Source organism: Saccharopolyspora sp. 6V, assembly GCF_020176785.1.
Classification (GTDB): Bacteria; Actinomycetota; Actinomycetes; order Mycobacteriales; family Pseudonocardiaceae; genus Saccharopolyspora_C; species Saccharopolyspora_C gregorii.
Map to the genome: position 1 here is coordinate 1 of NZ_JAIUKB010000116.1, position 44,624 is coordinate 44,624.

At 72.5% G+C, this 44,624-nt stretch carries 42 protein-coding genes and 1 tRNA gene; 11 read left to right on the plus strand and 32 right to left on the minus strand.

The annotated features are described in order from the left end of the window. From LCD35_RS21770 to LCD35_RS21790, 5 genes are all read right to left on the minus strand, one after another. Window positions 1-748 (minus strand): YceI family protein (locus LCD35_RS21770; RefSeq protein ID WP_225044749.1); only part of this gene is annotated, 748 nt, incomplete at its 3' end. Between the two features lie 38 nt (window positions 749-786). Then, window positions 787-3,300 (minus strand): MFS transporter, encoded by a 2,514-nt coding sequence (locus tag LCD35_RS21775; RefSeq protein WP_224960086.1) that lies wholly within the window; start codon window positions 3,298-3,300, stop codon window positions 787-789. A 119-nt stretch (window positions 3,301-3,419) separates the two neighbouring features. Next, complete coding sequence (locus LCD35_RS21780; protein WP_225044750.1) at window positions 3,420-3,971, minus strand: MarR family winged helix-turn-helix transcriptional regulator; 552 nt, start codon at window positions 3,969-3,971, stop codon at window positions 3,420-3,422. A 361-nt stretch (window positions 3,972-4,332) separates the two neighbouring features. Further along, window positions 4,333-4,824, minus strand: a complete 492-nt coding sequence (locus LCD35_RS21785; RefSeq protein WP_224960055.1) for a MarR family winged helix-turn-helix transcriptional regulator — start codon at window positions 4,822-4,824, stop codon at window positions 4,333-4,335. Between the two features lie 115 nt (window positions 4,825-4,939). Further along, window positions 4,940-5,668: a pyridoxamine 5'-phosphate oxidase family protein gene (locus tag LCD35_RS21790; RefSeq protein WP_224960056.1), complete on the minus strand. Its 729-nt coding sequence runs from the start codon at window positions 5,666-5,668 to the stop codon at window positions 4,940-4,942. A gap of 298 nt (window positions 5,669-5,966) precedes the next feature. On the opposite strand from LCD35_RS21790, the gene LCD35_RS21795 reads away from it, so the two are divergent. Beyond that, window positions 5,967-7,067 (plus strand): globin domain-containing protein, encoded by a 1,101-nt coding sequence (locus LCD35_RS21795; protein WP_224960057.1) that lies wholly within the window; start codon window positions 5,967-5,969, stop codon window positions 7,065-7,067. 82 nt (window positions 7,068-7,149) lie between these two features. Here the strand turns inward: LCD35_RS21795 and LCD35_RS21800 are convergent, their stop codons facing one another. The 8 genes from LCD35_RS21800 to LCD35_RS21835 all read right to left on the minus strand — a co-directional run bounded on the left by LCD35_RS21800 (window position 7,150) and on the right by LCD35_RS21835 (window position 14,194). Beyond that, complete coding sequence (locus LCD35_RS21800; protein ID WP_304612897.1) at window positions 7,150-7,611, minus strand: heat shock protein transcriptional repressor HspR; 462 nt, start codon at window positions 7,609-7,611, stop codon at window positions 7,150-7,152. Window positions 7,612-7,613: 2 nt separating this feature from the next. Continuing rightward, window positions 7,614-8,822, minus strand: a complete 1,209-nt coding sequence (gene dnaJ, locus LCD35_RS21805) for a molecular chaperone DnaJ (RefSeq protein ID WP_224960058.1) — start codon at window positions 8,820-8,822, stop codon at window positions 7,614-7,616. Between the two features lie 169 nt (window positions 8,823-8,991). Next, entirely contained in the window at window positions 8,992-9,705 is a 714-nt protein-coding gene (grpE, locus tag LCD35_RS21810) for a nucleotide exchange factor GrpE (RefSeq protein WP_225044751.1), read from the minus strand. After that, the gene (gene dnaK, locus LCD35_RS21815; RefSeq protein WP_224967329.1) at window positions 9,702-11,594 is read right to left on the minus strand and encodes a molecular chaperone DnaK; all 1,893 of its coding nucleotides are present in this window, start codon (window positions 11,592-11,594) and stop codon (window positions 9,702-9,704) included. The genes grpE and dnaK overlap by 4 nt, the downstream gene beginning before the upstream one ends. A 209-nt stretch (window positions 11,595-11,803) precedes the next feature. Next, the gene (locus LCD35_RS21820) at window positions 11,804-12,640 is read right to left on the minus strand and encodes a hypothetical protein (protein WP_224960061.1); all 837 of its coding nucleotides are present in this window, start codon (window positions 12,638-12,640) and stop codon (window positions 11,804-11,806) included. Between the two features lie 82 nt (window positions 12,641-12,722). Further along, window positions 12,723-13,307 (minus strand): TetR/AcrR family transcriptional regulator, encoded by a 585-nt coding sequence (locus tag LCD35_RS21825; RefSeq protein WP_224960063.1) that lies wholly within the window; start codon window positions 13,305-13,307, stop codon window positions 12,723-12,725. After that, window positions 13,304-13,627, minus strand: a complete 324-nt coding sequence (locus LCD35_RS21830; RefSeq protein WP_224960064.1) for a multidrug efflux SMR transporter — start codon at window positions 13,625-13,627, stop codon at window positions 13,304-13,306. Before LCD35_RS21830 ends, LCD35_RS21825 begins: the two co-directional genes overlap by 4 nt. 87 nt (window positions 13,628-13,714) lie before the next feature. Continuing rightward, a complete protein-coding gene (locus LCD35_RS21835) occupies window positions 13,715-14,194 on the minus strand; it encodes a DUF1707 domain-containing protein (protein ID WP_224960065.1) in 480 nt (159 codons plus the stop codon). A 439-nt stretch (window positions 14,195-14,633) separates the two neighbouring features. Between LCD35_RS21835 and LCD35_RS21840 the strand changes: the two genes are divergently transcribed. After that, entirely contained in the window at window positions 14,634-16,970 is a 2,337-nt protein-coding gene (locus LCD35_RS21840; protein ID WP_224960066.1) for a (Fe-S)-binding protein, read from the plus strand. A gap of 102 nt (window positions 16,971-17,072) precedes the next feature. On the opposite strand, the gene LCD35_RS21845 is transcribed toward LCD35_RS21840, so the two are convergent. The 3 genes from LCD35_RS21845 to dcd form a co-directional block, all read right to left on the minus strand. Further along, window positions 17,073-17,363: a hypothetical protein gene (locus tag LCD35_RS21845; RefSeq protein WP_224960067.1), complete on the minus strand. Its 291-nt coding sequence runs from the start codon at window positions 17,361-17,363 to the stop codon at window positions 17,073-17,075. Window positions 17,364-17,662: 299 nt separating this feature from the next. Next, window positions 17,663-19,069 carry a sugar porter family MFS transporter gene (locus LCD35_RS21850; RefSeq protein WP_224960068.1) on the minus strand — a complete coding sequence of 469 codons (1,407 nt, stop codon included), beginning with the start codon at window positions 19,067-19,069 and terminating at the stop codon, window positions 17,663-17,665. 270 nt (window positions 19,070-19,339) lie between these two features. Continuing rightward, window positions 19,340-19,924 (minus strand): dCTP deaminase, encoded by a 585-nt coding sequence (gene dcd, locus LCD35_RS21855; RefSeq protein ID WP_224960069.1) that lies wholly within the window; start codon window positions 19,922-19,924, stop codon window positions 19,340-19,342. A gap of 81 nt (window positions 19,925-20,005) precedes the next feature. Here dcd and LCD35_RS21860 point away from each other — a divergent pair. Further along, window positions 20,006-20,076: transfer RNA gene (locus LCD35_RS21860), tRNA-Gly, on the plus strand. Window positions 20,077-20,150: 74 nt separating this feature from the next. Here LCD35_RS21860 and LCD35_RS21865 read toward each other — a convergent pair. From LCD35_RS21865 to LCD35_RS30335, 5 genes are all read right to left on the minus strand, one after another. Next, a complete protein-coding gene (locus LCD35_RS21865) occupies window positions 20,151-20,714 on the minus strand; it encodes a flavoprotein (protein ID WP_224960070.1) in 564 nt (187 codons plus the stop codon). A 43-nt stretch (window positions 20,715-20,757) separates the two neighbouring features. After that, a complete protein-coding gene (locus LCD35_RS21870; protein WP_225044752.1) occupies window positions 20,758-21,348 on the minus strand; it encodes a DJ-1/PfpI family protein in 591 nt (196 codons plus the stop codon). Window positions 21,349-21,463: 115 nt separating this feature from the next. Then, window positions 21,464-22,795 carry an amidohydrolase family protein gene (locus LCD35_RS21875; RefSeq protein WP_224967331.1) on the minus strand — a complete coding sequence of 444 codons (1,332 nt, stop codon included), beginning with the start codon at window positions 22,793-22,795 and terminating at the stop codon, window positions 21,464-21,466. Window positions 22,796-22,899: 104 nt separating this feature from the next. Next, a complete protein-coding gene (locus tag LCD35_RS21880) occupies window positions 22,900-23,559 on the minus strand; it encodes a response regulator transcription factor (RefSeq protein WP_224960076.1) in 660 nt (219 codons plus the stop codon). 31 nt (window positions 23,560-23,590) lie between these two features. Next, the gene (locus LCD35_RS30335; protein ID WP_308016934.1) at window positions 23,591-25,315 is read right to left on the minus strand and encodes a histidine kinase; all 1,725 of its coding nucleotides are present in this window, start codon (window positions 25,313-25,315) and stop codon (window positions 23,591-23,593) included. A 179-nt stretch (window positions 25,316-25,494) separates the two neighbouring features. Here LCD35_RS30335 and LCD35_RS21890 point away from each other — a divergent pair, with 179 nt between their 5' ends. Both LCD35_RS21890 and LCD35_RS21895 read left to right on the plus strand, forming a co-directional pair. Continuing rightward, window positions 25,495-26,163 carry an ABC transporter ATP-binding protein gene (locus tag LCD35_RS21890; protein ID WP_225044753.1) on the plus strand — a complete coding sequence of 223 codons (669 nt, stop codon included), beginning with the start codon at window positions 25,495-25,497 and terminating at the stop codon, window positions 26,161-26,163. 94 nt (window positions 26,164-26,257) lie between these two features. Then, window positions 26,258-26,401, plus strand: coding sequence for a hypothetical protein (locus tag LCD35_RS21895; protein ID WP_224967334.1), 144 nt, complete (start codon window positions 26,258-26,260; stop codon window positions 26,399-26,401). Between the two features lie 60 nt (window positions 26,402-26,461). On the opposite strand, the gene trmB is transcribed toward LCD35_RS21895, so the two are convergent. Both trmB and LCD35_RS21905 read right to left on the minus strand, forming a co-directional pair. Further along, window positions 26,462-27,175, minus strand: a complete 714-nt coding sequence (trmB, locus tag LCD35_RS21900; protein ID WP_224967335.1) for a tRNA (guanosine(46)-N7)-methyltransferase TrmB — start codon at window positions 27,173-27,175, stop codon at window positions 26,462-26,464. Window positions 27,176-27,212: 37 nt separating this feature from the next. After that, on the minus strand, window positions 27,213-27,782 hold the full coding sequence (locus LCD35_RS21905) for a hypothetical protein (protein WP_224960084.1): 570 nt from the start codon (window positions 27,780-27,782) through the stop codon (window positions 27,213-27,215). 224 nt (window positions 27,783-28,006) lie between these two features. Here LCD35_RS21905 and LCD35_RS21910 point away from each other — a divergent pair, with 224 nt between their 5' ends. Next, window positions 28,007-28,471, plus strand: a complete 465-nt coding sequence (locus LCD35_RS21910) for a universal stress protein (protein WP_224960085.1) — start codon at window positions 28,007-28,009, stop codon at window positions 28,469-28,471. Between the two features lie 448 nt (window positions 28,472-28,919). On the opposite strand, the gene LCD35_RS21915 is transcribed toward LCD35_RS21910, so the two are convergent. From LCD35_RS21915 to LCD35_RS21945, 7 genes are all read right to left on the minus strand, one after another. Continuing rightward, the gene (locus LCD35_RS21915) at window positions 28,920-29,645 is read right to left on the minus strand and encodes a hypothetical protein (protein ID WP_224961306.1); all 726 of its coding nucleotides are present in this window, start codon (window positions 29,643-29,645) and stop codon (window positions 28,920-28,922) included. Continuing rightward, on the minus strand, window positions 29,642-30,592 hold the full coding sequence (locus LCD35_RS21920; protein ID WP_225044754.1) for an ABC transporter ATP-binding protein: 951 nt from the start codon (window positions 30,590-30,592) through the stop codon (window positions 29,642-29,644). Before LCD35_RS21920 ends, LCD35_RS21915 begins: the two co-directional genes overlap by 4 nt. Before the next feature lie 183 nt (window positions 30,593-30,775). Beyond that, complete coding sequence (locus tag LCD35_RS21925) at window positions 30,776-31,576, minus strand: HAD family hydrolase (protein ID WP_224961302.1); 801 nt, start codon at window positions 31,574-31,576, stop codon at window positions 30,776-30,778. A gap of 101 nt (window positions 31,577-31,677) precedes the next feature. Beyond that, entirely contained in the window at window positions 31,678-32,334 is a 657-nt protein-coding gene (locus LCD35_RS21930; protein WP_224961300.1) for a response regulator transcription factor, read from the minus strand. Window positions 32,335-32,409: 75 nt separating this feature from the next. After that, window positions 32,410-33,942, minus strand: a complete 1,533-nt coding sequence (locus tag LCD35_RS21935) for a glycosyltransferase family 39 protein (RefSeq protein ID WP_225044755.1) — start codon at window positions 33,940-33,942, stop codon at window positions 32,410-32,412. A gap of 239 nt (window positions 33,943-34,181) precedes the next feature. Continuing rightward, window positions 34,182-35,387, minus strand: coding sequence for a histidine kinase (locus LCD35_RS21940; RefSeq protein ID WP_225044756.1), 1,206 nt, complete (start codon window positions 35,385-35,387; stop codon window positions 34,182-34,184). 108 nt (window positions 35,388-35,495) lie between these two features. Continuing rightward, a complete protein-coding gene (locus LCD35_RS21945; RefSeq protein WP_224961295.1) occupies window positions 35,496-35,906 on the minus strand; it encodes a hypothetical protein in 411 nt (136 codons plus the stop codon). Window positions 35,907-36,103: 197 nt separating this feature from the next. Between LCD35_RS21945 and LCD35_RS21950 the strand changes: the two genes are divergently transcribed. Both LCD35_RS21950 and LCD35_RS21955 read left to right on the plus strand, forming a co-directional pair. Continuing rightward, window positions 36,104-37,600, plus strand: coding sequence for a dynamin family protein (locus LCD35_RS21950; protein ID WP_224961307.1), 1,497 nt, complete (start codon window positions 36,104-36,106; stop codon window positions 37,598-37,600). Window positions 37,601-37,751: 151 nt separating this feature from the next. Then, window positions 37,752-38,090, plus strand: coding sequence for a nucleotide exchange factor GrpE (locus LCD35_RS21955; protein WP_224961293.1), 339 nt, complete (start codon window positions 37,752-37,754; stop codon window positions 38,088-38,090). Here the strand turns inward: LCD35_RS21955 and LCD35_RS21960 are convergent. Beyond that, window positions 38,050-38,250, minus strand: a complete 201-nt coding sequence (locus tag LCD35_RS21960; protein ID WP_224961291.1) for a hypothetical protein — start codon at window positions 38,248-38,250, stop codon at window positions 38,050-38,052. The genes LCD35_RS21955 and LCD35_RS21960 overlap by 41 nt on opposite strands. A 371-nt stretch (window positions 38,251-38,621) precedes the next feature. Here LCD35_RS21960 and LCD35_RS21965 point away from each other — a divergent pair, with 371 nt between their 5' ends. Next, window positions 38,622-40,493: a dynamin family protein gene (locus tag LCD35_RS21965; RefSeq protein ID WP_224961289.1), complete on the plus strand. Its 1,872-nt coding sequence runs from the start codon at window positions 38,622-38,624 to the stop codon at window positions 40,491-40,493. 4 nt (window positions 40,494-40,497) lie between these two features. On the opposite strand, the gene LCD35_RS21970 is transcribed toward LCD35_RS21965, so the two are convergent. Next, the gene (locus tag LCD35_RS21970) at window positions 40,498-41,439 is read right to left on the minus strand and encodes an NADP-dependent oxidoreductase (protein WP_224967340.1); all 942 of its coding nucleotides are present in this window, start codon (window positions 41,437-41,439) and stop codon (window positions 40,498-40,500) included. A gap of 125 nt (window positions 41,440-41,564) precedes the next feature. Between LCD35_RS21970 and LCD35_RS21975 the strand changes: the two genes are divergently transcribed. Both LCD35_RS21975 and LCD35_RS21980 read left to right on the plus strand, forming a co-directional pair. Next, a complete protein-coding gene (locus LCD35_RS21975; protein WP_224961285.1) occupies window positions 41,565-42,272 on the plus strand; it encodes a DUF6802 family protein in 708 nt (235 codons plus the stop codon). A 405-nt stretch (window positions 42,273-42,677) separates the two neighbouring features. Continuing rightward, complete coding sequence (locus LCD35_RS21980; RefSeq protein ID WP_224961283.1) at window positions 42,678-44,498, plus strand: phosphoenolpyruvate carboxykinase (GTP); 1,821 nt, start codon at window positions 42,678-42,680, stop codon at window positions 44,496-44,498. Window positions 44,499-44,624 lie beyond the last annotated feature (126 nt).

The following is a 44,624-nucleotide window of genomic DNA, read 5'->3' on the forward strand; positions in this document are numbered from 1 at the left end:
CGGTGCGCAGCGCCTGGTTGAAGGTGATCGCGAAGTCCTCGCGCCGCAGCTCCGCGGTGGCCGACGCGGAGGCGCGCGAACCGCCCCACGGGTCCGGCCCGACGCCCGCGTAGTGCGTGTCCAGCACCACCGGCCGCGTGACGCCGCACAGCGTCAGCTCACCGGCGAGCTCCCAGCGCTCACCGCCCGCGGGCCGCAGCCCGGTCGCGGTGAACGTGATCTCCGGGTGCTGCTCCACGTCGAGGAAGTCGGCGGTGCGCAGGTGCGCGTCCCGCTGCTCGTTGGCGGTGTCCACGCTGGCCGCGGTGATCCGCACCGCCACGCCCGTGGACTCGATCGGGTCGCCGACCCGCACCTCCCCGCTGAACTCGGTGAAGCGCCCGTGGATGCTGGTGATGCCGAGGTGGCGGGCGCTGACCCGGATCGACGAGTGCGCCGGATCGATCACCCAGGTCCCCGGCGCGGGCAGCTCGTTGCCGCCCGCCCGGCTCAGCTCCAGCACGCCCAGCGCCGCCTCCTGCCCGTCCCGGACCAGCGTGGTCCGGGCCAGCGGCTCGTAGCCGAGGTTGGTGACGATCGCCGTGTACGTGCCGGGTGCGAGCCCGTCGGCGACGGCGGCGCCGTCCTCCGCGGTCTGCACCCGCGCGGCCTGCGCGCCCGCCCCGTCGATGAGGGTCAACGCAGCTCCCGGCACCGGCCACCCGTCCCCGGTGCGCACCTGCGCCGTCACCGATCCGGCTCCGCTCACCTGCGTACCGCTCCTTCCGCTCCGCACCGCGGTCATGCTCAGTGCCCCAATTCGACGTCGTGCGTGGTGCGCGCCCCGGCGAGCCGCAGCGGTGCCGCGACCGGCGGGTAGCCGGTGGCGATGACCGTGTAGTCCCCGTCGGGCAGGTCGGTGAACGCGTAGCCGCCCTCGGCGTCGGTGGTGACGGCGCTGACGACCTCACCGGCGGCGTCGAGCAGGGTGACCCGGGCGTCCGGGACCGGCAGCCCCAGGTTCGCCGAACGCACCACGCCGGTCAGTGCGGCCCCCGCTTCCAGCTCCACGTCCAGCGCGACCCGCTCGCCGTCCGCGACGGCCACCGGGGTGGCGACCGGGCGGAAGCCCTCGGCGGTGGCGGTCAGCGCGTAGGAGCCGCCGACGAGGTCGGTGAACGCGAAGCTCCCGTCCGGCCCGCTGGCCAGGGAGCCGACGACCTCGCCGCGCAGGTCGGTCAGCACCACGGTGGCCCCGGAGATCTCGCGGTCGCCGCAGTGCACGACGCCGCCGACCCCGCCGGACCCGAACATCCGCACGTCGTGGCGGACCGGCTTGTCGCTGACCACGACCATCGAGGCGGTCGGCTGGTAGGTCCCGGCGGCCGCGATCAGCACGTAGGTGCCGCCGCGGGGGACGTCGAGCCGGTAGCCGCCGTCGGCGTCGGTGCGGGCGCGCTCGACCTGCCTGCCGAGCGAGTCGGTGAGGGTCAGCACCACCCCGGCGACCGGGTTGCCGGTGGAGTCCTGCGCGGACCCCTGCACGTACAGCCCGCCGCCGCTCGTCCCGGCTCCGGCGAGATCGCCGGCCAGGTGCCGCCCGTTCCCGTTGCTCCCGGCGCTCGCTTGCGTCGTTGACCAGGAACGGGAGTGGTTGCCCACAGAGTTGTCCACAGGCTCGCCGAAGTGCGGTGCCGCCGCGTGCGACCCCCCTGCAAGCTGCGCGGAACCACTCTGGCGAGTGAGCGGCGTCGTCTCCGCGCCGACCGAGTTGTCCACAGGAAGCGGTTGGTTGTCCACAGTTTCCACCCGGACTTCGTCTTGGGATTCGATGGTCCGCCGCAGCGGGACCTCCTTGATGAACACCACCGCCAGCAGCGTGATCACCGAGATGCAGGCGGAGACCAGGAAGATGTCGCCGATCGCGTCGCCGTAGGCGGAGCGCACGATCTCCTGCATCGGGCCGGGCAGCGCGTCCACGTTCAGCGAACCGCCGCCCGCTCCGCCCGCGCCGACCGGGATGCCCATCCGCGCCAGGCCGTCGTTGACGTAGTCGGTGACCCGCGAGGCCAGCACCGCGCCCAGCACCGACACCCCGGCGGAACCGCCGAGCGTCCGGAAGAACGTGACGACCGAGGTCACCGAACCGACGTTCTTGCCGGTGGTGACGTTCTGCACCGTCAGCACCAGGTTCTGCATCAGCGAGCCGACGCCGATGCCCATCAGCGCCAGGTAGAACCCGATCAGCACGAGGTTCGTGGTGTGGTCCATGGTCGCCAGCAGGCCCATGCCGACCACGAGCACGATCGAGCCGAAGATCAGGAACGGCTTCACCTTGCCGCTGCCCCGGGAGATGATCTGCCCGGAGATGGTGGAGGACAGGAACAGCCCGAGCACCATCGGCAGCGTCATCAACCCGGCGTGCGTGGGGCTGAAGCTGCGGGCGATCTGGAAGTACTGCCCGAGGAACACCGACCCGCCGAACATGGCGGTGCCGACCGCGACGGTGCCGATGGTCGCCAGCGTCACCGTGGGGTTGCGGAACATGCTCAACGGCACGATCGGTTCCGGGAACCGCGATTCGATGATCATCGCGATGATCAGCGCGACCACGCCACCACCGACGTAGGCGGCGGTCTCCGGCGAGGCCCAGTCGAACTGCTTGCCCGCCATCGAGACCCACACCAGCAGCAGGCTCACGCCGCCGACGAGGAACAGCGCGCCGAACCAGTCGATGCGCACCGGCCGCTTGATGACCGGCAGCTTCAGCGTGCGGCCGAGGACGATGAACGCGATCACCGCGATCGGCACGGTCACCCAGAAGCACCAGCGCCAGCCGAGCCACGAGGTGTCCACGATGAGTCCGCCGACGAGCGGCCCGCTGACCGTGGCGACCGCGAAGGTGGCGCCGATGTAACCGCTGTAGCGACCGCGTTCCCGCGGCGAGACCATCGCGGCGATCACGACCTGGATCAGGGCCTGCAACCCGCCCATGCCGATGCCCTGCACGGCGCGGAACGCGATGAGCTGCGGCATCGTCTGGGCGAACCCGCCGAGCACCGAGCCGAGGGTGAACACGGTGATCGCGATCTGGTACAGCAGCTTCTTGCTGAACAGGTCGGAGAGCTTGCCCCAGATCGGGGTGGAGGCGGTGGAGGTCAGCAGCATCGCCGTGACCACCCAGGTGTACTGGCTCTGGCTGCCGCCGAGGTCGGACAGGATGCGCGGCAGGGCGTTGGACACGATCGTCGAGCTGAGGATCGCGACCAGCAGCGCGAGCATCAGCCCGGACATCGCTTCCAGGATCTGGCGGTGCGTCATGGGCGAGTCGGCGGCGACCTGGTGGCGGCCGCCGTCCCGGTGCGCGGCGGACTCGCCGTCAGCGGGCCGGCCGGTCGGCGGCGAGCTCGTCGACGGGGCTTCGCCGATGGTCGAGCGGGTCATCGAGTTCCTTCCTGGGACGACGCGGCGGGGCGTCGGTCGTCGGCGGGCACCTGCGGCTGGGCCGGGTGCGAGGTTCCTTCGTGGGCCGCGAGGTGCTCGGGGAGCACGGCGCGGCGGAGGTCGGCGGCGGCGGTGTCGAGCAGTTCGGCCAGGTCGCGCACGCGGGAGTCGTCCCAGTCGCTGAGCGCGTGGCTGAGCCATTCGGCGCGGTGCCGCTCGATGCGGACCAGCGCCTGCTCGCCTTCCTCGGTGGCGCGCAACAGGGACACCCGGCGGTCCTGCGGGTCGGCGCGGCGGGTGATCAGCCCGGCGCTTTCGAGCTGGGACACCTGCCTGCTGACCACGGACGCGTCGACGAAGCGGTGCGCGGCGAGCTCGGAGGCCCGCGATTCCCCGCAGTGCACGAGCTCGCCGAGGAGTCCGCTGGCCGCGTACGGCAGGTCGGTCCGGGCTTGCTGGTTGAGGATCTGCACCGCGGTCTGCTTGAGCCCCATCAACGCGCGGAGGGGCCGCAGCAGTTCGCTGCACGTTTCCGGTGTCGGTCCCACGAGCCACTCCTTTAGTTGCTGCACGCAACTATAAAGAGGTTAGTTGCAGAAGGCAACTTATCCAGGAGTGGGACGCCCCACGCCCGCCGCCGGGAATACCGCAGCCGGACGACGAGCCGCGCGAACCCCACCTGCCTTCGACCCCGCCCGGCGGCGTCGTGCCTCTTTCCCGTCAGCGGCGAAGCCGCTGAGCCGCCGACCACCTGACCAACAAGACCACCCGCGGGTTCTCAGCGGTTCCCTCGCGAGGACAGCTTCTTCCCTCGTGGCGGAGCCACTCGGGAAAAAGATCCCGCAGCGAGGGGACCGCTGAGGTTCCGCCACCCCACCCCCACGCAAGGCGAGCCCATAGAGGAGCAAATCAGAACATGCGGTTGAGTTTTGCCAGGAGGCGGGAGAGGTCCTGCAGGTCCTCGGTGCTCCAGTGCGCGAACTCGCCGTGCAGGTGCTTGCGCCGCTGCTTGCGGACCTGCGCCAGCCGGGACCGGCCCGACGCGGACAGCTGGATGCGGCGCGCCCGGCCGTCGTCCGGATCCGGCACCCGCTCCAGCAGGTCCAGCTCGACGAGCGTCGCGATCTGCCTGCTGACCGTCGACTTGTCCAGCCCGGTCCGGTCGGCGACGTCCATGCCGCGCAGCGAACCCGCGTCGTCCACCATCAGCAGCAGGCTGTAGGACGCCGGGTCGAGGTCCGGGTGGACCTGCGAGGCCACGGTCATCGAGAAGTTGCGGGCGCGCCGGAACATCATGACGAGTTCGCGCTCGACCGCTTCGGCCGCGCCCCTGCGCTCCCGGTCCGGCGCGCCCGCACCGGTGGCCGGGCCGTTCGCCGGCGTTTCGATCCGCTCGATCACGGCTGTGTTCTCCGCCCGCCGTCGTGCACTGGCGCGTCGCTCCGCGCGGCACCAGTGTCCCTTTCGCCCAGTGTCCTCCCACTGCAGGGGTGGTCGCGGCCCGCTCCGCCGGGGCTCAGTCGGTGAAGTAGCTGCCTCCCTTGCGCTTCGCGTCGTCGGTCCCCCAGCTGCGCTTGCGCAACATCGGGACCATGCGCGGGATGTGCTTGCGGCAGTGGATGTAGGCCTCCTCCACCTCGACGACCACCCAGCGCTCCGGAGTGCGACCGCGGTCGAACTCGACGGGCAGCTCGGGGTGCCGGGCGCGCAGGTCGGAGTCCTCGACGATCTCCGCGGTGCCGTTGACGTGCAGGCCGATCAGGTCCTCGGTGAAGTCGACCATCAGCATGCCGAGGTGCGGGTTCTCGCTGATGTTGCCGAGGCTGGCCATCACGCCGTTGCCGCGGTACTCGGGGTAGGCGAGGTGGTGGTCGTCGAGGACCTCGATGAATCCGGGCGGACCCGCGCGGAGGCTGGCGTCGCACTCGCCGCCGCCGTCGGCGGTCGCCACGAACGCCATCTCCATCCGCGCGATGAACTCGCGCATCCGGGTGTTGAGGTGGTCGAGGACCTGGTCGTCGTAGAACCGCCGGGCCCGCTTCTCGGTGCCGTGGGCCTCCTGCAGCAGGTGCTCGCCGGTGGAGCCGGGCAGTTCCGCCGCGGGGCGCTCGTCGACCTCGGTGCTCCGGCGCGATCGGCGAGGCGTGTCGGGGCCGGGCGCGGTGCTCGGCGCGGTCGGCCGCCGGTTCGCGTGGTCGGCGCGGCCGCCGCTGGTGGGCTCGGCGGTCTGAGTTTCGGGACGCACGCGCACAGAGTGACATGTGACCGACACGACCCACACCATCAGACGCAGGTTTCCCCGCTACATATCCGACTTTCTCGACGTTGAGTAGTCGAAACGCCCTCAAACGTGGCATCAATAGTGTGAGGACACGACGAAGCGTTATGGTCCTCGACGTCGGGGGACATCACGCAATGCAGCAGTGTGCACCTGACCGGATGCCCACCGACTTCGTGGAGACCGCGACCGAACCATGTCAGCGAACGCCGTACTGAGCCCGGGCCCCCGTCCGAACCGGCCGACACCGGAACGCGCGAGCCAGATGGTCCACCTGATCCGGGAGAGCTGGGCCGGCATCGACGCTCGTTCCGACGAAGTCGCCAGGTTCTTCTACGCCATGCTGTTCAGCATCGCGCCGAACACCCGCGAGCTGTTCTCCGCCAACATGGAGACCGTCCGCGACCGGCTGATGCGGGCGCTCGTGCACATCATCCAGATGATCGACCGGCCCGACGACCTGCTGCCGTTCCTGCACCAGCTCGGCCGGGACCACCGGAAGTTCGGCGTCGTCTCCCAGCACTACGAAGCCGTCGGCACCGCCCTGCTCGCCGCCATCAAGAAGCACTCCGGGCCCGCCTGGACCCAGGAGGTCGAACGCGCCTGGGCCGAGGCGTACACCGTGATGGCCACCGCCATGATCAGCGCGGCGAACGAGGACGACGGGCCCGCCTGGTACGACGGCGAAGTCATCGGCCACACCCGCCTCAACCGCGAACTCGCGGTGATCCGGGTCGAGACCGATCACCCGGTGCCCTACCACCCCGGCCAGTACGTCAGCGTCGAAGTCCCGCAGCGGCCGCGGCTGTGGCGGTACCTGAGCCCGGCCAACATGCCCGGCGAGGACGGCGTCCTCGAATTCCACGTCCGCGCCGTCGACGGCGGCTGGGTCAGCCGCGCGCTCGTCGGCCACGCCCAGCGCGGCGACCGGTGGCGGATCGGCTCACCGATGGGCCAGCTGCACGTGGACCGGGAGAACCCGCGGGACGTGCTGATGATCGCGGGTGGCACCGGGCTCGCCCCGATGCGCGCCATCGTGGAGGACCTCGCCCAGTACGGCGAGAACCCGCAGGTCCGGCTGTACTACGGGGGCCGCACCCGCGAAGACCTCTACGACCTGGCGAACCTGCAGCGGGTGGCGATGACCAACCCGTGGTTCACCGTCGTCCCGGTCCTGGAGCAGGACCCGAGCGCGACCGGCGCCGAGCAGGGATCGCTGGCCGACGCCGTCGCCCGCCACGACTGGTCGCAGCGGGAAGTGCTGATCAGCGGCTCCCCGGCGATGGTCCGCGCCACGGTGTCGAAGCTGCTGGTCACGGGAGTCCCGCTGGACCAGATCCACTACGACCCGTTCTCCTTGGACTGATCTCCGCGCGCCCGCGGCGGGTCGCGCAGAGGTCGCCGGGGTTCCGCCGTCCGAGCTCGTCGCGGCGGGGCCGGGCGGACGATCAGCGGCGGGAGTCCGGTTTCCAGACGACCAGGGCGGTCTCCTGGTGCACGGGCACGAGGTCCCGGCGGTAGGAGGCGTGCACCCGCGCCGCGGTCTGCTCGGCCGCGGCGTGCGCGGCGGTGAGCTCCTCCAGCAGGCCCTGCACCTTGTCGCGCAGGGCGTCCACCTCGTTCTCCAGCTCGATGATCCGCTTCACGCCGGCGAGGTTGACGCCTTCCTCCTGGGAGAGCCGCTGCACCTCGCGCAGCAGCGCGATGTCCCGCGCCGAGTAGCGCCGCCCGCCGGCCGGGGTGCGCCCCGGCGAGACCAGCCCGAGCCGGTCGTAGCTGCGCAGCGTCTGGGCGTGCAGCCCGGAGAGCTCCGCGGCCACCGAGATCACGAACATCGGCGTGTCCTCGTTGGCCCCCGGCGGGAATCCGATCGTGACGTTCAGCCGCGAGCTTCGTGGACCGTCACCCATGACTACCTCCCGAGCAGCTCGTCCCACTCCGCACGCGGATCGTGGTCCGCCGTGGCCTCCGCGTAGGACCGCAGCGCCTCCGCCGCCGCGTCGTCCAACTTGGACGGCACCGCGACCTGCAGCGTGACCAGCAGGTCACCGCTGCCACCCGCCTTCCGGCCGACGCCCTTGCCGCGCACCCGCAGCGTCCGGCCGCTCGCGGTGCCCGGCTGCACCTTCAGCGAGACCTTCCCGTCGAGCGTCGGCACGGTCAACGTAGTGCCCAGCGCCAGCTCGGGGAAGGTCACCGGACAGGTGACGGTGAGATCATCACCGGATCGTCCGAACACCCGGTGCGGGTTGACGTGGACGACCACGAACAGGTCACCCGCCGCCGCGCCGTTGCGCCCGGGTTCGCCCTGACCGGCCAGCCGGATCCGCTGTCCGTCGTTGACCCCGGACGGGATCCGCACGGTCAACGTGCGGGTGCGGGTCGCGACTCCTTCGCCCCGGCAGTCCGGGCACGGGTCGTCGATGATCTGCCCGCGGCCGCGGCAGTCCGGGCAGGGCTCGCTGAACGCGAACGCGCCCTGGTTCCGGGTCACCAGGCCCGCACCGGAGCAGGTGCTGCAGGTGCGCGCCCGGGTTCCCGGCTTCGAGCCGGACCCGTGGCAGGTCAGGCAGGTGGCCGGGCTGGACAGCCGCAGCGGCACGGTCGCGCCGCGGACCGCCTCGGCGAAGTCGATGCGGACCTCGGTCTCCACGTCGGAGCCGCGCTGCGGCCTGCTCGCGCCGGCGGTACCGCCGCGGCGACCGGCGCCACCGCCGCCGAACAACCCGCCGAACAGGGCGCCGAGCCCGCCGGCGCCACCGCCGCCGGGGCGCGGCCCGGCGCCACCGCCGAACAGGTCGCCCAGGTCGAACCCGCCCGCGCCACCGGTGCCCGCGCCGCCGCCGAAACCGCCGAAACCGCCCTGGCCACCGCCGAAACCGCTGCCGAACAGCCGGCGCGCCTCGTCGTACTGCTTGCGCTTCTCCGGGTCGGAGAGCACGCCGTAGGCCTCGGAGACCGCTTTGAACTTGGATTCGGCGGCGCTGTTGCCGGGGTTGGCGTCGGGGTGGTTCTCCCGCGCCAGCTTCCGGTACGCCTTCTTGATCTCGTCAGCGCTCGCGTCGGACGAGACGCCCAGCTCGCCGTAGAAGTCCTTGTCGAGCCATTCCCTGGCACTCACCGGGCGCCCCTCCTTCCGCTTCGCTGTCGCACTGCACCGGCCTCGGCCGGCATGGTCGTCGCCGTCGGCGCGAACCCGACCCCGCCCGGCCGCGATGGCCAGGCGAGGCCACGCGGGACGCGGCCTCCCGTATCGGTCGTGCCGCGTTCCGCCGAGCGGGGTCGTGATCTCACTGTGCCGTGTCCTCGCCGGTCTCGGCACCGCTCTCCGGTGGTGCCGCCGCTTCCGGCTCGTGATCGGTGACGGCGACCATGGCGGGCCGCAGCACCCGGTCGCCGAACCGGTAGCCACGCCGCATGACGGTCGTGACGGTCGGTCCGGACACCTCCGAGGAGGTCGTGTGCTGCACGGCCTCGTGCACCGACGGGTCGAACTCGTCGCCCTCGGCGCCGAAGGCCACCAGGCCCGCGTTGTTCAGCGAACCGACGAGCTTGTCGGCCACCGCCTTGAACGCGCCGGTGAGGTCACCGTGCGAATCGGCCCGCTCCAGGTCGTCGAGCACGGTGAGCAGGTCACCGACCACCGACGCCTTGGCCGCGTTGACGACCGATTCGCGGTCGCGCTCGGTGCGCCTGCGGTAGTTGGCGTACTCGGCGGTGACCCGCTTGAGGTCCTCGGTGAGCTCGTCGACCTGCTTGCGCAGCTCGGCGTCCGCACCGTCCTCGGCCTCGGGCGCCTCCTCGGCGGCGGCGCCTTCACCGACCTTGGCAAGTTCCTCGTCCAGCGTGCCGGACATGCTCTCCGCCACCTGCCCCTGCTCGGTGGCGGCCCGGGGTTCACCGGTCTGCGGATCGATCCGCCTGCGGTCCCGGACCACCACCGGCTCCTGTTCGTCCTGCGGCGACTGCTGCCGGTCGGAGTCGCCTGAGCTCTCGGTGGTCACTTCTTCTTCTTTTCGTCCTCGTCGTCCACGATCTCGGCGTCCACCACGTCCTCGGCGCCACCGCTGGTCGCACCGGCGCCGGCGGTCGCACCCGCCGCGTCACCGGCCGCACCGGCCGCACCGGCGGCACCGGCCGCGGCGTCGGCACCCGCGTCGGCGTAGAGGGCCTGGCCCAGCGCCTGGGACTCGGTGGCCAGCTTCTCGACCCCGGCCTTGATGGCGGCGACGTCCTCGCCCTTCAGGGCTTCCTTGACCTCGTCGACGGCCGACTTGACCTTGGTCTTGGTCTCCTCGGGCAGCTTCTCGTCGTTGTCGGTGAGGACCTTCTCCGTCTGGTAGACGAGGGTCTCCGCCTGGTTGCGGGCCTCCGCCTCCTCGCGGCGGTTCTTGTCCTCCTCGGCGTGCGCCTCGGCGTCGGAGACCATCCGGTCGATGTCCTCCTTCGGCAGCGCGGAGCCGCCGGTGATGGTCATCGACTGCTCCTTGCCGGTGCCGAGGTCCTTCGCGTTGACGTGCACGATGCCGTTGGCGTCGATGTCGAAGGAGACCTCGATCTGCGGCACGCCCCGCGGCGACGGCGGCAGCCCGGTGAGCTCGAACATGCCGAGCTTCTTGTTGTGCGCCGCGATCTCGCGCTCGCCCTGGAAGACCTGGATCTGCACCGACGGCTGGTTGTCGTCCGCGGTCGTGAAGGTCTCGGAGCGCTTGGTCGGAATCGTGGTGTTGCGCTCGATCAGCTTGGTCATGATGCCGCCCTTGGTCTCGATGCCCAGGGACAGCGGGGTGACGTCCAGCAGCAGGACGTCCTTGACCTCACCGCGCAGCACACCGGCCTGCAGGGCGGCGCCGACGGCGACGACCTCGTCCGGGTTCACGCCCTTGTTCGGCTCGCGACCACCGGTGAGCTCCTTGACGAGCTCGGTGACCGCGGGCATCCGGGTGGAGCCGCCGACGAGCACGACGTGGTCGACGTCGGCGACCTTCACGCCCGCGTCGCGCACCACGGCCTCGAACGGCTTGCGGGTGCGCTCCAGGAGGTCGGAGGTGATGCGCTGGAACTCCGCACGGCTCAGGGTCTCGTCGAGGAACATCGGGTTCTTCTCGGAGTCCACCGTGATGTACGGCAGGTTGATGTTGGCCGTGGAGGAGCTGGACAGCTCGATCTTGGCCTTCTCCGCGGCTTCCTTGATCCGCTGCAAGGCCATCTTGTCCTTGGTCAGATCGATGCCGTTGGAGGTCTTGAACTTCTCGACCAGCCAGTCGACGATGCGCTCGTCCCAGTCGTCGCCACCGAGGTGGTTGTCACCGCTGGTGGCGCGGACCTCGACGACGCCCTCGCCGATCTCCAGCAGGGACACGTCGAACGTGCCGCCACCGAGGTCGAAGACGAGGATCGTCTGCTCCTTCTCGCCCTTGTCGAGGCCGTAGGCCAGCGCGGCGGCCGTCGGCTCGTTGACGATGCGCAGCACGTTGAGGCCCGCGATCTGGCCGGCCTCCTTGGTGGCCTGGCGCTGGGCGTCCTCGAAGTAGGCCGGGACGGTGATCACCGCGTCGGTGACGTCGTCGCCCAGGTAGGCCTCGGCGTCGCGCTTGAGCTTCATCAGCACTCGCGCGCTGATCTCCTGCGGCGTGTACGCCTTGTCGTCGATGTCCGTCTTCCAGTCGGTGCCCATGTGGCGCTTGACCGACCGGATGGTGCGGTCCACGTTCGTGACCGCTTGGTTCTTCGCTGGCTGACCCGTGAGGATCTCGCCGTTCTTCGCGAAGGCGACGATGGACGGCGTCGTCCGCGAGCCCTCGGAGTTGGCGATGACCGTCGATTCACCGCCTTCGAGGACGGAAACGACGGAGTTGGTCGTCCCCAGGTCGATGCCGACCGCTCGCGCCATGGATGGTTCCTCCTGCTTCCCTGATCTTGCGCCCCGGACCGGGTAGTCCGTTGAGCCTTGCCGACTCAAGTTTTACCCCCGGCCCGCTCCGGTCGTCAAACCGGGTTGAGCGCACTTCGCTCAACGTTTCTGCCTGGACAACGCCTGAGCTGCGGCGGAAGTTCCCGGGAAGCCGTCGAGATCCGGGTCACGCACCCGGCGCGCGGCCGTCAGGCGGCGGAGACGCGGACCGAACCGGTCCCGGTCCGCAGGTCGAGCCGTCGCGGCGAGCCCGGATCGGTGGCCACCTCGACGTCCTGCGAACCGAGGCCCGCCGCCGCGTCCACCCGGTACGCGCCGTCGGGCACGACTACCGCGACGGTGCCCGTCCCGGTCTCGGCCCGCACGCTGCGCGGCGCGGTGAGCTCCAGGTCGATGGAGCCGGTGCGCGCCTCGGCCACGACGTTCGCGCCGGCGAGCCCTTCGCCGTCGATCCGGCCGGTCCCGGTGGACACCGCCACGTCGCCGCCGAGCTCGCGCAGCTCGACGCCGCCCGCGCCGCTGCGCACCCGCACCGGTCCGGCGACCTCGGAGATCCGCACCTCGCCCGCGCCCGCTTCGAGCCGGGCGGAGGCCATGCCGTCGACCTCCAGGGCTCCCGCGGCGCCGCCGCCCTCGACCGGGACCGCGGCGGGCAGGTCCACCTCGTAGTCCACCGAGCAGTCGTCCGGGCAGCCGGGCAGCACGAGCACGCCGCCTTCGACGCGGTGCAGCACCGCCGCGTCCGGCGGCCGGTCGCGGGCCCGTTCGCGCACCTCGCCGCGCCCGCCCGGCACGTGCCGGACCACCACGTCCCCGTCGGTGCGGTCGAGGCGCACCGAGCTGATGCCGGGCAGCTCCGCGATGACCTCGGACCGCTCGCCCCGGTCCGCGCGCCCGCCGCCCCAGCGCACCTCGCCGCCGTTCCAGCGCCAGCCGACCTCGTCGTGCTCGGCCCGGTCGCACCCGATGACCAGCCCGGCCACCAGCAGGCAGGCCGCACCCGCGGCCGCGAGTCCCGTTCGCACCACGCACCTCCAGCTCGGCCCGCACGGTAACGACCGCGAGCCGCCCCCGACCGGATGATCGCGGGTGCGTCGCCCGACCGGGTCAGCCGACCTCGGCGCCCAGCGGCCGGAGCAGGAAGCGCAGCACCGGCTCGAAGTCCGCGGCACCCGGCGGTTCGTCGGCGATCAGCGCCTGCATCAGCAGCCCGTCCACCGCGGCGAAGAAGGCGGTGACCACCTCGGGGGGTACGTCGAGCCCGCGGTCCACCTGCCCCGCGGCGACCTCGATCCACCGGCGGGCGGCCGGGCGCAGCGCGGGCCTGCGGGCGGCCAGCAGGTACAGCTCGTACTCGGCGATGGTCCGCGCCCGCCTGCCGTCGACGAGCAGCGCGAGGTTCTCCGCGATGGTCCGCGCCCACGCGCCCGCGTCCGCCGGGGTGCGGGCGCGCATCCGCCCGATGTCGGCGACGAGCAGGTCGACGCTCTCCAGCAGCGTCGCGACCAGCAGCTCGTCGATCCCGGTGAAGTAGTAGGAGATCGACGCGGCGGGCACGCCCGCCTCGCGGGCGATGGCGCGATGGCTGGTCCCGGCGATCCCGTCGCGCTCGACGACGCGGAGGGTGGCGTCGAGGATCGCGCGCCTGCGGCGTTCGCCCTTGGCGCGGCGGCCGTCGGTCCCGGCGGTCAATGCGCGCCGCCCAGCTCCAGCGCCACCACACCGCCGATGATCAGCGCGAGGCCGCCGAGCTGCACCGCGGTGATGCTCTCGCCGAGGAAGGCGACGCCGATGAGCGCGATCAGCGCGACGCCGGCCCCCGACCAGATCGCGTACACCACGCCGACCGGCAGCCCGGCCTTGAGCACCAGCCCGAGCGCGGCGAACGCGGCGCCGTAGCCGAGCACGACCAGCACCGAGGGCAGCGGCCGGCTGAACCCCTCGGAGAGCTTCAGCGAGACGGTGCCGACCACCTCGGAGCAGATCGCCATCGCCAGCAGCAGGTACGCCACCCGGTCCCCCTCGGAGAAAGTTGAACAGTCGCCCTAGTTCTTTCTCCCGAAGGTTACGCCTGCTCCCGGCGGGCGGGGCAGGACCGGTCAGCGCTCCAGCCGACGCGCATCCGGCTCGTCGTCCCCGTTCTCGTCGTCCCCGTCCTCGTCGCACCCGGAGCCGTCGGAGTCGCCGTGCCCGAACAGCGCTTGCGAGACGAGCACGACGGCCCAGATGCCCAGCGGGAAGATCGGGAAGAAGAAGATCGGGCCGCCGCCGGCCAACGAGATCACCGCCCAGATCCCGACCAGCAGGAACCCGGTCTGCGCCCAGTCCCGCCACTCCTTGCGGAGCCGGGGCGCGCGGGACCGCTTCGCGGGCGGTGCGGCGGCCTCCGCGGCGGCGGGCAGGTCCGCGGTGAGCGGCACCAGGTCGGCCCGGGTGACGGCCGCGTAGGCGTCGCGGACCCGCTCGTCGTACTCGGCCAGGCCCAGCCGACCTTCGTCGAAGGCCGTCCGCAGCCGCTCGGCGACCTGCTCGCGGTCGGCGTCGGAGGCGCGCACGGCGGGCTGCTCGGCGTCGTCCATCGTCTTTCCCCCATGATCCCGATGACGTCGCGACCAGGGCGGTCGCCGCTCATCCGAGAGGCCTCGAGGATACGCCGCGGCACCTCCGCGGGAGGCCGCGTCGATCAGGTGGCGGCCGGTGCGGGCGATAAGTGGCGAACGTCGCACCCGCCCCCGCCGGGCGGCGCACGGCGGGGTCGGCCGCCCGGCGGTGGCGCGGAGCGGGCCGGGATGTCGCGCCCAGCAGCGAGAACGCGGCACTCGGTGCCACTGCGCGGTGGCCGCCACCACGGCGAACATCCCCCCACGCGCAAAGCTGCACGATCGCCCAACTAGTTTTTCGGCAGGGCGTTGCGCAGAATCACCCCGTTCCCACCACGCCGGAGCCCCGCTGGTTACCGATCGGTAATAAGGCGTACGCTCCTCAAACGGACAACCCCCGAACATGGAGGCCGCGAGCATGGGTGCGCTGCAGCTGGTCCTGGGCCTGATCTGCCTGGCCGTGACGGCCGTCGCGGTGGTCATGGTCGTCAGGACCGTGCGGCGGATGATCTCGTCCATCCGCCTCGGACAACCCGACCCGACCAGGCGCGGCCCGTTCGGGGCGAGGTTCGGCAACATGGTCAAGGAGATCTTGGGCCACACCAAGATGCTCAAGTTCGGCCACGTCGGCGTCGCGCACTGGTTCGTGATGGTCGGTTTCGGCGGCCTGAGCCTGAGCGTGCTGGAGGCCTACTTCGAGGTCTTCGTGCCGACCTTCGAGACCCCGCTGCTGAGCTGGTTCGGCCCGTGGAACCTGATCGTCGAACTGCTGGGCATCACCACGGTGCTCGGCGGGTTCTGGCTGATCGGGGTGCGCCAGCTGAACCACCCGCGCCGCGCGGACCGGGTGTCCCGGTTCGAGGGCTCGAACTTCGGCCAGGCGTACTTCGTCGAGGCCGTCGTGGTCCTCGAAGGCTTCGGGATCATGGGCCTGCGGGCGTTCAAGCAGGCCTCCGGGCTGTTCGAGGCACCGTTCTGGTCCTCGCCGCTGACCTACGCGCTGGGCGGCATCCTCCCGTCGAGCACCGCCGCCATCTCGATCTTCGCCGGGTTCAAGATCCTGTCCGCGATGATCTGGGTGATCGTGATCGCCTCGAACATCACGATGGGCGTGGCCTGGCACCGCTTCACCGCGTTCTTCAACATCTACTTCAAGCGCGAGGCCGGCGACGGCCGGGCGCTGGGCGCGTTGCAGCCGATGATGTCCGGCGGCAAGGAGCTCGACTTCGAAGAGGCCGACCCGGACGAGGACGTCTTCGGCGTCGGCAAGGTCGAGGACTTCAAGTGGAAGGGCTGGCTGGACTTCACGACCTGCACCGAGTGCGGTCGCTGCCAGTCCCAGTGCCCCGCCTGGAACACCGCGAAGCCGCTGTCGCCGAAGCTGCTGATCACCTCGCTGCGCGACCACGCCTACGCCAAGGCCCCGTACCTGCTCGCCGGTGGCAGCAAGGACATGGCAGGCGACGAGGTCGGCATCACCGGTGAGGGCGCCGAGGAGAAGCTCGCGGGAATCAACGCGCTGGCGCTGGCCGAGGCGGAGCGCCCGCTGGTCGGCGGCCCCGACGAGATGGGCGTCATCGACCCCGAGGTGCTGTGGGCCTGCACCTCCTGCGGCGCCTGCGTCGAGCAGTGCCCGGTGGACATCGAGCACGTCGACCACATCGTCGACATGCGCCGCTACCAGGTGCTGATCGAGTCGAACTTCCCCACCGAGCTCGGCGGGATGTTCAAGAACCTGGAGAACAAGGGCAACCCGTGGGGCCAGAACGCCAAGGACCGGCTGAACTGGACCGAGGACCTGGACTTCGAGGTCCCCGTCTTCGACGGTGAGCTCGAAGACGACACCGAGTACGTGTTCTGGGTCGGCTGCGCGGGCGCCTTCGAGGACCGCGCGAAGAAGACCACCCGCGCGGTCGCCGAACTGCTGCACATGGCCGGGGTCAAGTACACCGTGCTCGGCGGCGAGGAGACCTGCACCGGCGACCCGGCGCGGCGCGCGGGCAACGAGTTCCTGTTCCAGATGCTCGCCCAGCAGAACGTCGAGGTGCTGAACTCGGTGTTCGAGGGCCGCGAGCCCGGCAAGCGCAAGATCGTCGCGACCTGCGCGCACTGCTTCAACAGCCTCGCCAACGAGTACTCGCAGCTCGGCGGGAACTTCGAGGTCGTGCACCACACCCAGCTGCTGAACAAGCTGGTGCGGGAGAAGCGCCTCGTCCCGGTCGCCCCGATCGCCGAGGACGTCACCTACCACGACCCCTGCTACCTGGGCCGCCACAACAAGGTCTACACGCCGCCGCGCGACCTGGTCGGCGCCTCCGGCGCGAACTTCCGCGAGATGCCGCGGCACGGCGACCGCTCGATGTGCTGCGGCGCCGGCGGCGCCCGGATGTGGATGGAGGAGAAGACCGGCAAGCGCATCAACGTGGAGCGCGTCGACGAGGCGCTGGGCACCGCGCCCCAGAAGATCGCGACGGGCTGCCCGTTCTGCCGCGTGATGCTCAACGACGGCCTCACCGCCCGCCAGAACGAAGGGGCGGCTTCGGAGAGCGTCGAGATCATCGACGTCGCGCAGCTGCTGCTCTCCTCGGTCAAGCGCGGCGGCGACGGCGCCTCCGCCCCGGTCGCCGACGGCTCCGCGGAGACCGGCGGTGCCGAGACCGGTGGCGAGGCCGAAGCCAACGGCAAGGCCGACGTCCCCACCGACGCCGAGCCGACCGGCACCCCCCTCCCGGACCAGGACAAGTCCGAGAACTGACCCCGGACGCGCAGGAGGGGCAAGCCCACCGTGGGGCCGCCCCTCCTGTCATCCAGCCCCGGTCCGCTTCGCTGCGCGGACCGGATCACTAGCCGACCGTGCTCAGCCTGCCAGCTTTCCGGCGACGTACTCGCTCACCGGCATCCCCTTGTGGTGACCACCAGGCTTGAGGATGTTGCTGCCGTTGCCGCTGCCGTTCCCGTTGCCGCTGCCGTTCCCGTTGTCGTTGTCAGCACCGTTGCCGTTCAAGCCGCCTTCGTGCACGCCCACGTTGGTGCCGTCCTGGTTGTTGGTGACGTACCCGTCGGCGAGCGCCGCGGGGGCGGCGAGGGCGCTCAGGCCGAGCACGATTCCGGCGGTGGCTGCGGTCTTCGCGAACTTCGAGAGCTGCATGACTACCTCTCCGTCGTCCTGTGGGTGTGGCGCCGAGCTGTGTCGATCGCCGCATCCAGTCCTACGGGGTGAAGGTCGACTCAGCGCGCTTTACCTCGATCTTCCACCCGTCCCAGTGGTCCTAATCGCGAGAACGGGGGGATTTCGACGCCGCTGGCCACGAGCGGTGATCAGCCCCCGGCCGGGTGGCCGCGACCGCGATCGACTCGAGCTCACCGCGGCGCTGAGCGGCGGACACCGCACGCGGGAAGGCGCCCCGGAGATACCCGGGGCGCCTTCGCGACGGTGGAGGGGAGCGGTCAGCTGCCCATCTCCTCCAGGGAGCGGCCGTTGGTCTCCTTGAGGTAGCGGAGCACGAACACCAACGAGATCAGCGCGAACGCCGCGTACATGAAGTACGTCGCGGGCAGGTTCCAGTCCCGCAGGCTCGGGAAGCTCACCGTGACCAGCCAGTTCGCCACCCAGTTCGTCATGGTGCCGACGGCCAGCGCCGCGGCGCGGATGCGCGGCGGGAACATCTCGCCGAGCAGCACCCACAGCACCACGCCCCACGAGGCGGCGAAGAACAGCACGAACGCGCTCGCCGAGATCAGCGCGACCACGCCCCAGCTCGGCGGCAGCACCGCGTCCTCGCCGACGACCTGCGCGAAGCTGAACGCCCAGCCGGTGACCGCCAGCGAGACGGCCATGCCGATCGAACCGATCACCAGCAGCGGCTTCCGCCCGATCTTGTCGACCAGCGCGATCGCGATGAACGTGCCGACGATGTTCACGATCGAGGTGAACAGGCTCAGCAGCAGCGAGCTGCTCTCCTCGATGCCGACGGACTGCCACAGCGAGGACGAGTAGTAGAAGATCACGTTGATGCCGACGAACTGCTGCAGCGCGGCGATGGCCATGCCGACCCAGACGATCGGCAGCACGCCGAACCCGCCGCGCAGGTCCGAGAACCGCGGCTTGCGCTCGCCGAGCACCCGCCGGATCTCGGCGATCTTGCCGTCCACGTCGCCCGGCTCGATCCCGCTGAGGACCTCGCGGGCCTTGTCGTCCCGGCCGGCGGCCACCAGGTAGCGCGGCGACTCCGGGATCATCGAGGCCAGCACCAGGTACACCAGCGCGGGCACCGCCGCGACGCCGAGCATCCACTGCCAGGCCTGCAGCGGCCCCAGCTCGTTGGAGGCGCTGCCGCCCGCGGCCTCGGCCAGCCCGTAGTTGACCAGCTGGGACAGCGCGATGCCGAGCACGATCGCCAGCTGCTGCAACGAGGTCAACCGGCCGCGGTACGCGGCGGGCGCGACCTCCGCGATGTAGGCGGGCGCGATCACCGACGCGATGCCGATGGCGATGCCGCCGACGATGCGCCAGATCGCCAGGTCCCAGATGGCGAACGGGACGGCGGAGGCGATCGCGCTGATCACGAACAGCACCGCGGCGATCTGCATGACCCGGATCCGGCCGATCCGGTCGGCCAGTCCACCGGCGATGCCGGCACCGACCGCCGACCCCAGCAGCGCCGAGGAGACGACCAGCCCCGTCATCGCGGAACCGACCTGGAAGTAGCTCTGGATGGCGTCGACCCCGCCGTTGATCACCGAGGTGTCGTAGCCGAAGAGGAAACCGCCGAGCGCCGCCGCGCTCGCGATCATCACGACGTGCCCCAGGTGCCCGGTCGAGGCACCGGGGTCGCGCGACTGCGTAACCGACATCGAGTTCTCCTGTGCCCGCTCGCCGGTCTGCCTCGCTGCACACCTGGGGAGAGCGCCGGGCTCTGGGGACTTTAGGGTCTGAACCACCTCTTTTCTTCCTCGATTCAGGGTGAGGATGCTCACCGTGGCGACTGAATCGGTCACGTGGTAGTCACGTGCGCACGCAACGTTGCCGCACGAGCCCTCCTGCCTGCGAGAACAGGACATTCCACGCGAAGGGCGGGCCGTTCGGCGAACGCCCCCCCCTCGGCGGCACGGCGTGCGGAGGCGTCAGTCGCGGCGGGTGTCGACCCGCTGGAAGTTCAGGTGCGCGCGCGACGGCGTGGGCCCGCGCTGGCCCTGGTACCGGGAACCCGCGCGGGTCGTGCCGTACGGGTGCTCCGCGGGGCTGGAGAGCCGGAACAGGCACAGCTGCCCGATCTTCATGCCCGGCCACAGCGTGATCGGCAGGTTCGCCACGTTCGACAGTTCGAGGGTGATGTGCCCGGTGAACCCGGGGTCGATGAACCCGGCGGTGGAGTGCGTGAGCAACCCGAGCCGGCCCAGCGAGGACTTGCCCTCCAGCCGCCCGGCCAGGTCGTCCGGCAGCCGCACCGCTTCGAAGGTGGAGCCGAGCACGAACTCGCCGGGGTGCAGCACGAACGGATCTTCGCCGGTGACCTCCACGGGCGAGGTCAGCTCGTCCTGCTGCTGCGAAGGATCGATGTGGGTGTACTTCGAATTGTCGAAGACCCGGAAGAAGCGGTCCAACCGGACGTCGATGCTGGACGGCTGGATCATGGCGACGTCGAACGGTTCGAGTTCGAGTCGTCCTTGGTCCAGCTCTGCACGCAGGTCCCGGTCGCTCAGCAGCACGTGGGCAAGCGTATCCGGAGGCCCCCTGGCGATCTTCGGCCGCCTGCCGTGCTAGAGTTGGCCGCGCCGGGAACGGCGAATGCGGATGTAGTTCAATGGTAGAACATCAGCTTCCCAAGCTGAATACGCGGGTTCGATTCCCGTCATCCGCTCAGAACACGAAGGCCCAGCTCACACGATGTCCACATCGGAGCTGGGCCTTCGTCGTACCTGCGGTCGTCCCGGTTCAGCGGGGCGGCACGAGGCGGTCGAGCTCGTCGAGGACGCGGCGCCACGGGATCTGCTGGCCGAGCCCGCTGCGCGGTTCGTGCGCGGCCCACCACCGCTCGCCGGTCAACAGGTGCACGCCCGCGTCCTGCAGCGCCGAGGTGTGCCACTTCCACGCCGGGTGGCGGTGGTGCGCGGCGTTGACCGTGGGGAACACGACCACCGGTGCCGTGCCCGCGCCGACCGCTTCGACCGCGGTGGTCAGCGCTTGGCTGTCGCCGAGGCCGAGCGCGAGCTTGCTGACCGTGTTCGCCGTCGCCGGGCACACCAGGTAGCAGTCGATCGGCGGGTGCGGGCTGGGTTCGGACGGCATCCGCGACGCCACCCGGCACGGCAGGCCGGTGAGCTCCGCGATCCGGTCGAGTTCCCCGGAAGCCGCGAGCCACGCGCCCGCGGTCGGGGTGAGCGTCACCGCGACCCGCCAGCCGCGGGACAGCGCGGGTTCGACCAGCTCGGCGCGGATGTGCTCCACCCCGCCCGCGGCCGAGCCGATCAGGGCCAAGGTGCGCGTCGTGTCGATCATGCCGCCATCATCGCCGACGCCGCCGCCCCGCGCGCCGGTCCGATCAGATCGGCGGCCGCGGGTCGTACTGGATGCCGCGGCGCACCTCGCGGGCCCGCTCCACCCCGGCGAGCCGGGACACCAGGTGCAGCGCCATGTCGATGCCCGCCGAGATCCCCGCCGCGGTGACCAGGTCGCCGTCGTCGACGAAGCGGTCGTCCGGGCGCACCCGCGCGGTCGGCTCCAGTTCCGCCAGCAGCTCCAGCGAGCGCCAGTGCGTCGTCGCGGGACGCCCCGCCAGCAGCCCCGCCGCGGCGAACACCAGCGAACCGGTGCACACGCTGGTCAGCAGCGGGACCGCGGCGCGCTGCTCCCGCACCCACGCGAGGTGTTCCGCGTCGCGCAGCATCGGCCGGGTGCCCTGGCCGCCGGGGTGCAGCAGCACGTCGAGCTCCGGCACATCCGCGAACGAGTGTCCTGATCGGACGGTCAAGCCCTTGGCGCACGCGATCTCGCCGCCGTCGCGGGAGAACGTGCGCACCTCGTAGCCGTCCGCGGGGAACGTCCGCGTCCAGAACGACAGGACTTCCCACGGCCCGAGCGCGTCGAGCTCCTCCACGTCCGGGAACAGCAGGATCCCGATCTGCTTCGCCATGCCGTGCTCCTCACCTCGTGCCCGCGACCGCTCCGGCCCCGCGCGCCGACCGCCGCGCGGCGCCGCTGCTGGAGGAGTCGCTCCGGCGGTGCGGAAGGTTCCCGGGGAACCCGGTTCAGCCGCGCACGTGCTGGGCGGCGGTGCGGGCGGCGGCCTGCACGGCCCGCCGGTCCACGCGCGTCGGTTCCCGGTCGCGCAGCACCTCCTCGCCCGCCACCCAGACGTCGCGCACGCAGCGGGAACCGGCCGCCCACACCAGGTTCGACAGCAGCTGCTCGTCAGGGGTGTCGATGCCGGTCGCGAACGCCGGGTCGTCCACGTCCAGGTGCACGACGTCGGCCCAGCGCCCCGGTTCCAGCGCGCCGATGTCGTCGCGGTGCAGCGCGGCCGCCCCGCCCCTGGTCGCGGCGAGCAGCGCGCCCGGTGCGGTCAGCGCCATCGCGTCCCCCGTGGACAGCCGGGCCAGCATCACCGACAGCTGGACCTCTTCCCACAGGTCCAGGTCGTCGTTGCTGGACGGGCCGTCGGTGCCCAGGCCGACCGGGATGCCCGCGGCGAGCAGGTCGACCAGCCGCGCGGTGCCGGAGGCGAGCTTCGCGTTCGAACCGGGGCAGTGCGCGATGCCCGTCCCGCGGTCGGCGAACAGCTCGATGTCCGCGTCGGACAGGTGCACGCAGTGCGCGGCCAGCACCCGGCCGTCCAGCACGCCCAGCGAGTCCAGCAGCGCGGGCACCGAGCCGTAGCGCTCCCGCTGCTCCCGGTCCTCGTCGGCGGCTTCGGCGACGTGCGTCTGCACCAGGGCTCCGCGCTGCTGCGCGGATTCCCCGATGCGGCGCAGCGCTTCCGGCGGCAGCGTGTAGGCGGAGTGCGCGCCGTAGCCGAGCTCGATCCGGTCGGCGGGCCCGAACCGCAGGCCGTCCGCGTCGATCCAGCGGTCGACGGCCTCGACCATGCCCTGCCAGGAACCCATGCCCTCCAGGCCGGGCGCGGAGATCACGGCCGGGCCGAGCACCACCCGGGAGCCGACGGCCAGCACCGCTTCGGCCACGGACTCGCCGGAGAAGTACATCTCGGCGCTGGTGGTCACCCCGGCGCGCAGCATCTCCACCGAACCGAGCTCCATGCCGGCGCGGACGTCGGCGGGCCGCAGCCGCGCCTCCGCGGGCCAGATCACCTCGCGCAGCCAGCGCAGCAGCGGCAGGTCGCCGCCCATGCCGCGCAGCAGCGTCATCGGGCTGTGCGCGTGCGCGTTGATGAGGCCGGGCAGCAGGATCCCGCCGCATTCGCGCACCGCGGTCTCCTGCGCGCGCGGCGGTGCGCCCTCGCGCGGGCCGCAGTAGCCGATGCGGCCGTGCTCGTCGACGTCCACGACGGCGTCGCGGATCACCGAGCAGTCGGCGTCGCAGGGAACGGCGATCGGGGCGTGCAGGCGCAAGGCGGTCGGCATGCGCGCATTCTGCCGCAGCGGCGCACCGCCGGGGCAAGCCGGTCGCACGAAGTCCACTGTGGACATACCGGTGCGGTGCGACCGGCCCGCTCACCCGCGGGTGATCAGTCCTCCATGAGACCGCTGCGCCACGCCCACGACGCCGTCTCCACCCGGTTCCGCGCGCCGATCTTCGTCTGCGCCGCCGCGAGGTGGGTCTTCACCGTGGACAGCGACATGAACAGCTCGCCGCCGATCTCCACGTTCGTCAGGCCGCGCGCGGTGGCCCGCACCACGTCCAGCTCCCGCTCGGTCAGCTCCTCCCGCAGCGGTTGCACCCCGCGCCGCGGCCGCTCCGGCGGCTTCGAGAAGTGCTGCAGCAGCCGCACCGTGATCTGCGGCGACACCAGCGCGTCCCCGCGCGAGGCCGCGTTGATCGCCTCGATCAGCAGCGCCGGACCCGCGTCCTTGAGCAGGAAGCCGCTCGCCCCGTTCGCCAGCGCCGAGGCCACGTACTCGTCCAGGTCGAAGGTGGTCACCACGACCACCTTGATCGGGTCGGTGGCGTCCGGGCCCGCGAGCTGCTTGGTGGCCTCCAGGCCGTCCAGCCCGGGCATCCGGATGTCCATCAGACACACGTCCGGGCGCAGCTCCCGCGCCTTCTTCACCGCGTCGAGCCCGTTGGAGACGTCGGCGACGACCTCGATGCCGTCCTGCGACTCCAGGATCATCCGAAAACCGGCCCGCACCATCTCCTGGTCGTCCGCGATCAGCACCCGGATCATCGGTTTCCCCTCCTCGTCGTGCACCGCGCGCTCAGCCGGCGTCGCGTTCGGCCAGCGGGAGCCACGCCTCGACCCGCCAGCCGGCGTCCGGCACCGGTCCTGCGCTGAAGCGGCCGCCGAGCAGTTCGATCCGCTCGCGCATGCCGACGAGACCGTATCCTCCGGAGCCACCCGCCGGTGCGGCGCGGCTGCCGGAACCGTTGTCGGTGACGCGGATGTGCACGTGCTCCTGCGGAGACCGCACCACCACCTGGATCTCGGTGGCGTCCGGGGCGTGCTTGCCCGCGTTCGTCACCGACTCCTGCACCAGGCGCAGCGCGGAGCGGGCGACCTCCTGCGGCACCTCCTGGTCCAGTTCGACCCGCAGCGACACCTTCGGGCCAGCGCCCTCGGCGAGCGCGGTGAGGTCGGCGGCGAGGTCGGTGGTGGCCTGCTCGGTGGCGCCGCTGGTGCCCGCGGGTTCCGCGCCGCGCATGCTCGCCACCAGCCTGCGCATCGCCACCAGTGCTTCGGTGCCGCTGCCCGCGATGCGCTCCATCGCTTCCACGGCCGCTTCCGGTTTCTGCGCGGCCACCATCTGCGCGGCCTGCGCCTGCACCACGATCCCGGTGACGTGGTGGGCGACCACGTCGTGCAGCTCCCTGGCCAGCGCCAGCCGTTCCGCCTGCTGCGCCTGCTCCACCGCGCTCTCCACCGTGCGAGTCCTCTCCCCATCCCTGGCCCGGAAGTACAGCCCGGAACCGACGGCCAGCACCAGCAGCAGGCCACCCAGCATCAGCAGGTCCAGCGCGTAGCCGCGGCCCCAGAAGAACGGGCTGTCGGGGACCACCGCCGCCGCCACCAGCACCGCGCCGACCAGCACCGAACCGCCGAGCACCGCCCGCCGCCTGGGGGCGTAGCGGACCAGGTACGCCATCATCAGCATCCCGGCCGCGACCGCCGTCACCGGAACGTCGTCCATCAGCCCGGCGTGCGTCGGCCAGTTCCCGACCACCCGGGCCGCGCCGCCCATGCACAGCGCCCCGGTCGCGCCCAGCAGCGTGATCTCCACCGGTCGCAGCGGCGTCAGCACCGACAGCGCGGCCAGCACCAGCGACCCCAGCAGCGGCACCAGGGTTTCCGCCGTCCCCGCGAACGCGGTCCCGGTGTCCAGGAACAGCAGCACCGACAGCGCGGCGATCATCGGCCACTGGCGGCGCAGGAGCTCCCGCAGCGGCGTCGAGGCCGTGCTGAGCTGCCAGCCGCGCACGTACGTCCCGGTGCCCACCGCCAGCATCAGCTGCAGCACCCCGAGGGCGACGAACTGCCCGCCCGCGGAGGGCATGTTCCCGCGCAGGTACACCGAACCGATGCACGCCAGCACGAGCCCGGCGGTGACCGGCAGCGCCTTCATCGGCGGCAACCGGCGGTGCGCGAACAGCACCAGCAGCATCAACGCCAGGTTCTCGGTGGCCAGGATCGCGTCCAGCCCCACCGAGGGCGGTGCGGCGCCGGCGATCCGGATCACCGCGCTGGACAGCACCAGCACGGCCGCGGCGGCGGCCGAGCACACCACCGGATGCCGGCGCCCCCGCACCGCCAGCAGCGCGAGCAGCGCGGCACCGGGCACGGCGATCGGCGCGGTGCCGCCGTGCTGGATCAGCAGCACCACGTCCGCGGAACACGACAACGTCATCAGCGCGGCGAGGAACCACGGCGCCCGCAGGAGACGACCGAGTCGCTGCGCCGACATCTCGGGCGTCGGGCTGGAACTCACGACGCGACCCTAATCCCCGGTACCCGCGGGAGGCCCCGGCCGAATGGTCCGAAACCTCGCCCGATCGGACATCGAACGGTGTCCGCCCGACCGACGCGCCGCACCGCCACCGCACGAGAACGTGTTCTCCGGAAGCGCAGTGGCGGCCGGTGCGGACCGGCCGGCGGAAGGAGATCGCGGTGGCGGCTGCACCGGAACACCCCTCGACGGCCCTGCTGGAGGCGCGGAACCTGACCACGTTCCCGCAGCTGTTCGGCGTGGACTTCGCACTGGCCCGCGGAACGGTCGCCGCGCTCGACGGCCCGTCCCGCGAGCCGAAGACGTGGTTGCTGCAGGTGCTCGCCGGACTGCGCCGCCCGGACGCGGGGGCGGTGCTGTTCGACGGGGTGCGCATCGACGAGCTCGGCGATCACGAGCTGCGGGAGGTGCGGCAGCGCCGCTTCGGGTTCCTGTTCGCCGACGGGATGCTGGTCCCCGAGCTGACCACCGCGGAGAACTGCGCGCTGCCGCAGATGCTGGCCGGGGCCGACCGGGCCGCGGCGATGGACCGCGCCGCGGGGATGCTGCGCGACTTCGGCCTGGAGCGGGTGCGGGACCGCTTCCCCGGGCAGCTCTCCGCCGCCCAGGCGGAACGGCTGACCGTGGCGCGGGCGATGGCCCACCGGCCCAACGTGATCTTCGCGGACTCGCCGGAGCTGACCGCGTCCACCACCGCCGAGCTGCTGGACGCGGCCCGCGCCCACGGCATCGCGGTGGTGCTGGCGACCGCGGACCCCGCGCTGCTCGCCCGCGCCGAGCAGGTGCTGCGGCTCGGCGAGCGCGCGCCGGAGCTCGCGGTCGCGGCTTGACCGGAAGTAGGAGGTGGACCGGCCGTTCGGCCGATCCGGCCGACCCGGCCGGGCGGTGAAGCTGGTGGGGATCGCCGACCCGGAGGTACCACCCATGCTGACCATCACCGCCACCGCGCTCGGCACCATCGGAGCGGTCGCCGTGCTGCTGCTGATGGCCGTGAGCTCGCTGCTGCCCGACGTCGTCGAGCACCGCGGCCGCGCCCTGCTCACCCCGAAGGTGCACGACGCGGCCTGACCACCGCCGCACCGCCCGCGCACCCCGCCCGTCGGCGGCGGAGCGACCGGGCCCGCGCGGTCAGACCCGGTCGAAGATCAGGTCGTGGATCTCCCGGCCCTCGTCGTGGGCGCGGCTCTCGAACTTGGTGACCGGACGCCACTCGGGCCGCGGAGCCCAGCCGCCCGGCTCGGCCGCGTACCGGTTGCGCAGCTCCGGTTCCGCCGAGCACACCTCCATCATCTGCTCGGCGTAGTTCTCCCAGTCCGTCGCCAGGTGCACGTACCCGCCGGGCGCGAGCCGGGAGGCGATCAGCGCGATCGTCTCCGGCTGCACCAGCCGCCGCTTGTGGTGGCGCTTCTTCGGCCACGGGTCCGGGAAGAAGATCCGCACCCCGGCCAGCGACCCCGGCGGCACGTGCTCGCGCAGCAGCACCACCGCGTCGCCGCGCAGCAGCCGCAGGTTCGACAGCTCCAGGTGCTCGGCGCGCAGCAGCAGCTGCGCCAGGCCCGGCTTGTAGACCTCCACGGCGAGGTGGTCGATCTCGGGCGCGGCGGCCGCGAGCTGCGCGGTGCTCTCACCCATGCCGGAACCGATCTCCAGCACCAGCGGGGCCTCGCGCCCGAACCAGGTCGCCGCGTCCAGCGGCCCGGCGGGCAGCGCGTCCACCGAGTCGCCCATCGAGGGCCAGTGCCGGTCCCACGCCCGCTGCTGGCCGACGGTCATCCGCTCGCCGCGCTGGACGTAGCTGACGATCGTGCGCCGGTGCTGGACCTGCTGGTCAGAAGTGCTCATCGAGAGGTGAGTATCGCAAACCCGCCGGGCAGGGCCGCTACCAGGATTCGACGACCGGCAGCGCGGCGAGCAGCCCGCCGGTGCCGCTGAGCGGCAGCGGCGGCGGCGGACCGTCGGTGTGGGCGGCGACGACCTCGACCCAGCCGGGGTGGTCGTCGGTGAGCGCGACGGTCGTCGGCGCGTGCCTGGTGCCGCGTTCGGAGGGCGCGTACTCCCAGTACCCGGTCTCGCCGGTGCCCGCCCACGGCACGAACACCCAGCCGTCGCGGCTGGTCAGCAGCCGGTGCACGTCGTCCTCGAAGGCGAACCCCTCGGCTCGGGAGGACAGCTCGCCGCGGTCCAGCGCCCGCAGCCACCACGGGGCGGGCAGCCTGCTCGCCGAGCCGTGCAGCTTGCGGTAGAGGTCGAGGACCTTCTGCTCCGCGGCGGTGTGGATCCAGCTCCGGCGCAGCGAGGCGGGAGCGGCGGCTTCGGCCACCACGGGGTGCGCCTCCGTGGCCAGCGACCACTCCAGCCGGGGAACCGGTTCGAGGAGCACGTCGGTCTGGTCGCGCCGGAAGCGCGGCGGGTCGCGCCGCTCCGGCGAGCACTCGGTCGAATGCACCATGGCCCACCTCTCTGCTGTTGGGGGGAAGCACGCGGACCGCTGTGGCGGTCCGACGTGGCGCATGCACCTCAGCGACGTTGGTGTGGAGGCACGCGTCCTGCCTTATCCATTACCACAGGCAGACGATCATGTGAAGTTTCCACCACGAGTTGTGAACCATCACATATCGGACTCGTTCGAGTGGTCGAGTCGACAGCGGGGCCGGAAGGCGGTGCAGTGGAGACGTGGAACGCACCGTGCAACAGGTCGAGGTGGACGGCGGGGTCGCCGTCGGCCTCGACGGGTCGCCGTCCTCGCTGCGCGCGCTGGACGTGGCCGCGCACGAGGCGGAGCTGCGCTCGGCGGTGCTGCACGTGGTGCGGGCGTGGAGCATGCGCACGGCGCCGCGGCCCGCGGACTGCCCACCGGGGGCGGTGCCGAGCATGGACGCCTACCAGCGATCGGTGGACGAGTCGGCGGAGCGGATCGTGCGGGACCGGCTGGGCGCGGAGCCCCGGATCCCGGTGCAGCGGCACATCGCGCACTCCCCGTCACCACAGGCGCTGCTGTCGGCTTCCCGCGGCGCGGACCTGCTGGTGGTGGGCCACCGCGGTCGCGGCGGCTTCGCCGGCCTGCTCCTCGGCTCGGTCGCCGAGCAGTGCGTCCGCCACGCGGCCTGCCCGGTCCTGGTGGTCCGGCCGGCCATCTGACGAAGTCCTCCGGCACTTGCCGCGCGCGGACGGCGCCTCCCGCGCGGAGGCGGTGGCGGACGCGGCGAAGGCGCGGCGGGACGGACCAAGATCAACGGGGAAAAGCACAGGGCCCGGGCCATCCCCCGAATGACAGCCCGGGCCCTCCCCCGTCCCGACCGCCGGCGCCCCCGAGCGCTGGTGCAGTCGGTCGATTCTGTTGTGCCGCACGGTCTTCGCGCCTCGCGAACGCTGGACCGCCCCGGAGGTGTCGAGCCGGGCCCGGCACCTTGGTCCCTGATCCGCCGCGGTCGGGTTCCGATGCCCCGGAGGACGGCCGATGGTGCGGCCGAAGCGGTTTCCGGTCGGAACTGCGATCACGGCTCGATCTTGCCGAGATCTTATCTTCCGGCGTGATCAGCCTCTCGGGCGGGCCGGGTAACGCCGTGGCGTCCGCCGCATCCGCCGCTCAGGCGTCCCGGCGCCGCACCGCGAAGATCGCCGCGCCGAGCGAGACCACCGCGAACGCCGCGAAGTACGCCAGCGAGGCCCACGGCCCCAGCGGCACCGAGCTCGGGTCGTCGAAGGTCGTCAGGAAGCGGCTGCCGACGTTGAACGGCATCCACTGCACCAGGTCGGAACCGATGTTGGGGATGAGCGCGATGAGCGATTCGCCGAGCAGCACCCACACGATCAGCAGCGTCACCGCGCCCGCGGTCTGCCGCAGCAGCGTCCCGACACCGAGGGCGAGCACGGCGGTCACCGCGAACACCGGGCCGGCGCCCGCGACCTCGCGGATCCGGTCGGCGCTGTCCAGCGCCAGCTCGGGCCCGGGGGCGAGCAGCTGGGCGAGCCCCCAGGAACCGAAACCGGCCAGCTCGCCCAGCACGAAGCCGGTGACGCCGACGACGGCGGCCTTCGACAGCAGCACCGAGGCCCGGTCGGGCACGGCCTGGAACGTGGCGCGGATGGTGCCGAAGCGGTATTCGGTGGTGATCGCCAGCACGGCCATCACGAGCACGACCATCAGCCCGAACTGGTGGCCGGACATGGCCCCGCTGACGGAGAGTCCCTCGTCGGCGGAGGCGGCCATGGCACCGGTGAAGGCGATGGGCAGCCCGACGGCGAGCGCCGCGCACCACCAGGGCGACCGGGTGGAGAACAGCTTGGTGCGTTCCACGGCGAACAGCGTCATCGGGCGTCCCTCCCAGCGGTGGCGAGCGCGTCGCCGAAATCGGTCTGGTATTCCACGGCGTCCCCGGTGATCTGCATGAACGCCTCTTCGAGCGAGCCGCGCTGCGGGGACAGCTCGTGCAGCACGACGCCGTGCCTGGCGGCGATCTCGCCGACCCGGTCGCTCTCGGTGCCGGTGACGACGATCGTGTCGGGCGTCGTCGGGTCGGCGGGCTTCGTGAGGACGCCGTCGGCGGTGAGCAGGTCGCGCAGCCGCGCGGCCTGCGGGGAGCGGACGGTCAGCGAGGTGAGCCCGGCGCCCGCGACGAACTCGTCGGTGCTGCACTGGGCGATCAGCTCGCCCTTGCCGACCACGACGAGCTGCTCGGCGGTCAGCGACATCTCGGTGAGCAGGTGGCTGGAGACGAACACGGTGCGGCCCTCGTCGGCGAGCCTGCGCATGAAGCGGCGGATCCAGTGGATGCCTTCGGGGTCGAGCCCGTTGACCGGCTCGTCGAACAGCAGGATCTTCGGGTCGCCGAGCAGGGCGGCGGCGATGCCGAGCCGCTGCGACATGCCGAGGGAGAACCCGCCGGCGCGCTTGCCCGCGACCTCGCCGAGCCCGACCATGTCGAGGACCTCGTCGACGCGGCTGACCGGGATCCGGTTGGACCGGGCGAGCCAGCGCAGGTGGGCGTGCGCGGAACGGTTCGGGTGCACCCACTTGGCGTCGATGAGCGCGCCGACGGTGCGCAGCGGTTCGCGCAGCTCGCGGTACTGCTTGCCGTCGACGCGCACGGTGCCCGAGGTCGGCCGGTCCAGGCCGAGGATCATGCGCATCGTGGTGGACTTGCCCGCGCCGTTGGGGCCGAGGAAGCCGGTGACGGTGCCGGGTCGCGCGGTGAACGACAGGTCGTTGACCGCGACCTTCGATCCGTACCGCTTGGTGAGGCCTTCCGCCTCGATCATGGTGACCTCCGAGTGCTGGGCGCGCCTCGGCGGTGGTCCGGGCGCCGAGGTGAACTCTGCCCGGTGCGACGGGTCCGGCACCTCGGTCGTCCGGCCACGGCGGCTGAGCCGTTCGGCCCGTTCCGGCAGGTGCTCGCGTAGTTCTTGCGTACTACCCGCGGGCCGTTCGACCAGCCGTCGCGCTCAGGGGAACCAGCGGGCGAGCGCGGCGACCACGCCGTCCTCGGTGACGGGTCCGGTGACCTCGGTGGCGGCGGCACGCACCTCGTCGGGGGCCTGGCCCATCGCGACGCTGTGCGCGGCCCAGCGCAGCATCTGCACGTCGTTGGTGCCGTCACCGGCCGCGAAGGTGTCCTCGGTGGACACTCCGAGCTCGGTGCGCAGCTTCTCCAGCGCGGCGCCCTTGGTGACGCCGGCGGGCACCACCGTCACCCACGGTTCGTAGTGGTCGATGGTGGTGGTGCAGCCGGGGAGCTCGGCGTCGGCGAGCGCGTCGAAGACCTCCTGCGGCGCGTGGTCCTCCCAGTTCGCGATGAGCCGCGGCACGGGTGCCGAGACCAGTTCGTCGAGGGAGGCGAGCCGCTGCGGCCCGTGCAGCTGGTACTCGCGGAACGGGCTGGTGACGAGGCTGCCGGTGCCGACCTGCTCGACGGCGTAGGACGCCCCGGGCAGCAGCGGCGCGAGGCGCGCGTGCACCGGAGCGGGATCGAACGTCTCCACGGCCAGCGCGTCGCCGGTGGCGGCGTCGAGCAGCACCGCGCCGTTGGAGCACAGCGCGACCCCACCGGTGAGGCCGAGTTCGCGCAGCACCGGCACCGTGCCGAGCATGCTGCGCCCGGTGGCGATCACGACGTGCGCGCCCGCGGCCGCGGCGCGGCGGACCGCGTCCCGCACCGGTGGCGAGATGGTCTGCGAGTCGGGGTCGAGCAGCGTTCCGTCCACGTCGAGCGCGACGAGCCTGGGCTTCCATGCGGGATCGGGCACGCCGCCCAGGCTAGCCGTCCACCAGCGCGAACGGACCGACCCGGCGGACGGCCGCGCACCTCGCCCGGATCTCGCGCGGCGGGGCCGCGCAGGGCGGGGCCTCAGCGTTCGCCGAGGCGGACCAGGCCGGTCTCGTAGGCGACGATCACCGCCTGCACCCGGTCCCGGACGCCGAGCTTCGCCAGCACCCGGCCGACGTGGGTCTTCACGGTGGCTTCGGAGACGTGCAAGGTCGCGGCCAGCTCCTGGTTGTTGAGCCCCTTGCCCACCAGCGCCAGCACTTCGCGCTCCCGCTCGGTCAGCACGTCGAGCGCGGCGCGGTCCCGGGCGCCGGCGGTGGAGGTGTCCAGGAACCGCTCCAGCAGCCGCCGGGTGACGCTGGGCGCGACGACCGCGTCGCCGACCGCGACGGACCGCACCGCCGCGACCAGGCCGCTCGGCTGGATGTCCTTGAGCAGGAATCCGCTCGCGCCACCGCGGAGCGCGGCCAGGGAGTACTCGTCCAGGTCGAACGTGGTGAGCACCAGGACCTTCGCGTCGCAGTCGGCGGTGATCAGCCGGGTCGCCTCGATGCCGTCCAGCACCGGCATCCGCACGTCCATCAGCACCACGTCCGGGTCGAGCCGCCGGGCGAGCCGCACGGCCTCCGCACCGTCCCCGGCATCGCCCACGACCTCGATGTCCTGGTGCGCGTCGAGCACCATGCGGAACCCCATGCGCATCAGTTCCTGGTCGTCGACGAGCAGCACCCGGATCATGGCCACCAACCCTAAGCGCCCGGAGGGCGCAGGGACCCGGTTCCCGGATGATCTCCGTGACAACCCTCGCGGGCCCTACCCGTCCGCGGCGACCGCGGGCGGCGCGCCGGACGGCGTCCCGTCGTGCCGGAGCCCGATGTGCCACAGGTCGCGCCAGAGCAGCTCCCACGGCCGCCGGGGCTCCGACACCACCCACACGGGAGTGCCCTCGTACAGCGACGGCAGGCCGGTGCGCACCGTGTCCGCGCGCCGCACGGAACCGAAGTGGCGCAGGAGGAAGTCCCGCCGTCCGCCCACGTAGATCGCGCTCCGGACGTGCTCGGCGGGCCTGCCGAACGCCCAGTACCCCCGGCTCGCGCTGTGGACCTCGGTGCGGCCGTAGTGGTGCACCGCGCTCGCCACCCAGTAGTCCTCGGCGATCACCGGTGCCGCGTGCTCGCGGGCGTTGCGCTCGACGATCGCGGTGAGCTCCGGCCAGCCCACGCTGCCGGTGCCCACCAGGTCGAACCGCGGGATCAGCGCGACCGGCAGCACCGGCAACGTCGCCACGACCGCGACCAGCGCGGAGACCGCGTACAACCGCGCGGAGAACCACCGCGCCCGGAGCTGCACGGCACCGACCGCGAACAGCAGCCCGTACGCGCCCGCCAAGTAGTACGGCCGCGATTCCGTCAGCGCCACCAGCACGGCCACCCCGAGGACCGTCCAGCCGAGGAAGCGGTACGGCCGCAGCTCCGGCGCGCGCAGCAACCGCCAGCAGCCGCAGCACACCAGCACTCCGCCAGGAATTCCCGCGCACAGCACCACGGCGGGCAGCAGGAGCACGCCGAAGGAGCTCTCCGCGGCGACGGCCTCGCCCATGCTCAGCTGCGGCCAGCCGTGGGTGGCCTGCCACCACAGCGTCGGTGCCGCGGTGAGCAGCGCGCCCGCCGCACCGGCCCACAGCAGCGGGCGGCGCAGCAACGACCGCGGCCCGGTGCACAGCAGCACCAGCCCCAGCACCAGCCACAGCACCGGGATCAGCAGCTTGACCTGCATCGCCAGGGCCGTGCAGGCGCAGGCCGCGAGCAGCAGCCGGTCCTGCCGCACGCCCTGCTCGCGCAGCCGCACCCAGCGGACCAGCGGCCACAGCACCGCGGTCCACAGCACCGGGTCGAAGGAGACGGTGGCGAGCATGTGCCCGCCCCCCAGCGTCTGCCCGGCGACCGCCCAGGCCCCGCCCGCCAGCAGCTGCGCCCGGCGATCACCGCCGAGCTCCCGCGCGAGCAGGGCCGTCAGCACGACCCCGGCGCCGGCCGCGAGCGCAGGCAGCAGCCGCAGCGCGAGCAGCGAACCGGGGAACGCGGTGTCGGCGAGCAGCGCGATCAGCGGCACCAGCGGGGGCTGGTCAACGTACCCCCAGTCCAGGTGGTGCCCGGCGGCGAGGAAGTACAGCTCGTCGGCGTAGATCCCGTAGCGGCCGCTGGTGAGCAGCAGCACCCCGGTCACGGCGGCGGCGATCAGCAGCAGCGGCCGGGTGGCGAGCGCGGGCAGCGCGGACGGCGCGGCGGCGGTACTCGGTGCGGGCGGGGGAACGAGGCGCGAACGCTCGTCGAGTGCGGGCGGCATGACCACTTCCCGGTTCGGGGCTCGGACCGGCCCAGACTCCGGCGCGGACCGCTGCGCGCGCGTCCGCCTGAGCGTTGAACCCGGCACCGCCGCACGTCCCACCGGGGTAGGACGTCAGGTCATCCCGGCGACGCAGGGCGCCCGGCCGGCGGGGGATTCGTCGACGAGTGGCCGAATCCCCGGCGACGTGCCGACGGTCGGCCCGGTGGGACGTGCGGCGTTCGCGCCGGGACCGTCGATCAGTTCGGCGCAACCGCGTCGGAGCTCACCAGCGGCAGCACCGCGTGCACCCGCCAACCGCCCTCCGGCCGGGGTCCCGCGGTCAGCGCGCCGCCGTACAGCGCGGCCCGCTCGCGCATCCCGTCCAGTCCGTTCCCCTCGCCCGAGCCGGTTCCCGCGAGCGCGGCGGCCGAGGCCGACCCGTCGTCGCTGATCTCCAGCCCGACGGCGCGGCCGTCGTTGTCCACCCGCACGACCGCCGCTCCGCCGCCGTGCTTGAGCACGTTCGTCAGCGCCTCCTGCGCGATCCGGTACACGGCGAGGCCGAGCCCCGTCGGCAGGTCCTCGACGTCCCCGGAGAGTTCGAGCCGCACCGGCAGGTCCGGGTGCCGCACCCGGTCGACCAGTTCGCGCAGGCTCACCGACCCCGGCGGCGGGGGCCACGCCCCGCCCTCGGCCGGGTCGCGCAGCACCTCCAGCAGACCGCGCAGCTCGGCGAGCGCCGTCCGGCCCGTGTCGCCGATCGTGCGGGCCGCCCGCTCGGCGAGTTCGGGATCGGTGCGCAGCGCGTAGCTCGCCCCGTCGGCCTGCGCGATCATCACGCTGAGCGAGTGCGCGAGCACGTCGTGGATCTCGCGGGCGATGCGGTTGCGCTCCTCGGCGACGGCGAGGCGGGCGCGCCGGTCCCGCTCGGATTCCGCGCGCCGCAGCCGGTCCTCGACCTCCCGCAGGTGCGCGCGGCGGGCGGCGATGAACTCGCCGAGCGCCCAGAGCAATGCGGTGAGCAGCAGGTGGAACAGCGTCGCGCTGACCACCGCGAGCTCCGGCCACCCGGGCGGGAGCGGGCCGACGGCCACCAGTCCGGTCAGCACGACCAGGTTGAACGCCACGGCCAGCACGGCTCCGGCCCACCGGCGCCCGGACACGACCAGCCCGTACAGCACCAGGAACACCGCTACCTGCCCCGGGTTGACCAACGGCCGCAGCGCCAGGACCACGTGCGTCCCGACCGCCCCGGCGAGGACTCCGGCCGCGGCGAGCAACGGGGCGCGGCGGCGCAACGCGACCGGCGCGCAGGCGAGCAGTTCGAGGTACGGGGGCAGTTCGCGCGGCCACAGGCCGTACGCGTCGGGTTCGGAGATCAGGAAGGCGACGAACAGCAGCGCCGCCGTCCACCCGTCCACGGCCGTCGGATGCGCCCGCGCCCACGCGCTCCAGTTCCGCACCGGCCCAGCGTAGGCGCGGAGCACCGCCGGATCGTCATCCTCGCGGCGCGTTCCCGTCATACCGGGGTCGTAGTCGAGCCCCCACCGGGAGCGGGGTCCGCGGCCGGGTCAGCCGGTGCCCGCGCGGGGTTCCGCGTCGAAGTGCCCGCTGGCCCGGGCGCTGATCTCCTCCTGCAGCGCCTTCTCCCGCTGCTTGGTGCGCAGCCGGGCGAGCAGCCAGATCGTGATGCCGTGCGCCACCGCCAGCACCAGCAGCAGCACGCCGACCCGGGTGATCAGGGCGTGGAACGGATCGCCGCCGCCCATCCGGACGGTGGACAGCAGAGCCAGCACGCCGAGCGTCGCCAAGTGGAACAGCACCGTGATCAGCTGGTTCGCCGAGTCCGCGACCTTGCCGTCCGGGTAGACCGCGGCGAGGTACGTGGTGCCGCTGCGGCGCAGCAGCCACCCGTCGACGAACACCAGCACGGTGCCGATGACCAGGAATGCGAGGGTGTAGCCGGTTCCCACGGGTATCACCGAATTCCGCTGTCGAGTGCGTTGTGCGCATGTCCGTGCACTCGCCGGGTTCCCGGACAGATCGTCGGGCAAACCGATCTCGGCGCCGGGTCGTGGCAGGATGGCCGCGATCACGGGCCGCGTCCAAGGAGGCAGGGGTGACTTCGCCGGTCGAGCAGCAGCGCTGGGCGGGTCCGCTGTCGGCGTCGGTCGCGCGGATGTGCGCGGGGTTGCGCGGCCAGGTGTGCGAGCGCACTGCGGCCGGTTTCGACGAGGTGCTGCACCGGATGTCCGCCCCGTTGCAGGTGGCGGTGGCCGGCCGGATCAAATCGGGCAAGTCGACGCTGGTGAACGCGATGATCGGCAGGCGGGTGGCGCCGACCGACGTCGGCGAGTGCACCCGGCTGGTGACCCGCTTCCAGTACGGCACGGTGGACCGGGTCGAGGTGGTGTTCCACGACGGGTCGAAGCAGGCGGTGCCGTTCGACACCGACGGCGGCATCCCGGCGGAGCTGGGAGTCGAGCTGGACCGGGTCTCGCACCTGGAGGCGTACCTGACGAACGCGGTGCTGCGCGACCTGACGGTGATCGACACCCCGGGCCTGGGTTCGCTGGACGCCGCGTCGGTGGCGCGGACCGAACAGCTGCTGGGCGCCCGCGAGCCGGGTGCGGACGACCTGGACCCGGTGTCGCGCAGCGCCGTCGCGGGTGCCGAGGCCGTGCTGTACGTGGTGACGCAGGCGGTGCGCGCCGACGACCAGCAGGCGCTGGACGCGTTCACCGCGGCCACCGCGAGCCGGGACGCGGGCCCGGCGAACGCGATCGCCGTGCTGAACAAGGCGGACACCGTCGAACCGGACTCGGTGCCGGGTTCCGGCGGCGAGGTGTGGCGGGCGGCGGAGGCGCTGGCCGCGGAGCAGGCCGCGCTGCTCGGGCCGCGGGTCGCGGAGGTGCTGCCGGTGATCGGCCTGCTCGCGGAGACCGCGGAGACCGGCGGGTTCGGCTCCGCGGACGCGGAGGCGCTGCGGGCGCTGGCGCAGCTGGACGAGGCGGACCGGCTGACGATGCTCATGTCGGCGGACCTGTTCACCGGCTGGGAGTGCGCGGTCCCGGAGCGGGACCGGGAGCGGCTGCTGGAGCGGCTGGACCTGTACGGGGTGCGGCGGGCGCTCGCGGTGCTCGCGGACGATCCGGAGATCACGGCGGGGAAGCTGCGCCGGGTGCTGCTGGACTGCTCGGGGCTGGCCGGGGTGCGGACGCGACTGGACGAGGTGTTCCGTGCGCGCGCCGACGGGATCAAGGCGGCGGCCGCGCTGGCCTCGGTGACGGCGTTGGCGCAGGCATCCGGTGACCCGGGCGAGCGGCAGCGGGTGCACGACGCGATCGAGGTGCTGCTGAGCAGGCGGGAGGCGCACCAGCTGCGGGTGTTGGAGGCGTTGACGCTGGTGACCTCGGACGCGGTGCGGTTGCCGGAGGATCTGGCGGCGGAGGTGCTGCGGATCGGTGGCAGCGCGGATCCCGGGTCCCAGCTGGGGATGGCGGGACGGCCGCGGCACGAGCTCGTGCAGTTCGCGCTGGAGCGGGCGAGCTGGTGGCGGTCGTTCGCGTCGTTCGGCGCGACGCCCGCGCAGAGCCGCGTCGCGTTCGTGGTGCACCGGGCGTACTTCCTGATCTGGCAGCAGCTGCAGGCCGGTCAGGTGCCGGCGCCGGGCTGAACACCGGCGAGCGGCGAGCGGAGGGGACGCGGCGGTGCGGGACTGGCTTCGACGACGATCTTCACCTGATCGTGGAACCGAGCGGGCGACCACCGCGTCGGAACGGGGTGCGGAGGAACCCGCCGAACCGGACGCCGAGTTGGGGGCTGACATGACCGCCGTGCACATCGACCCGCTCGACCAGGCGCTGTCCGAACGCACCGAGCTGATCAGGCTGTGCCTGTACGCGCTCGACCGGGCTCGCAGCAGCGGCGTAGCCGAACGGCTGACCGAAGGGCTGGACGGGATCGGGGTGGTGCGGCTGCGCCCCGAGGGGCTGCCGTTCGACCCCTCCCGGCACGAGGCGGGCGGCACGGTGCCCACCGACGATCCCGCGTTGGACGGGATCGTCGCCGAGACCGAGGTCCCGGGCTTCGCCGACCGCGATCAGGTGCTGCGCACCCCGGTCGTCACCGTGTACCAGTGGCGCCCGGGACCAGCGGCGAGCTGAACCGGAACTCCGCGGACCGGGAGATCTTGCGGGTCCGCTCGCGGTCGGGGGCGCGCTCGGCGAGGTCGGGCAGCACCGAGCTCACCGACATCAGCAGCAGGACGGCGAGCGCGAGGACGAGTCCGATGACGGTGCCGAGAGTGGTGAGTGCGGTGAACATGGTGTTCCTCCTTGCCGGTGACTTCGCCCCGCAGTTCGAGGTGACACCAGAATCGCTGGTCACCCCCTCCGGCGGATCGGCCGTGCGGCTCGGCCGCTCTAAGCCCTCCGGCCAAGGACGAGCCGGGGCGCCCGGCCGTTCGGTCGAGGCCTCCGGACCCGGTGCGCGGGCGAACGGTCCGCCCGCCCCGATCCGGGTGGTCGTCGGCGGTGCGCCGGGCCCCGCGAGCTGGTCGGGTCGGGTGGACCGCGCGGGAAGCGGACCGGGCGCGCGCCGGTGGGCGGTACATTCACGCCCGCGCCGCGGCCGATCCGGGCCGGCGGCCCGGCCCGCGCCCAACGCGGTGCCCGAACGCAGCGACGGGAGTGCGCATGACTTCGGCCGGTCCGGCGACGACCGGGGTGCCCGTGGCGGCCACCGCCTTGCCCCAGCAGGTCAAGCAGACCAGGGACCGGTTGTTCGCCCTGCTGCGGGAGGTCGACCCGGACGCCGCGGACTGGGCGGACCGGGTGCGGCGCTCCCGGCCGCTGGTGCCGAGCGTCGTCGTGGTCGGGGAGACGAACCGCGGCAAGAGTTCCTTGGTGAACGCGCTCGTCGACGCCCCCGGACTGTCCCCTGTGGACGCTTCGGTGGCGACGTCGACGTACCTGGAGTTCCGGCACGGCGAGCGGTGGCGCGGCCTCGCCTGCTACCCGGCCGACGCGGAACCGGTGGAGTTCGCGGTGGCCGAGCTGCCCGCCTGGGCGTCCGCGCGGACGACGCCGCCCGAAGGCGCGCTCCCGCCGCGGCACCTGCGGATCGAAGCACCGCTGGACGTGCTGGCCGCGCTGACCGTCGTGGACACCCCCGGAGTCGGCGGCCTCGACTCGGTGCACGGGGAGCTCGCCGCCGAAGCCGCCTCCGCCGCGACCGCGCTGCTGTTCGTCGCCGACGCCTCCGCCCCGTTCACCCGCGGCGAGCTGGATTTCCTGCACGGCGCGGCGGATCGGGTGGAGACCGTGGTGTTCGCGCTCGCCAAGACGGACCAGCACCGCGGCTGGCGCCGGGTGCTGGAGGAGAACCGCGCGCTGCTGGCCGAGCACGCGCCGCGGTTCGCGGACGTGCCGATCCACCCGGTGTCGGCGCGGCTGTGGGAACTCGCCGCGCAGGCGCCGAACGAGCAGGCCGCCACCATGCTGCGGGAGCGGTCCGGGGTGGCCGAGCTGCGCTCCGCGCTGGAGCAGCTCGTCGGCGGCCGGGCCGCGATGCTCGGCGAGGCCAACACGATGCGCGCGCTGTCCACCGTGCTCGGCGAGCTGGCGGTGCGGCTGGCCGCCGAGCAGCGCGCGCTCACCGTCGGCGAGGACGAGGCCGAATCGCTGCGCGCCCGCCGCGACGAGCTCAGCGCCTCCCGCCGCTCCTCCACCCGCGGCTGGCAGCTGAAGCTGCGCGGCGAGATCCAGCGCACCCGCGTCGAGGTCAGCCACGAGGTGACCCGGCAGATGCGGGAGGTGCAGAGCTGGTTCCGCCGCGCCATCGACACCGCCGAGCACGGCGCGCTCACCGCCCTGCCGCACCAGGTGGACACCGCGCTGCAGATGGTGTCCTCGCGGGTGTCGGCGCTGCTGTCGGCGCGGCTGGCGAAGGTCGCCGAGGTGTCGCTGGCGGAGCTGTTCTCCGCGGAGGAGCTGGACGTGATCCGCTCCCAGTTCGCCCGCGGCGCGCAGTCGCCCATCGCGCTGCGGCCACCGGACAAGCGGGCGCCGACCGCCGAGGACAAGCTGCTGGTGTTCATGGGGATCTCCGGCGGCCTCGGGGTGGGCCGGGCGGCGGCGATGCCGCTGGCCGGGATCGGCGTGGGCGTGCTGAACCCGGTGGTGCTGCCGGTGACGATCGTGCTGGGGCTCGGCGCCGGGTGGTGGATGGCCCGCACCCGCAAGCACGCCGCGGACAAGCAGCACCTCAAGCAGTGGCTCACCGAGGCCATCGCGGACGCGCGCTCCGCCCTGGACCAGCTGGTGTCCGAGCAGCTCATCGAGGCGGAGCAGCAGCTGTCGCTGGCGCTGGACGACGCGCTGGGCAGGCGCATCGAATCGATCGAGGCGGAGCTGCGGGAGGTCGACAAGGCGCTGAAGATGGACGCCGCCGAGCGCAGCCGCCGGTTGCACACCGCCGAGCAGCGGCTCGCCGAGGCCCGCAGCGGCCGAGATCGCGCCGAGCACCTGCTCGGCGCGATCCGCGGGCTCCGCGACCGCGCCGAATGACGGATCAGGGCAGCAGCACCAGCTTCCCGCCCGGGTGGCCCTCGCTGAGGAGCCGGTGCGCCGCGGCGGCCTCGGCCAGCGGGAAGGTCCGCGCGATCGGCAGCTCCAGCCGCCCGGCGGCGGCCGCGGGCAGCAGCCGCTCCCACGCCGCCGCGCGGACCTCGGTGCCCGGGTCCGCGTCGGGACCGCCGCCGACGAGCCGGATCCCGTCCGAGGCGCGGTGGAACGCGGCGGCGCTGACGACCCGGTCCGGGGCGACGAGCGCCAGCGAGACGTCGATCGCCTCGTCGGTGCCGACGGTGTCGATCACGCCGGCGACGCCGTCCGGCGCGGCCGCGCGCACCCGCTCCAGCAGACCGTCCCCGTAGGACACCGGCACGATGCCGAGGCCACGCAGCCGCTCGTGCCGGGATTCGCCCGCGGTGCCCACGACCCGCGCTCCCGCGGCGATCGCGAGCTGGGCGGCGAGCACGCCCACCGCACCGGATGCGCCGTGCACCAGCACGGTCCGGCCCGCGACGTCGCCGAGCAGCGACAGCTGGTGCACCGCGGTGCCGCCCGCGAGCAGCAGGCCGGACGCGACCTCCCAGGACAGCCCGGCGGGTTTCGGGACGACGGAGCTCGCGGGCACGTCCACCTCGCTCGCCGAGGCGCCGGGCGCGGGGTGCACGACCACCTCGTCGCCGACCGAGATCGGACCGGCCTTCCCGGTGGCCCCCTCGCCGACGGCGGTGACCACGCCGGCGAGCTCGTTGCCCACGGGCAGCGGCAACCTCGCCGGGTCGGAGCCGAACGCTCCGCTGTAGAGCTTGTGGTCGATCGGGTTCACCCCGATCGCGCGGGCCTCGACCAGGACCCGGCCGGGACCGGGCGGGGCGACCTCGGCGTCGACGACGGACAGGACTTCCGGGCCACCGAAGGCGGTGGCGACGATGCGAACACCCATGTCCGCCGCAACACCGCCCGCACCGCCCGGATTCCCCACCGCCGCGCCGCATCCGGTGACGCGGGGGAACCGGACGGCTCTACGCTGCGTCGTAGCGCTGAGCCGAGGCCGAAGTGGGGGTCGAGATGTACATCGAGGAGACGGGTGCCGGGGACGGCGACATCAAGGTCACCGTCGAGGGCGTGGAGTACACCGCCGAGGCGAACTACGACCTCGACGGCGACGGCGTGGACGACGCGGTCACGATCCTGACCGAGGACGGCCACGTGGCCTACCTCGACGAGGACGCCGACGGCGCCGCCGAGGTGATGCAGACGGTGGACGCGGACGGCACCGTCGTCGGCCAGGCCCGCTACGACGCCGCCACCGGCGACTGGGTCGCCGAGCAGCCGGAGCAGCACCCCGGCGCGGCCGACCCGCGGCAGCGCGGCGGGGCACCCTTGGTCATCGACACCCCGGGCGGCGAGCAGCAGATCGGGCCCGCCACCGAGGACACCGACAACGACGGCCGCCCCGACACCGCGGTGGTCACCACGGAGCACGGGACGATGCTGGTGACCGACGTGGACGGCGACGGTTCCGCGGACCAGCTGGTGGAGATCGGGAACTCCGGCGAGGTCACCATCACCCACCACACCGGCGCCGGGGAGTGGACGGTCGTCGAGCAGGGCACCCTCGACCAGCACGGCCAGTACGTGCCCGCCCCGCACCCGGCGGCCGGTGCGACCGACGACGCGACCTGGACGTTCGGCGACCCGGAGCCGCCGGAGGCGCAGCAGGTCGCCCAGGAGCGGCCCACGACCTGCTCCGATTCGGACGCCGCCTGGAGCTGACGGTCCCGAGCGCTCGAATTCCTCCTATCCGGTGGAGTTCGGGCGCTGTTCGCATCCCGGTTCGGCGCGGGAACGGCACGAGATGTCCGCCCGGCCGTCATCTCCCGTTCGCGGGGCTGTCCGCTTCGCCGGAAATCCTTGGTCATCCACGCGCGGGGGCGACTGAATTTTCGTCTAGACCTGTGCTTCGCCGGGGTACTGAATCGATCCCCTTATCGTTCCTGTGAGAGAACCTACACAGCTGATCTCCATTGCGAGCGCCCGGCACCGTTAGCCTCGGTGCATCCCTTTCCAAGCTCCTCCCGTTCTGCGGGTGGGGCGAAGCATTCTCTGAACACGCCGGTGGCACCGCCGCCGCCGGACGAGCATTCCGGGCTGTGGCGCCCAGTCAGGAGACACGAAGCGATGACCGCCTTGACCATCCCAGGTCTCGACCAGGCACCCACCGACCACGCACGCCTGCTGTCGTGGGTGCGCGAGGTCGCCGAGCTGACCACGCCCGAGCGGGTGGTGTGGTGCGACGGCTCCCAGGAGGAATGGACGCGGCTGACCGACGAGCTGGTCGAGGCGGGCACCTTCACCCGGCTGGAGAAGAAGCCCAACTCGTTCTGGGCCGCCTCGGACCCGACGGACGTGGCGCGCGTCGAGGAGCGGACCTACATCTGCTCCCGGGAGCGCAAGGACGCGGGCGTCACCAACAACTGGATGCAGCCCGACGAGATGAAGGCGATCATGACCGAGCTCTACCGGGGCTCGATGCGCGGTCGCACCATGTACGTCATCCCGTTCTGCATGGGTCCGCTGGAGGCCGACGAGCCGAAGCTGGGCGTCGAGATCACCGACAGCGCCTACGTGGTGACCTCCATGCACATCATGACCCGGATGGGCGCGAAGGTCCTGGAGAAGCTGGGCAGCGACGGCGCGTTCGTACCCGCGCTGCACTCGGTGGGCGCCCCGCTGGAGCCCGGCGAGCAGGACGTCGCCTGGCCCTGCAACGACACGAAGTACATCACCCACTTCCCCGAGGAGCGGATGATCTGGAGCTTCGGCTCCGGCTACGGCGGCAACGCGCTGCTCGGCAAGAAGTGCTACTCGCTGCGGATCGCCTCCGCGATGGGCCGCGACGAGGGCTGGCTCGCCGAGCACATGCTGATCCTCAAGCTCACCTCGCCGGAGGGCAAGGTCCACTACGTGGCCGCCGCGTTCCCGTCGTCGTGCGGCAAGACGAACCTGGCGATGCTGCAGCCGACCATCCCCGGTTGGAAGGCGGAGACGCTCGGCGACGACATCGCCTGGATGCGCTTCGGCGAGGACGGCAGGCTGTACGCGGTGAACCCGGAGGCCGGTTTCTTCGGCGTCGCCCCGGGCACCGACGAGAACACCAACCCGAACGCGATGCGCACCATCGAGCAGGGCAACACGCTGTTCACCAACGTGGCCCTCACCGATGACAAGGACATCTGGTGGGAGGGCATGGGCGAGGCGCCCGCGCACCTCACCGACTGGAAGCAGCGGGACTGGACGCCGGACTCGGACGAGAAGGCCGCGCACCCGAACTCCCGCTACTGCACGCCGATGTCGCAATGCCCGATCCTCGCCGACGAGTGGGACGACCCGAACGGCGTGCCGATCTCGGCGATCCTGTTCGGCGGCCGCCGCAAGACGACGGTGCCGCTGGTGAACGAGGCGTTCGACTGGCAGCACGGCGTGTTCATGGGCGCCACCATGTCCTCGGAGACCACCGCCGCCGCCGCGGGCCAGGTCGGCGTGGTGCGCCGCGACCCGATGGCGATGCTGCCGTTCATCGGCTACAACGTCGGCGACTACTTCCAGCACTGGGTGAACATGGGCAAGTCGGCGGACGCGACGAAGCTGCCCCGGATCTTCTACGTGAACTGGTTCCGCCGCGACGAGTCCGGCAAGAAGATCGTGTGGCCGGGCTTCGGCGAGAACTCCCGCGTGCTCAAGTGGGTCGTGGACCGCATCGAGGGCAACGCGGCCGCCGAGGACACCGCGATCGGCCGGGTGCCGTCGGCCGACCAGATCGACCTGTCCGGCCTGGACACGCCGCGCGAGGACGTGGAGACCGCGCTGCACGTGGACGTGGAAGAGTGGAAGGCGGAGATCCCGCTGATCGAGGAGTGGTTCGCCACGATCGGTGCGGACCTGCCGAGCTCGGTGCAGGACGAGTTCGACGCCCTCAAGCAGCGCCTCGGCGTCGCCTGACCCGACACGACCCCGAGAAGGGGGGGGGCCGGGGGGGGGCGGGGGGGGGGGGGGGGGGGGGGGGGGGGGGGGGCCCCCCGCCCCGCGGGGGGGGCGGGGGCCCCCCGGCCCCGCCCCCCCCGCGCG

Coding starts and splice junctions, on each gene's coding strand:
- LCD35_RS21775 (WP_224960086.1), bottom strand. CDS start 3,300: ATGACGCACCGCCAGATCCTGGAAGCGATGTCCGGGCTGATGCTCGCG.
- LCD35_RS21800 (WP_304612897.1), bottom strand. CDS start 7,611: ATGGGTGACGGTCCACGAAGCTCGCGGCTGAACGTCACGATCGGATTC.
- LCD35_RS21880 (WP_224960076.1), bottom strand. CDS start 23,559: ATGATCCGGGTGCTGATCGCGGACGACCAGGAGATGGTGCGGGCCGGT.
- LCD35_RS21870 (WP_225044752.1), bottom strand. CDS start 21,348: ATGGCGAAGCAGATCGGGATCCTGCTGTTCCCGGACGTGGAGGAGCTC.
- LCD35_RS21905 (WP_224960084.1), bottom strand. CDS start 27,782: ATGGTGCATTCGACCGAGTGCTCGCCGGAGCGGCGCGACCCGCCGCGC.
- LCD35_RS21975 (WP_224961285.1), top strand. CDS start 41,565: ATGTACATCGAGGAGACGGGTGCCGGGGACGGCGACATCAAGGTCACC.
- LCD35_RS21915 (WP_224961306.1), bottom strand. CDS start 29,645: ATGACGCTGTTCGCCGTGGAACGCACCAAGCTGTTCTCCACCCGGTCG.
- LCD35_RS21950 (WP_224961307.1), top strand. CDS start 36,104: ATGTGCGCGGGGTTGCGCGGCCAGGTGTGCGAGCGCACTGCGGCCGGT.
- LCD35_RS21935 (WP_225044755.1), bottom strand. CDS start 33,942: ATGCCGCCCGCACTCGACGAGCGTTCGCGCCTCGTTCCCCCGCCCGCA.
- LCD35_RS21960 (WP_224961291.1), bottom strand. CDS start 38,250: ATGTTCACCGCACTCACCACTCTCGGCACCGTCATCGGACTCGTCCTC.
- LCD35_RS21835 (WP_224960065.1), bottom strand. CDS start 14,194: ATGGACGACGCCGAGCAGCCCGCCGTGCGCGCCTCCGACGCCGACCGC.
- trmB (WP_224967335.1), bottom strand. CDS start 27,175: ATGAGCACTTCTGACCAGCAGGTCCAGCACCGGCGCACGATCGTCAGC.
- dnaK (WP_224967329.1), bottom strand. CDS start 11,594: ATGGCGCGAGCGGTCGGCATCGACCTGGGGACGACCAACTCCGTCGTT.
- LCD35_RS21980 (WP_224961283.1), top strand. CDS start 42,678: ATGACCGCCTTGACCATCCCAGGTCTCGACCAGGCACCCACCGACCAC.
- LCD35_RS21920 (WP_225044754.1), bottom strand. CDS start 30,592: ATGATCGAGGCGGAAGGCCTCACCAAGCGGTACGGATCGAAGGTCGCG.
- LCD35_RS21930 (WP_224961300.1), bottom strand. CDS start 32,334: ATGATCCGGGTGCTGCTCGTCGACGACCAGGAACTGATGCGCATGGGG.
- LCD35_RS21850 (WP_224960068.1), bottom strand. CDS start 19,069: ATGTCGGTTACGCAGTCGCGCGACCCCGGTGCCTCGACCGGGCACCTG.
- LCD35_RS21845 (WP_224960067.1), bottom strand. CDS start 17,363: ATGCAGCTCTCGAAGTTCGCGAAGACCGCAGCCACCGCCGGAATCGTG.
- LCD35_RS21840 (WP_224960066.1), top strand. CDS start 14,634: ATGGGTGCGCTGCAGCTGGTCCTGGGCCTGATCTGCCTGGCCGTGACG.
- LCD35_RS21795 (WP_224960057.1), top strand. CDS start 5,967: ATGGTCCACCTGATCCGGGAGAGCTGGGCCGGCATCGACGCTCGTTCC.
- LCD35_RS21970 (WP_224967340.1), bottom strand. CDS start 41,439: ATGGGTGTTCGCATCGTCGCCACCGCCTTCGGTGGCCCGGAAGTCCTG.
- LCD35_RS21895 (WP_224967334.1), top strand. CDS start 26,258: ATGCTGACCATCACCGCCACCGCGCTCGGCACCATCGGAGCGGTCGCC.
- LCD35_RS21965 (WP_224961289.1), top strand. CDS start 38,622: ATGACTTCGGCCGGTCCGGCGACGACCGGGGTGCCCGTGGCGGCCACC.
- LCD35_RS21875 (WP_224967331.1), bottom strand. CDS start 22,795: ATGCCGACCGCCTTGCGCCTGCACGCCCCGATCGCCGTTCCCTGCGAC.
- LCD35_RS21955 (WP_224961293.1), top strand. CDS start 37,752: ATGACCGCCGTGCACATCGACCCGCTCGACCAGGCGCTGTCCGAACGC.
- LCD35_RS21865 (WP_224960070.1), bottom strand. CDS start 20,714: ATGATCGACACGACGCGCACCTTGGCCCTGATCGGCTCGGCCGCGGGC.